Here is a 57,305-nt window from a genome sequence, read left to right on the forward strand (position 1 = left end):
GAAGACCAACTCGAAGAAGCCAAGCGCATCAACGCCGAATACCGCCACGCCGCCCAGTCGGCGAACCCGACGGCCGCAGCCTGACCCGACTGAGACCCGCGCCTGCCCAGGAGTTCTACGGCTGCACCCACGCAAGCTGCCCGGGACGCAAAGCGCTCCGGGCACCTTCGTAGTCGCCGCCGGACTGCGCAGAACCGGTTTCGCCCGGCGTTCTACGCCGGGACCAGGACAGTGAGCCATTCCGCTTCACGTGCCCGGTATCCGTAACGATCCATCAGACCCGACACGATGGCCGGGACGTGGCCGGCTCCGTAGACGATGGCCACTCGGATCGGCTCGTCGGCGCGCTCCGCGTGGATCTGGCCGAGCGCGTCGAGCAGCTGTTTGTCGCGCCGACCGGTTATCGCACGCTCCACTGGATCGTCGGCCAGCATCTCCGCCCGCAGCGTGGAGGGCAGATCGTCGACTGCCAGATCCTCATCGAGGAAGGCGCGCGGACCGCGTAGCGCGAATACCAGACCCATCATGGGAGCCGCGACCAAGAGAAGCAGATGGGTCCACCGAGGCAGTGTCTTCAGATCTGCGATCACCTCCGCCGCGGTCACATCCGGGTGGACAACCGGCACTGACGCGGGAAGCAGCAGCTCCTCGCGCTGCTCCTGCAGGCCGTTGCGCCGACGCCGTGGCGCGAACCGGTAGGCAAGAGTGAGGGCACTCACTCCGACCGAATGCCCTCGGATTCCCTCCATGACTATGAGGTCGCATTCCCTGAGCCTGATGCGGACTTGGGAGTAGAACGTCGGCGAAGCCACATGCAGCATCGGGAAGATCACGAATTCAAGTGGCTTCCCAGTCTGCCTCATGGTGATCACAGCAGATCGGACGGCATACCCGGTGACCTCGATGATCTGCATGATGCCCCCGCGACCCCGCCCGGTTTCCCTTGCCCGTACCAGGACACGAGTTCATCCGGGGCCGCGGTTCCCTCATCGGTGCAAGCAAGCCGTGCCGTCGGGAAAGCGGGGTACAGTGCCCCCTCACAGTTTGCGCGGCTCGGAATTTCTGGCCGGGTCGGTGATTTCGATGCCCGCGGGGATGAAGCCGGTCTGCCCCTTCGCGGCCAGTTCCCTCAGATGCTGCTGGTAGCGGTCTGGGGAGACGACCTTGACGTTGAACAGCATTCGGGCGTGGTCGACGCCGCAGAGTTCGGCGCACTTTCCCCGGAAGGTGCCCTCACGAGAGGGAGTGACCTCGAAGGCATTGACATTGTGGCCCGGGAAGACGTCCTGCTTCATCAGGAACGGCAGTACCCAGAAGGAGTGGATGACGTCACGGGAGGACAAAACGAAGCGGACCTTTTCTCCCTTCGGCAGCCACAGTGTCGGGCCGGGGTTGCCGTTCTGCGGGTTGCGGGTGGCCGGGGTGCCGACGTCGTAGACGCCCTCGGCGCCCGCGGGGAAGGCCCTGCTGTACCGGTCCGGAACGATTCTCAGGTCCGGGTCGGCTTTCGCATCGCCGGTGCCGGTGCGGCCGTCCACGTTCTCGATGTAGTTGAATCCCCAGCTCCACTGGAAGCCGACCACGCCGATGGTGTGGGCGGGCTTTTCTGAGAGTTCGAGGAGCTCGGCCTCGTCACGGGCGGTGAAGTAGAAGAGTACCGAGACGATGATCAGCGGGACCACGGTGTACAGCGCCTCGATGGGCATGTTGTACCGGGTCTGTGCGGGAACCTCGACCTTGGTCCTGGTGCGCCGGTGAAAGATGGCCGCCCACAGGATCAGCCCCCACACCAGCGCGCCCACGGCGAGTGCCGCGGCCCACGAGCCCTGCCACAGGGAAAGGATCCGCGGTGCTTCTTCCGTGACGGGGGTGGGCATCCCGAGGCGGGGGAAGTCCTGCCATGTGTATTCGCAGCCGGAAGCGGTCACCAGGATGAGGCCCGCAGTCAGCGACTGCAGCAGCCTTTGCCGCATCGGACGCCGCGGGTGGCGGTCACGGCCGTTGGGACTCACGTAGCGCCTTCCTGAGGTCTCGCCCGCAGGTCGGAAGGGCCGCCTCACGGGTCGGTCACGTCCCTCCTGTCCCTGCGGGCTGGAGATCGAGTTTGGGGTCTTTATGCGGACAAAACACTACTGGTGCGCAAGCCGGGAGAGTGCCCAACGCGCCGCCGATGTCCGGCGCTCAGAAGTCTCCATCTGCCCGGCCAAGCAGCTCCCGAGGCACCCCCACGCCTCGCACCCAGGCGTCTCGGACCGCACTCAGTCGCGTCGGCGGTCCGGGCAAGCCGTACGCCCCATGCGTACGAACAGCGGTGGGCCCGACCGGAGGAGTCCGGCCGGGCCCACCAGGCGGCTTGACCGGTCAGCCGCTGGGCGGCACGGCTGACGCGTTGGAACGGTTCTAGTCGCCCGAGAAGCCGAAGATGCCGAGATGGGTGGGCCTGTCGTCGGAGTAGAGGACGATGTAATAGCCGGTCCATCGCATCCGACACTCGCCGAGCAGGCTCCGCTCGTGCTCCTCGTGGCTCGCAGCCTCATTCGCAGCGGCGACGCGTTTCTCGTACTGCTCGACCGTGGGGCGGTCTGTGCCGAAGTGGTGAACCACCCGGCTGACGGGCAGAGGGCGCAGGGTGCCGTAGTCAGAGGGACGAGACGGCACCGGCGGGTCATCTGTGGCAACGACCGTGTCGATGTCGAGGATCGTATGGGTGCCCTCTGTCCCCATGAACTCCTCGTCCTCATAGAGATCCTCGAGGCTTCGGTAGCTCGCGCCGTCGCCGTACTCCTCCTGAAACACACTGGCCTGCAAAGTCGCCAAGGCCGCCTCGACGTCCCCGTCGAACCTGGTGACGTAGTCCCACCCGCTGGCACCCATCGAGCCGCCCCTCCCTGGAGATCGTGAACGGCCAAACGGTACCGGCGGGCGCTGACATCGAGGGCGACGCACGAGGCTCACGGAGCAGCGGACGGCATGATGTCCGTTCTGAGGCCAAGGGGGGAGTCGTGAGACGCGCCTGCAGTAGTCCACGGCTGCGGGGAGCATGGCAGCAGCAGTGGCAGGCGTCGCTCGAAGCGACTCTCTCAAGTGACACAGCGGGTCGGCGACTGCATGACGATTCCGACGTCGACCCAGTGACGCCCGCCTGCGGAGAGCAGGCGTCATGCGCCCGCCCGTGGGCCCACCGGTCGGCCGAGCGGGCAGCGAGACCTGCGCCCGCTCCGCAAGACGCCAGCCCTCGCTATGCGGCCGCCGAAGCCGAGGGGCGCTGAACGTCCAGGATGACCGCCGTTCCGGCGACGGTCCGGTCCTCGTGCATGGTGATCACTTGACCGGGCTGAAGGTGCTGCCAGTTCGACGGGGAGAGTGGGGCGAGACGCACCGTGGCCCGCCCGCCAGGCTCCACGATGGGCGCGAACTCTGCCCAAAGGCCGGCGATGTAGAAGTCCGGATCGCCTGTCGGCGTTCGACGCCCGATGTTCCACATGGGACGGAGGACGCCGGCTCCCGAGAAGGGTGTCTGTCGACGGGCCTCCTCGGCAGGTCTGAGGGTGAGGTCGGCTCGGATGATGCCGTGTCGGGTTTCATAGCACCGCCAGTGACACCAGGCCGCGCTTCTGTCCAGCCGCATCTGTTCGGCGGCGGCGGCAAGGGCCTGCCAGAAGCTGAGCGGAAGCGGGCGGATGTTTCCAAGGTGCTCCAGCAGCTCGAGAGCCACTTCCCACTCGTCGTGGGTGAGGTAGTCCCAGACGTCGTTCACCGTGATGTCCTTCTCGGTGGCCAACTCTTCCGGGACCAGCAGTGAAGCTGTTTCCAGCAGCTCGGAGACGTCCATGCCCCGATTCTGAATGATGGTCCGGTCTGGTGGGCAGGCACTTCTCCCGCTCAAAGACGCCGACCAGGCTTCGGGGAACAGGCAACGGCGAACACGCCACCCGCCAAGGGCGGCCCGCAGCCGAGGCAGATAGCCGTAGCCGTCTGGGACAGCGGCCTCGTCTGTCCCGACGGACACGGCAGATCGAAGGCGAGCCGGCCCGCCTCCCACACCGCCGGCTTCACCGGCCAGCGCTGTCGCGGCCGACAACTGCCTGGCCCGGCCCCGGCGTCGCCCTCACCATCCGGAGTTGGCTGCGACCGAGGCCGGCAGGGGCTCAGTGGTGCACGGCGGCGGTCTGGTCCTCGTCGGCGTGGGCCAGTTGGGCGACGAGGTCCCGGAAGCGGTCCTGGCTCAGGAGATCGAGGCTTTCCTCCGCGCGTTCCGTGACGCCGTCCCGGTCGATGGCCAGCCACTGGAACATGAACGCCGGGACGTCTCCCGGGGCGCCGCACTCCTCCAGCGCTGCCCGCCGCACCTGCGGAAGACGGTCCAGAACCGCTTCCAGGTAGTCCAGAGCCAGTTCATTGATCCCGTGCCGGGCGTACATGTCCTGCACCGCCCCGGTGTCCGCGTCGGTGTCCACACCGACGCGGTTCCTGAGGGTGAGCAGCATGTCAGCCGCGTCCTCGTCGGCCAACGGCCCCAGCAGCCCCTTCGCCTTGTGCACGGCGAGGCACAGCTGAATCGTCGCCTCACCGTTGCGGACGTCCTCACCTGTGGGGTCGTCGACGATGTCGTCGATCAGACAGGCCGCGGTCGTCGCACCCGCGATGTAGTCCGTGAGAGCTTCACCGTCCGTGACTCCCGCTCCGTAGCAGGCCAGCAGGCGGCTCATGTCGACGATGAAGTGGATCCAGTCCGTCGCGCGGTTGAACACGACGCTGCGGTAGGAGTCCAGCGTGAGGTGGTCCACCGGCACGGAGGAGGGGGCGGCGGCCCCGGCGGCCGGAACCCGCGCACGCCTCCGATCCTGTTCCGCGTGGTACGCGAAGTAGTGCGCGCCGTGCTTGATCTGCCGCACCGCGCGGTCGTGCAGTTCCTGTTTGAAGGGGTGATGGTCCGGCACCGCTGACGAGAGCACGTTCATTGCCTGGGCCGCCAGGATGAGGGTGTCGTTGGCGAACGAGCGTGGATGGCGCACGTGCCAGGCCGGACGGCCGTTGCGCACGCGTGCTCCGTCCATCCAGTCGTCCATGAGGATGGTGAGCGTGGTCATCCAGTCCGCCGCCGTCGCCACCGCGTAGACCAGCCGCATGTGAGCCGGCGTCTGATACTCCGGCGGCGTGATCCGCCGGTACAGGTGGATCAGCAGCGCCGCGGCGTAGTGATGCTGCCACGACGACGACCACGCTTCACGCCCCAGATGTTCGGCCCACGCCTGGTTCTGCCTCCGGGCGAGGTCGGAGTGGTCGTAGCCGAACAGCGGGATCCCGGCCAGCTCGTCACACACCTCGCGGTACGGCCCGTCCACCTCCCGTCGCAGCGCCGGCAGATCCATCCCCCCGTGCAGACGGAAGCGCTCCGCCCGCACGTTCTCCACCGGCAGCGCCGTCCGACGGACGTCCGAACCGTCCGGCAGCAGCAGGAACGCGTCTGCGAACGCATCCCTCCGGCGGTTGTCCGGGTCGTAACTCCCCGCGAACCGAGTCCCGTCGAGGCCGAACCGCGTGCGCAGGCCCTGCCGGGTCACGGACCGGTCGGTGATGGTCGACATCGCTACTCCTTGGTTTGTCCGGGCCTTCCGCCCGCTCCCGAGTGAGATAGCGGCAAGACAGCCCCGACGCGCCGTCAGCCGGCCTCCGCTCACCCAGGAGGCCGAGCGACTTCACCGCAGAAACGATCAGGCTCGTTCCGAGGTGAAGAACCGTGACGGCAGGGATGGCCGCGGTACTTCCTACGGGTGCAGTGTGACCTCGCCCGTCACGCGGATGCCGGTCTCCTGGCCGGGGCCGACCGACAGCGGGCCCGCGACGCGGACGTCCACCGTGCTGTCGAGGCCCTGCACGGCGACGGTCACTTTGGCGTCGTGGCCGAAGAAGCAGACGTCGGTCACGGTGCCCCGTACCGCCCCCGCCGTGTCCGCGTCGGTGAGCCGCAACTGCTCGGGGCGCAGTACCACCGTGCCGGAGCGCCGCCCGTTCGGTGGTGAGGCCAGCGCCACGGTGCCCAGCGGTGTGCTGGCCGTGGAGCCGCTGTTGCCGACCGTCCCCTGGAGGAGTACGGCGTCACCCACGAAACCGGCGACCCATGGATCGGCGGGGCGTCGGTAGAGCTCCTGCGGGGTGTCGCACTGGACGATCCGGCCCTGCCGTACGACGGCCACGAGGTCGGCGGTGGACAGTGCCTCCTGCTGGTCGTGGGTGACCAGCAGCGCCGTGGCCCCGGTCGCCCGCAGGGCGGCGCGTACGTCCGCCCGTACTCCGGTGCGCAGGGCGCTGTCGAGGGCGTTGAAGGGTTCGTCGAGCAGGACGAGTGCGGGGCTCGGGGCGAGCGCCCTGGCCAGGGCGATGCGCTGCTGCTGTCCTCCGGACAGTTCGTGCGGCATCCGGTCGCCGTATCCGGAGAGTCCGACCAGGTCGAGCATGTCCTCCGTGCGGCGGCGGCGCTCGCCGCGGTCCGGTCCGGTCAGGCCGAAGGCCACATTGCGCGCCACGCTGAGGTGCGGAAAGAGCGCACCCTCCTGCGGGACGATGCCGACGCGGCGCCGCTCCGGGGGCAGATGGACACCGGGGCCGGTCAGGGTGCGCCCGCCGACGGTGACCGTGCCCGCGTCGGCGCGCAGGAACCCCGCGACGATGCGCAGCAGGGTGGTCTTGCCGCAGCCGGAGGGACCGAGCACGGCGGCCAGCGAGCCGGCAGGTACCGAGAGGTCCAGCGCCTGGAGGACCGGGGCTTCGGGGCCGTAGGACTTGGCCAGTTGCGCGATGTGGAGATCGTTCACGTGCGGTGCCTGCCCAGGAGGTAGGAGGGGACGGCGGCGAGCAGGATGAGTACGGCGGCGTAGGGGGCGGCGGCCGCGAAGGAGCCGGCTCCGGTCTCGGTCCACAGGCGGGTGGCGAGGGTGTCCATGCCGGTGGGGCGCAGGAGCAGGGTGGCGGGCAGTTCCTTCATGCAGACGACGAAGGTGAGGGCCGCGCCGGCCGCCACCCCTGGTGCGGCCAGCGGCACGGTCACCTCGCGCAGGACCCGCAGGGGTGATCTGCCGAGCGAGCGGGCCACGTCCTCCAGCACGGGCGGCGCCTGCAGGACGGCGGCCCGGGTGGCGGCCACCGCGACCGGCAGGAAGAGGACGGCGTACGCGCAGACCAGCAGGGGGAGTTGCTGGTAGAGCGGATAGGCGTAGCGGACCGCGAAGAAGACCAGGGAGAGCGCGACGGTGATGCCGGGCAGCGCGTGCCCTGCGTAGGCGGCCTGCTCCAGCAGCCGGGTGCCGCGCCCCCGGTGCCGTGCGGCGATCACTCCGACGGGCAGCGCGAGCAGGGTGGTGAGGGCGGCTCCGGCGGCGGCGACGCCGAGCGTGGCCCCGGCGGCCTCGGCGACGGCGCCGAGGTCCCAGGTCGCGGACGAGCCGACGGTCAGCCAGTAGCCGAGGGTGCCGAGCGGGAAGGCGACGGCGGCGGCGACCACCGTCGCGCACCAGGCGAGAGCGGGGATGCGCCAGTGTCCCAGCGGTAGCGGGGCGGCGGGTCGTGCCGTCCCGCCGCCGGTCCTGGCGTGTCCCGCGCGGCCCCGGGTACGGGCCTCGGCGGCGACCAGCGCCACCGTCATCACCACCAGCACGACGCTGAGGGCGGCGGCCGGGGTGCGGTCGAAGGAGGCCCGGTAGGAGGTGTGGATGGCCCGGGTGAACGTGTCGTACCGCATCAGCGAGACGGCGCCGAAGTCGGAGAGCACGTACAGCGCGACGAGCAGCGCCCCGCCCGCGGCGGCCGGGCGGAGCTGGGGGAGGGTGACCCGGAGGAACGTGCGCACAGGGCCGTGGCCGAGGGAGTGGGCGGCCTCTTCCTGTGCCGGATCGATGCCGCGCAGCGCGGCGGCGACCGGCAGATGGACGTACGGAAAGCTCACCAGGGTCAGTGCGAGCGCGGCCCCGAGGAATCCCGTGGTCTCGGGGACGGCGGCCAGCCAGGTGAAGGCGGCGACATAGCTGGGCACGGCGAGCGGCAGCGTGGCCAGCACGGACCAGGCGCGGGCCCCTGGCAGGGCGGTGCGCACGGTCAGCCAGGCCAGCGAGACACCCAGGACCAGGCAGGCCACCACGACGACCGCCGTCAGGCCGAGGCTGCGGCCCACGAGGTGGAGGGTGCGTTCGTCGGCGATGACGTCCCAGGCGTAGCCCGGACCACGTTCGAGGGAGCGGATGGCGAGGTAGCCGAGCGGCAGCAGGGCGAACAGGGCGGCGACGCAGGCGGGGACGAGCAGGACCAGCGGGGGTCTGCGGCCGGAACCGGCGCCCTCCTGGCGGGTGGTGCGGGCGCGTCGGCGCCCGGCCGGAGCAGGTGCTCCGGCCGGGCGGGCCGCGGAGGGGGCTGTGGTCACGTTGCGCTCACGGTTTCCGTCCGGGCCCAGATCCTCAGACCAGCCCGACGTCCTGGAGCATGGCCAGCGTCTCCTGGAGGGATTCCAGCTTGCCGAGGTCGATGCCGGGGGAGTTGAGGGAGTCGAACGGCGGCAGGCCCTCGACGTTGCTGGTGACGCCCGCGGCCAGCGGGTACTCCTTCGTCTTGTCGGCGAAGTAGGTCTGCGCCTCCTTGGACAGCAGGTAGCCGACGGCCTTCTGGGCGGTCGCGGTCTGGCCGCCGTCCTTGAGGATGCCGACGCCGGCCACGTTGATCAGCGCGCCGGGGTCCTTGCCGGGGAGGAAGTTGAGCTTGGCGTTGACCTTGTCCTCGCCCTTCTCGGCGACCCGCTCGTACCAGTAGTAGTGGTTGACCAGGCCGAGGGAGACCTCGCCGGACTCGACCGCGTCGAGGGTGGCGAGGTTGTTGGCGTACGTCTTGCCGTTGGCCTTGAGGCCCTTGAGCCACTCGCGTGTTGCGTCGTCGCCCTCCAGGACGCGCATGCCGGTGACGAAGGCCTGGAAGGAGGCGTTGGTGGGGGCGAAGCCGACCTTGCCCTTCCACTCGGGCTTCACCACGTCGTGGACGCTGTCCGGGACCTCGTCCTCGGTGACCTTGTCCGGGTTGTAGGCGATGACGCGCACGCGCCCCGACAGCCCCACCCAGTCTCCGGCGCCGCCCCGGTAGGCGGGGTCCACCGCGTCGAGGCTCGACTGCGGCAGCTTCGCCAGCATGCCCTCCTTGGAGAGGGCGCCGAGCGCGCCCGCGTCCTGCGAGAAGAACAGCCCTGCCTTGGTGCGGTCGCCCTCCTCCAGGATCTGCGCGGCCAGTTCGGCGCTGTCGCCGTACCGGACCTCGACCTTGCTGCCGACGGCCTTCTCCAGCTTGTCGAGGATCGGCTTGACCAGCTTCTCGTTGCGCCCGGAGTAGATGACGAGGGCCGAGTCGCCGCCGTCCGCCGAGCCGCCCTTGTCGCTGTCGGAGCCGCAGGCGGCGAGGGCGGGGAGGAGCAGGCCGGCCGCGACGAGCGCGGTGATCCGGCGAGCCGTGGGGCGTCGCATGTGGGTGTGCCTTCCTGCGTGGCCCGCCGGTACGCCGCGGTCGCGTCGTCGGTCAGCGAGCGGCGGAACGATCCTTTTCAGCCAACTGTGAACATGCTATGAATAAGGTAAAGCTTGCCTAACCGTCAAGGGGCTTGTGTTAATTGCGGACGCTGCCGCAGAAAGGTCATGCGCCCGTGATAGACCGTTTCGGGTCCCTTTCGGCCCCATCTGCCGTTCCGACTCCGCGTACCAGGGTTCCCTTTCCGCGACCGCCCGTACGGCGGCGTGGTGTGCCGTTCGCACGGGACCTCGCGGCGTACGGCGACCGCACCGCGCTTTTCACGCCACAGGGCGAAGTCAGCTACCGCGCACTCGCCGAACGGGTCTCCGCCACCGTCGAACGCCTCGGTTCCGCACGCCGCTTGGTCCTGTTGGCGGGGGCAAATCGAGCCGACTCCCTGGTCGTCCACCTCGCGGCCCTCTCGGCCGGCCACCCCGTCCTGCTCGTCCCCGGCGACAGCGCCGACACCATCGACGCCCTGAGTGCCGCGTACGACCCGGACGTGGTCGCGCGGCCGGACGGGGACGGCTCCTGGGTGCTCGACGAACGCCGACGCGAGAGCACCCACACCCTTCACCCGGATCTCGCACTGCTGCTGTCCACCTCCGGTTCGACCGGTTCCCCCAAGCTGGTCCGGCTCTCCGCCGAGAACCTTCAGGCCAACGCCGAGTCCATCGCCACGTACCTGGACATCCGCGACACCGACCGCGCCGCTACGACCCTGCCCATGCACTACTGCTACGGCCTGTCCGTCATCCACAGCCACCTGCTGCGCGGCGCCGGACTGATCCTCACCGAACGGTCGGTGGCCGACTCCGACTTCTGGGACGAGTTCCGCGCCGCCGGCGGCACCGCGCTCGCCGGGGTGCCGTACACCTTCGACCTGCTCGACCGGGTCGGCTTCGAGCGCATGCGGCTGCCCCACCTGCGGTACGTCACCCAGGCCGGGGGACGCCTGGCGCCCGAACGGGTCGCCCACTACGCGGAGTCGGGTCGCCGCGCGGGCTGGGAGCTGTTCGTGATGTACGGGCAGACGGAGGCTACGGCCCGCATGGCGTATCTGCCCCCCGCCCTCGCGGCCGAGCGCCCGCAGGCCATAGGAGTACCGGTCCCCGGCGGCTCCTTCCGGATCCGACCGGTGGACGGCATCGACGAGCCGGACACCGGCGAACTGGTCTACTCCGGCCCGAACGTCATGCTCGGGTACGCCGAGAGCGCGGCCGACCTGGCCCAGGGAAGGACTGTCGACGAACTGCACACCGGCGACATCGCCCGACGCGCGCCCGACGGTTTGTACGAGATCGTGGGGCGACGCAGCCGGTTCGCCAAGATTCTGGGCCTGCGGATAGACCCGCAGCGCGTCGAGGCGATCCTGGAGGAGCACGGCATACCGGCGTCCTGCGCGGGCGACGACGACGCGCTGGCCGTCGTCGCGATCCGCACCGAGGGCGTCGACGCGGCACGCGTCCGGAGTCTGGTGGCGGACAGATGTGGTCTGCCGCCCCGCGCGATACGCGCACGGATCGTGCCGGAACTCCCGCGGCTCGCCTCGGGCAAGCCCGACTACCCGGCCGTACGGCGGCTGGCGCGCGAGGCGGAGGCACCGCTGCCCCGGCACAGCTCGACCACCGACAGCCTCCGCGCCCTCTACGCCGAGATCCTCGACCGGACCGACATCACCGAGGACAGCAGCTTCGTCGGCCTGGGCGGCGACTCGCTCTCCTACGTCGAGATGTCACTGCGACTGGAGCAGGCCCTGGGCACGCTTCCCGCCGACTGGCACAACACACCGATCCGGGACCTGCGCCGCCATGACGGCACGCGGCGCCCGGCCGGGAGCCCGGCCCGAAAGCGAGGGCCGCGGCGCACCCTGGACACCGGAATCGCCCTGCGCGCGATCGGCATCGTCGTGATCGTCGGTTCGCACATCCCCGTGTTCGCCGTCCAGGGCGGTGCGCACATACTGCTCGGGGTCGCCGGCTTCAACTTCGCCCGTTTCCACCTCACGGCACACGAACGCCGGGACCGTCTGCGCAGGCTGTGGCGCAGCGTCGTGCGCATCGCCCTGCCGAGCATCGTGTGGATCACCTTTGCGCTGCTGCTGACCCGTGAATACGACCTGGCCAACATCGTGCTGGCCAACAGCTTCTTCCCGCAGGACAACTCGGACCCGGAGTGGCGGTACTGGTTCGTCGAGGCGCTGGTCTACTTCCTGACCGGCCTCGCGGCGCTGCTGGCGGTCCCGCTGCTCGACCGCGTGGAACGACGTAGCCCGTTCGGCTTCGCTCTGGCGTTGGTGGCCCTGGGACTGGTCGGGCGGTACGACCCGTTGGGCCTCGCGCACATCCGCTACCACCTCAGCCCCACCGTCGTCTTCTTCCTGTTCGCCCTGGGCTGGGCGGCGGCGCGCGCCCGTACGACCGCCCATCGGCTGCTGCTGTCTGCTGTCCTGCTGGTCACCGTGCCGGGTCTGTTCCCCGCAGGACAGTCTTTGCGGACCTCGGTGGTCGTCGGCGGCCTGACGCTCCTGCTGTGGATCCCGGCCCTGCCCAGCGTGGACCCGGTCAACCGGCTGGCGGGCGTCCTGGCGGGCAGCTCGCTGTACATCTACCTGACGCACTTCCACGTCTACCCCTACCTGCGGGACCACTCTCCGGTACTGGCTCTGCTGGTCTCCCTGGTGTTCGGCGTGATGTACGGAGCGGTGGCCTCACGTCTGACGCGCAGACTGCTGGAAAGGGTGCGTGCCGTGCGTGTTGTGCGCGCGGTGCCTCCGTCGCTGGAGCAGCCGGGCGCAATCCGGCTGGCAGCGCGCCGTTGAGGGCCTGCTCACGCCACTCCGCGCCGGGGCTGACGACGCCGTAGAAGGCGGCCTCGGCGTCGCGGGCGCGCAGGGTGTGCTTGACGAGACGAACCGTATCGTCTAGTTTCGTGTTCATCGGTCGGCAGCTGGTGCTCCTACTGCCCGCCACACGATCCTGTTCGTCCAGCAAAGGACTGCTCTTGCACCGTGCTTCCGTCGGCACCACCGTCGCTGCTCCTCCTCTCACGACGTCTCAGATCGCTCTTGCCGAGGTGACCAAGCGCTACGGCGACCGCGTTGTGCTGGACCGCGTGTCTCTCACTGTCCGGCCGGGCGAAAAGGTCGGGATCGTCGGAGACAACGGCTCTGGCAAGTCCACGCTCCTGCGGCTGCTGGCAGGGCAGGAGCCTGTCGACAACGGCAGCCTGACCGTGATGGCACCAGGAGGGATCGGCCACCTTCGCCAGACTCTCGATCTGCCGGGTTCGGCGCGCGTGGGCGATGCCGTGGATCACGTGCTGGGCGCACTGCGCGCCCTGGAGCACCGTATTCGTGTCGCCGAGGCCGCACTGGGCACGGCCGGCACCGCGGAATTCGAGCGCTACGCCGCACTGGTGGCCGAGTTCGATGCGCGGGGCGGGCACGGAGCGGACCGCCGGGTCGAGGTGAGCCTCCGCCGGCTCGGCGAGCACGCGCCACTGGACCGGCAGCGTGCGCTCAGCACGCTCTCCGGAGGGCAGCGCTCCCGGCTCGCGCTCGCCGCCACTCTGGCCTCGGCCCCCGACCTGCTGCTGCTCGACGAGCCGACCAACGATCTGGACGACGAGGCCGTGGCCTGGCTGGAAGGACATCTGCACCGTCATCGGGGCACGGTCATCGTGGCCACGCACGATCGAGCGTTCCTGGAACGCGTCACCGACACGATCCTGGAAATCGACCACGATCAGCGCACGGTACGGCGCTACGGCAATGGATACGCCGGCTTCCTCGCCGCCAAGGCGGCGGCCCGGGCCCGGTGGGCGTGGGATCACGAGCAATGGCGCAACGAGATCGCCCGGCAGGAAAACCTCGCCGACTCCAGCAGCGGGCTGCTGGCCGAGATCCCCCGCAAGGGGCCGTGGGCATTCAGCGGCGCCGGCGCTTTCCGAGCGCGCTCGCGCGCACACGGCGCACAAAGCCGCATCCGGAACGCACGCGAGCGGTTGCAACGGCTCACGGAGCACCCCGTGCCGCCCCCTCCTCAGCCACTGCGGTTCACAGGCCGTGTCGAGGGCACGCCGACCGCCGAAGAGACACCACCAGCCGTGCACCTTGAAGGCATCCTGGTCGAAGGGCGGTTGGCCGTTCCGTCCCTGGAACTCGCTCCTGGTGACCGGCTCCTCATCACCGGCCCCAACGGTGTCGGCAAAAGCACCCTTCTCCGACTGCTGGCAGGGGAGCTGACGCCTGACGCCGGTGTCGTGCGCCGGCCACACCGAGTGGGATTCCTGCGCCAGCAAAGCGCGCCCGACGACGCCTTCGATGCCCGAACGCTGCTCGCGGCATTCGCAGCCGACAGGGCGGGGCAGCCCGACGAGCATGCCGACGCACTCCTTGCGCTCGGCCTGTTCCAGGCAGCCGACCTCACTGTTCCGGTACGGAACCTGTCCGTCGGACAGCGCCGCAAGCTCGAACTGGCCCGGCTCGTGACGGCAGGCCCGCTCGATCTGCTCCTGCTCGACGAGCCGACGAACCACTTGGCACCCACCTTGGTGGAAGAGATCGAGGCAGCCCTGGCCCGCTACACCGGCACCCTGGTCGTGGTGACGCACGACCGGCTCCTGCGTGAACGCTTCCAGGGGCACCGGCTGGAACTCCCGATCGCGGCCGAGAAGACGAGCCAGGACTGACGGCTTGACCCGCCCAGGCGGTGATCACCCACGCGCACCGGGAGGCCCGGTGGGCGGCCCGCTCGCTGACCGGGTCACCTGAACGGCCCGCACCTCGCAGGTGCGGGCCGTTGGCGTGCTCAACGGGCACCTGGCTGGTGCCCCGCGGAGGAGCCTGCGGCAACTGGTTCGGTGCCCCGCGGAGGAGCCCGGCGTATGGGATGCGTCAAAAGCACACGGGCCGCCGTAAGAGAGGCGTCAACGGCGGCCGAATCCGGCTGACGAGGAGCTTTCCTCGAATCGTCCGTTCGATCCGAACCTCATCTAGGAGCTCGCGATGGCCGACCTGGCCTTCGTCGTCACCACGGTCGCGGTGTTCGCGCTGGTGGCTCTCGCCGCCAAGGGGGTGGCGAAGCTGTGACCGTCGAAAACCTTGTCGGCCTGGTCGTGGCCGTCGCTCTGCTGGGCTATCTGATCCTCGCCCTGGTCTTCCCGGAGAGGTTCTGAGCACCCTATGAGCTCTGTCCTCGCCGGTGTGCTCCAACTGCTCGCGCTGATCGCTGCGTTGGCACTGGCATACCGCCCGCTCGGCGACTACATGGCCCGGGTCTACTCCTCCGACAAGCACCTGCGCGTGGAGAAGTGGATCTACAAGGGCATCGGCGCCGACCCGAACGCCGAGATGCGCTGGTCCGCCTATCTGCGCGGTGTCCTCGCCTTCTCCGCGGGGAGTGTGCTCTTCCTGTACCTGTTGCAACGGGTGCAGGGCAGCCTGCCCGGCTCGCTGGGCTTCTCCTCGATCGACCCGGACCAGGCGTTCAACACCGCCGCGTCCTTCGTGTCGAACACCAACTGGCAGTCGTACTACGGCGAGCAGGCCATGGGCCACGTCGTCCAGACCGGCGGCCTCGCGGTGCAGAACTTCCTGTCCGCCGCCGTCGGCATCGCTGTCGCGGTGGCTCTCGTACGAGGATTCGCCCGCTCCCGCACCGGCGAGCTGGGCAACTTCTGGACCGACTTGGTGCGCGGCACCGTCCGTATTTTGCTGCCGCTCTCCGTCGTCGCCGCGCTCGTCCAGGTCGCCTGCGGCGTGATCCAGAACTTCTCCGGCATCCACGAGGTCGGCCAGTTCACGGGTGGCAACCAGGAGTGGAACGGCGGCGCGGTCGCCTCGCAGGAGGCCATCAAGGAGATCGGCACCAACGGCGGCGGTTACTTCAACGCCAACAGCGCGCATCCCTTCGAGAACCCCAACGCGTTCTCCAACCTCTTCGAGATCTTCCTGCTCCTGCTGATCCCGTTCGCGCTGACGCGAACCTTCGGCCGGATGGTCGGCTCACTGCGCCAGGGCTACGCGATCCTCGCCACGATGGCGACCATCTGGGTCGCCTTCATCTGCCTGATGTGGTGGACCGAGTTCGCGCACCACGGCCCGGCGTTCGAGATCGCAGGCGGTGCGACGGAGGGCAAGGAGACCCGCTTCGGCATCGGCGCTTCGTCGATCTTCTCGATCTCCACGACGCTCACCTCCACCGGCGCGGTGGACTCGTTTCATTCCTCCAACACGGGGCTGGGCGGCGGGCTGAACCTGCTGGGCATGCAGCTCGGTGAGATCGCCCCCGGCGGTACCGGCTCGGGCCTCTACGGCATGCTGATCATGGCGGTCATCGCGGTGTTCATCGCCGGTCTGATGGTCGGCCGTACGCCCGAGTACCTGGGCAAGAAGATCGGCACCCGCGAGATCGAGTTCGCGGCCTGCTACATCCTCATCACCCCGGCGCTGGTGCTCATCTTCACCGCCGCGGCGATGGCACTGCCGACTCCGCCGCACTCCATGCTGAACAGCGGCGCGCACGGCTTCTCCGAGATCCTGTACGCATACACCTCAGGCGCCAACAACAACGGCTCGGCCTTCGCCGGCCTGAACGCGGACACGCCGTGGTTCAACACCACCATCGGCATCGTGATGCTCCTCGGGCGCTTCCTGCCGATGGTGTTCGTGCTGGCGCTGGCGGGTTCGCTGGCCGAGCAGAAGCCGGTGCCGGCCACCGCGGGCACGCTGCGCACCGAAAAGCCGCTGTTCACCGGGCTGTTGGTGGGCGCGATTCTCATCATCACCGGTCTGACCTACTTCCCGGCCCTGGCACTGGGACCGCTGGCCGAAGGGCTGGCGTCATGACCACTCGCACAGAAAAGCAAGAGGACAGCGTGTCCACGACTACTCCCACTCGTGCGCCGCACAGCGACATGCACACGGGGCACAGGCAGGAAGGGCGGGTCGGTGCGGGTCTGTTCGATCCGAAGCAGCTGCTGAAGTCGCTGCCGGACGCCTGCCGCAAGCTCGACCCGCGGGTGATGGTCAAGTCGCCCGTGATGTTCGTCGTGCTCGTCGGCTCGGTGCTGACGACGGTGTTCTCCTTCAAGGACCCGGGCGACTGGTTCGGCTGGGCGATCAGTGCCTGGCTGTGGCTCACCGTGATCTTCGCCAACCTGGCGGAGGCGGTCGCCGAAGGCCGCGGCAAGGCGCAGGCCGACACGTTGCGCAGGGCCAAGACCGAGACCGTCGCCCGCCGTCTCGTGAGCGACCGGGAAGAGCAGGTCGTCGGCACCGAACTGAGCGTGGGCGACCTGGTCGTCTGTGAGGCGGGCGACATCATCCCCGGCGACGGTGACGTCGTCGAGGGCGTCGCCAGTGTGGACGAGTCGGCGATCACCGGTGAGTCGGCCCCGGTCATCCGTGAGTCCGGCGGCGACCGCAGTGCCGTCACCGGGGGTACGAAGGTCCTCTCCGACCGGATCGTCATCAAGATCACGACGAAGCCGGGGGAGACCTTCATCGACCGCATGATCGCCTTGGTCGAGGGCGCCGCACGGCAGAAGACGCCGAACGAGATGGCGCTGAACATCCTGCTCGCTTCGCTGACCATCGTCTTCCTGCTCGCGGTGGCCACCCTTCCGCCGCTCGCGGACTACGCGGGCACCCACCTGACCATGGTCGTGCTGGTGGCCCTCCTGGTCTGCCTGATCCCGACCACGATCGGTGCGCTGCTCTCCGCGATCGGCATCGCGGGCATGGACCGACTGGTGCAGCGCAACGTGCTGGCCATGTCGGGCAGAGCAGTGGAGGCTGCCGGTGACGTGTCGACCCTGCTGCTCGACAAGACCGGCACCATCACGCACGGAAACCGGCAGGCCGCAGAATTCGTACCCGTACGGGGCGCCACCGAGGCCGAGGTGGCGGATGCCGCCCAGCTGTCATCACTGGCCGACGAGACGCCCGAGGGCCGCTCGATCGTCGTCCTGGCGAAGGAGAAGTACCAGCGGCGCGAGCGGCACCAGGGCGAGCTGTCCGGCGCCGAATGGACAGCCTTCACCGCCCAGACCCGGATGTCGGGCGTGGACGTCGGCGGGCGCAAGATCCGCAAGGGCGCGGCCGGTTCGGTCATCACCTGGGTCAAGGAGCGGGGCGGCACGGTCGCCGAGGACGCCGACTCCCTCGCCCACCACATCTCCGCAGCGGGCGGGACCCCGCTGCTCGTGGCCGTGGAAGACACCGAAGGCGCCCGAGTGCTGGGCGTCGTCCACCTCAAGGACGTCGTCAAGGAGGGCATGCGGGAGCGGTTCGACGAGCTGCGCCGCATGGGCATCAAGACCGTCATGATCACGGGTGACAACCCGCTGACGGCCCGGGCGATCGCCGAGGAGGCGGGCGTCGACGAGTTCCTCGCGGAGGCCACTCCCGAGGACAAGATGGCGCTCATCAAGCGCGAGCAGGCGGGCGGCAAGCTCGTCGCGATGACCGGCGACGGCACGAACGACGCGCCCGCGCTCGCCCAGGCCGACGTCGGCGTGGCCATGAACACGGGGACGTCGGCCGCCAAGGAGGCCGCCAACATGGTCGACCTCGACTCCAACCCGACCAAACTCATCGAGATCGTCGAGATCGGCAAGCAACTCCTCATCACCCGGGGCGCGTTGACGACCTTCTCGATCGCCAACGACGTCGCCAAGTACTTCGCGATCATCCCGGCGCTCTTCGTCGCGGTCTACCCGGGCCTGGACAAGCTCAACATCATGAACCTGTCCTCGCCCGACTCCGCGATCCTCTCCGCGGTCATCTTCAACGCACTGATCATCATCGCGCTGGTGCCCCTCGCCTTGCGCGGCGTGCAGTACCGCCCGGTCAGCGCCGACAAGCTGCTCCGCCGCAACCTCGGGATCTACGGCCTGGGCGGGCTGATAGCTCCCTTCATCGGCATCAAGATCATCGACCTGCTCCTCTCCCTCATCCCCGGGATCGGCTGACTGCCATGAACAACTCGGTTATCAACACTGCCCGGTTGCTCTCGGCCGGCCTGCGCGCCCTTCTCGTCCTCACCGTGGTGACGGGCATCCTCTACCCGCTGGCCATCACCGGCGTCGCCCAGGGGATCTTCCCCGGCAAGGCGAACGGCTCGCAGATCAAGGCGGACGGCAAGGTCGTCGGCTCCTTGCTCATCGGCCAGGCGTACAACCTGCCGCTCAAGAAGGGCCAGGAGACGCCGGAGCCCGACCTGAAGTGGTTCCAGGGGCGTCCGCAGAACGGCCTGGGCACCAACACAGTCAACACCCGGTACAAGCTGATCCTGTCCGGCGCGACGAACCGTTCCGGTGACAACGCCGACCTGATCAAGTGGGTCAAGGCGGCCAAAGCCGCCGTCATCAAGGACAACTCGACGGCGGACTACAAGGTCAAGCCGTCCCAGGTACCCGCCGACGCGGTCACCTCCTCCGGCTCGGGGCTGGACCCGGACATCTCCCCGGACTACGCCGGCATCCAGGTCCACCGGATCGCCGAGCGGAACGGCTTGTCCGTCGCCCAGGTCCACAAGCTCGTGGACGAGCACACGGACGGCCGCATTCTCGGCTTCATGGGCGAGCCCACGGTCAACGTCCTGGAACTCAACATCGCGCTCAAGGAACTCGTGGCGCGCCATGAACCGAGCAGCACTCCGTCCTGAGCCGGGCCGAGCCTGAGCCCGTCCCGACGTGTGGCTCACCGGCGACGACGGCGGAAGTGAGCGTGAACGGCCGAATGCCGTCTGTTCACGGGTGGGCGAACGCCAATAGCCTGTGCGACCTTCACGCTCTGGGGGGTCTCGTGAACGGTCTCCGTGCGGTCATCGTCTGCCTTGTGATCGCCTGTGCCGCGGTGGTGTCGCCGGCCGCGGCTGTGACGCCCAACTGGTCGGCACTGCCGGTGCCGGCGGCGGCACCGCCGATGACCGTGTCCGACCTCGCCGCCCGCGGCCCGGGTGAGGCGTGGGCGACCGGGTACGAGCACGCCGCCGATGGACTGCGGCCGATGCTGTACCGGTGGGACGGCACGGCGTGGAGCCGGGACACCACCTTCCCCGGCGCCGGTGAACCGGGCCGGCTCGGCAAGGTGCAGTTCGTCGGCCAGGAGGTGTGGATCTTCCACGAACGCGTGGGGGCGGGGGAGATCCTGCGCCGTTCGGCGGGAGGGTGGAATGTCGTTCCGCTGCCGCAGACCTTGTCGGTCCATCAGGATTTCGCCGCGGTACCGGGTGCCGCGTGGGTGGTCGGCGAGGACGACACCGGAGTGAAGGTGCTGCACTACGACGGTTCCGGCTGGACCACCCAGTCCACCCCGGACGGGGTGCTGTACCTGATGGGGATCACCGCACGTACCGCCACCGACGCCTGGGCCTGGGCGGACACCAGCACCGGGACCACCATTCTGCGCTGGGACGGCACCGTGTGGCGGGACGCGAACGTCTCACTGCCGCCGAACAGCAACGTGCACACGATCGTGCTCGAACCGTCCGGCCGGGTCACGATCGGCGGCAGCCAGTACACCGACGGCGTGGCCCGCACCTACCTGATGACCTTCAACGGGCACGCCTGGCGCACCACCTACCCACCGCTGGGCGACACCTACACCGAGGCCATGGTGCGCGGCCCGGACGGCGCGCTGTGGCTGCCGGTGCGCAGCGACCGCGCGTTCCAGTCGAAGTACGCACGGCTGGACGGCCCCCGCACCACCTTCTCCTACGGCCCGGAGCGCACGAACGCGATCGACGTCAAACCGCGTGCACTGGCGAAGGCCGGGTTCTCACTTCTGTCCTTCGGCACCGTCGAGATCTACGGCTCGAAACCAAACCTCATGAGCGAGCGGCTGGGAGGCTGACCATGGCACGCAGACTTCTCGTCGCGGCCCTCGCTGCGGCCATGACCATCGTGACCGCCATGACCTCGGCCGCGGCGGACACCCAGTCCTGGCAACACGTTCCGGTCCCGGCGCAGGTACGCCCCCAGGCCGGTCTGAACGAGGCCGTGGCGTTCGGGCCGGACCGGGCGTGGGCGGTGGGTGCCGACGCCGTCGGCCGCGAGGCGCCGGGCTTCCCGCTGGTGCTGCGCTGGGACGGTGTCGCGTGGCAGCGCCAGAGTCTGGCCGGGGTCGGCTGGCAGGGCGAGCTGCTGTCCATCGCCGCGACCTCACCGACCGCGGTCTGGGCGGTTGGCCGCGACTCGGCGGGCGGCGCCCACCTGCTCCGCTACGACGGCATCGCGTGGGCCGAGAGCCGGCCGCCGCGCGGTGTCGTGCTGACGAAAGCCGTCGCCGGCGGCGGTGAGACCTGGCTGATCGGTTCGCGGGAGGGCGCGCAGGTGTTGCTGCGCTGGGACGGGCGCGGCTGGCGGGACGTGCCGGTGCCGCCGGGATCCGTGTACGGCCTGCACATCCTGGCGGCCGACGACGTCTGGGCCGCGGGTGACACCGCGTCGGGGGCGGCCGTGTCGCACTGGAACGGGCAGGCATGGCAGCAGACGATCGTGGACGCATTCCCGCGGTCGGGCTTGAGCAGTGTGCTGGCGGTCTCGCCGACGGAGGTGTGGGCGGGCGGCACGGCCGGGTTCGTCGGCGGCCCGGTGGGCCGGCCGATTCCGCCGCTCCTGGTCCGCTGGGACGGGCAGACATGGAACCGGGTGACCGTGCCCACCGACTTCGGCGCGATCAGCTCACTGGTACCCACCACGTCCGGCGCGCTGGCCTGGGTCGCGGTGGCCCGCTCGCAGAAATGGGGCCCGCCGGGCAGCTATCCGCCGTTCGTCCCCGGGCCGGATTTCCTTGCCTGGAACGGACAGTCGTTCACCGAGCACAGCGAACCGGTGGTGCCGGGCGAGGGTGGTTCCTCGGTGGTGCGGCTGGCGCCGGTGCCGGGCACGGCGACGGTGTGGTCGGTCGGCCGCGCAGACGGCCCCGAGGGCACCTTCGCGCCACGCATCCTTCGGTTCGGCTGAGAAGACGAACACTGCCACTTGTGCAGAGCGTTTCGCACGTCCGCGACGTCGGCGGCGGCCGGCGCGTTCGTCAGTGGGTGGTCGAGGGCGGCCACGTTCCGCCGTTACCGGTGGGATGGCACTGGGCCCTCGGCAGCCCAAGGCGTCGTGTAGAGGGTCACGGTGCCCCGGCCGGCCGTGGCCCGGCCGCCGCGGCCGCCGTCAGGGCTGGCAGGTGTTTTTCTCCCGACAACATGCCGATCCGCAACGGGAGATGAGCAACAGAGGCCCCTGCTATGGTGCGCCGATGTCATCGATCAAGCAGTTCCAAGTCACCTTCGACTGCGCGGAACCTGAGCGCGTCGCTCGCTTTTGGTGCGAGGTGTTGGGGTACGCCGTACCGCCGCCACCGGAGGGGTTTGCTACGTGGGGCGAATTCGATCGCTCTCTGCCGCCTGAGCAGCAGGGTTCAGCGTTCGCGTGCGGTGATCCGTCCGGCGTGGGCCCGAGACTGTTCTTCCAGCGCGTTCCCGAAGGGAAGGTCGTCAAGAATCGGCTGCATCTTGATGTGCGAGTCGGCACCGGACTCGTGGGTGCAGAGCGCCTCACCACGCTCGAAGCCGAGTGCGCACGACTGGTCGCGCTCGGCGCCGTACGCGTGCGACTGCTGCTTGCCGATGACGACAACGAGTCGTGCATCGTGATGCAGGACATCGAGGGCAACGAGTTCTGCCTCGACTGAGCATCCTCCGAGAGGGCGAGGCGGGAGCCGTCTCCTTGGGCGGGGGCAGGTGTGGCCGGATGCCCGCGTTGGGACGCCGAGGGAGGATCTCCCTACACATCGGGTCGGCGCACGATCCAAGGAGCGCGGACGGTCATGATCCGGCCTGAGGTCGGTCAGGCGACGGTGGGGCAGGCCTGAGGCGCCGTACGCACCAAGTGATCGCCTTCGTCCGCGCGCCGCGTGATCGTGCAGCAGGCTGGGGCGAGATCGGTGTATCGCCGTCGAGGAGGAACGCAGGCCGGACGACGGAGGGCCGCATAGCTGCGTCCGAAGCCGCCGGAGTGGCTGATGCAGCGGGGTGTGTCAGGCTCGGGAGCCCGTCCGTGCAGGTCAGGGTTGGGCGTCACATGGCGCAGGGCGTACGGATCAAGGGGCTCACCGAGGGCCGGGCGAGGCGCGCGCTGTATGAGCACGACGAGGCCCGCTCCTTCTGTGTCCCTGACACGGCGCTCCAGGGTGAGCCCGGAGTAGACCGGCAAGGTGCGCCGCCTGCCCTGGTTCATCGGCCGTCTGTCGGCGGTCATGTGGTTCGGAAGTCGTCCACCCGCTCGCCCTCCGCCTGGGACGGTTCGGTTCTGGGAACGTCCGGATGCTGCTCCTCCACCGCTCGCTCGGCCGGTTCATCGCGCTCGCCCTCGGCCTGGGAGGGCGTGTGCGAGTACAGCCAGCGGTCGTAGTCCGAGGCTCCGGTCTTCATGGCGGGCCTCCCTTAATCGCTTATGTCCATGCTCCTCCCGCGCCCGCCGGAGGGCCAGAACGGCCGGCGTCGCATTTCTCGCCTGGGATGCGTGTCCGGCCGGTCCGGATGATCCTGGGGGCGTGTCCCGACAGCCATCTGTGGTTGGTGTGTCAACCGTCGCCAAGCGCGGGCGGGGCCTCGGCGACGTTGACGCGTCGGCATCGCCGTCGATCGACTGGTGAGGCGGTGGCCCCGATGCGTGGGTGACCTGCCAATGACGGAGCCGCCCGCCGGTATGTCCCCCGTGGCGGGCGGCTCGCGCCGTAGGTGTTCAGAGGTCGAGGTCGGCGGCGGCGCACGTAAGGCGTCCTGGGCCGCTGGACGACACCGGCCGGGGCCGGCGACGGGATTCGAACCCGCGTTACCCGCTTGAGAGGCGAAGTAGCCGCAGCCTGCGCACCTGAACACCAGCACCGTAGCGTGCGTGCGGCGGGCGGGGCACCTGACTTTCTGGCGCCCTCGTCGGTTGATCAGGTGGGTTGCGTTGCCGTTTCGATGTCGATGATGTCGACAGCTCGCAGAGGCAGTTCGACAAGCAGGAGACCGCCGATTGGTCGCCCTCGCCCCCGAACCCCAGCGCCGCCTCGACCTCGAAGGTGACCTCGGCGACATGCCGCGCCTGGTGGCCGTATTCGATCAGGGCGACTCGAACACGGCCCCAGCCGTCGCCGAGCTCAAGCGCACACGCGCTGCTCCTGACCGACGCCGAAGCGGCCGACTGGCTCACATGCACGGTGGCCGGAGAGGTCTGGCACCGAGTGACGGACACCTACGGGTCCCGGGGGGTCAGCCTTGACCTCCCTGGGGCCTGGCTCGTGCATGAACCGTGCAGCGGCCACATCCGATCGAAGCGCTCGGTGACCTTTGGCGTCGTCAGCGTCGCGAGAATCCGGTGGCATGATCTGCGTTCTCGCGGGCAGGCGGCTTTGGTGTCGTACGCGCCTGCGGAGCTCGTGTCGCAGGTGAGTTCCGCCCTGGTCCAGGCCGGCTTTCAGGTGATGGGCGATGCGGACACCGGCGTCCCGGGGCTGCGTGTGACCGAGGTGCCTGCGGGCGCATTGGTCGGCTGGACGGCCTCGGACGGCTTCACCTCGCTGGCCCGTGAACAAGCCGGACGTCCTTCGAGTGGCGACAGCATGAGAGTGATCGTGCAGGCCGCAGTAACGGGGCTGCTGGTCCAGCTCGGACACACCGTCACCGAAGCGTCCGACGAGGGGGACTTGGTGGTCCTTGCTGACACAGCCGCGCCGGACGGTCCGTGAAGCGGCAGACGTCGACCCGCTGACACTGCTTCGTCTGGTGTCGTCCTCCCACCCTGTTCGGGGTTCAGGAGGACGATCGCGTCCGGTGAGCCGCCTTGGAAGGTCGCAGGGCGTCCCCTGGACGCCCGACGCGGCACTGGACCACTGGGAGCAGGCAGGTGATTGGGCGTCAAACGCCGTTGTCAGTGCCTCGCTCTAGAGTGAATACATCACTCGGGGAGCCTCGGAGGGGGAACAGAAGCATGTCCGCAAACAGGATCCAGCACAAGGTGAATCACGTCGCGCTGGTAGTGGACTGTTCGGGTTCAATGCGTCCGCACCAGAGTCAACTCATTCGAGTTGTGGACGAATTCGTGGCGGGGCTGAAGGCCGAGTCGGACAGCCTCGGCCACGAGACCCGGATCAGTCTCTACTCCTTCGACCACAAGGTGGAGAACCTGGTCTGGGACATGGACGTGAAGCATCTGCCGTCCATGCGGGGGCTGTACCGGGTCAACAATGGGGCTACGGCCCTCATCGAGGCTTCGCTGAAGTCCCTGGACGACCTGGGCCATATCTGGGAGGAATACGGCGAGCACAGCTTCCTCCAGATCGTCGTGACGGACGGCGAGGAGAACGCCTCCGGCGGCGACCGGCGGCACGACGGCGACATGACCATCCTCGGCCCCTGGCTCGACAAGATCACGGCGAAGATGGGTGGGCTTCCGGGCCACTGGACCTCGGCGATCCTCGTTCCGAACTCGCTGGCCAAGCGGACCGCCCAGAACTACGGCTTCCCGGCCGGGAACATCGCCATCTGGGATGCGGATTCCCAGAAGGGCGTCGAGGAGGCGATCGGCACCGTGCGCGCTGCCGCCACCAGCTTCCTCCGCGGGCGAGAACAGGGGGTGCGCGGTACGAAGAACCTGTTCGCCGTCGGTCAGGACATATCGGTTGACGAGGTGCGGGCGAACCTCGAACCGATTCCGGCCGACAAGTACCGGCTTCTCAAAGTCGACAAGGAGGTCGAGATTCGCCCCTTCGTCAATTCGCATCCGGGCGTGACGTACGAACGTGGTTCGTGTTACTACCAGCTGGGCGCCCGGGCTCAGGTTCAGCAGAACAAGGAAGTCATCGTGGTCGAGAAGGACACCGACCGCGCTTATACGGGCGACGCGGCGCGCAGCCTTTTGTTCGGTACGGGTGTCCAGGGGACCGTCTCCGTGAAAGCGGGGAACAACCCCAAGCTGGAGGTGTACGTACAGAGCCGTTCGGTGAACAGGAAGCTCAAGCCGAAGACGCGTCTGCTCATCATGCTCTGAAATCAGAGAGCGAAGAGCGGGGTGGTCCGGGACGGCCTGCTCCTCCTGCTCGTCACCTCTGTGAGCGACGGATGTCGCCCGTGCGTTCACCGGCGGCACGGGGTGGCACGGGCGGCGCGAAGGCCGCAGGAACGATGCGTGTGTTCGGCTTACCGACCCGTGCAACGCGTACGCACCTTCGCGTCGTACCTATGCGGCAGCATGCTGGAAGCCGTCACAGGGCGGGTGACCGTGCCGGCGACAGCGTCTTCGGTCTCGCGGACCTTGTATAGGCGCCGCCTGTCGTGGGGCAGGCCCCGTGCCGTGGCCGGGTTCTGGCGGGACTGCTCGCGTTGTGGGCGGGCCCGGTCAGGACGTGCCGAGGCTCCCGATGGATGGTTCCAGCAGGTCGAAGGCGCGGGTCGCGTCCGATGCGACGATCGCCTCGACTTCTTCATCCGGCTCTCCAGCGAGGGTGAGGTACTGGATTTGCTGGAAGAGGATGCGGTGGACGGTGCCGAGCAGGCCGGCGGCCGTGCGGATGGTGATGTCGTCGATCGGCATGTCCTCGGCCTGGGCGAGCGCCTCTGCCAGTGCTTCTTCGCGGCGGTCGTGCAAGCCGCGCACGCAGATCGTGAGGGTGGGGCTGTCGGCGATCATCCGGGCGAAGTCGGGGCCGGTAAAGCCGGTTACGGGATCGTGTGTGGCCAGTGCGTCGGAGAAGGCGCGGCGCAGTGCCCCCAGGGCTGACTCACCGGGGTGCCGCGCCGCCACGGCCGCGGCCAGGGTCGCGACGAAGGCGTCCTGATGGTCCAGGGCCATGTCCTCCTTGCGGGCGAAGTAGTTGGTGACGGTCTTTTTGGAGACCCGCGCGGCGTCGGCGATCTCGGCGATCGTCGTGGCGTCGAAGCCCTGCTTGAGGAAGAGGCGGGTGGCCTGGTCGGAGATGTGCTGGCGGGTCTCCTGCTTCTTGACCTCGCGCAGGCCCGCAGGTGGTGACGGCGCGCGCTCGTTGTCGCTACTCATGGCCAAATCTTACACCCATAGCATATTTACGTTGACAGTCTCTTGACTCTGAAGGTAAAATTACTCTCGACGTAAATTCATGGGAAGGGGGATCGGTGCGGCGCAACGTTCTGTACGCCTGCGGTTCGGAGCTGGTCATCGGCCGGTTCTGTCAGCCGCCTGGTGGGACTGGCCCATCGAGCTGATCACCCGTCGTGTGCGCACGATCATGGCCGGCACCCCCGCGGAGATCAGCGAGATTGCCGCGCGTCACGGTGCCGCGCGTCACGGTGCCGCGCGTCACGGTGCCGCTCGCAGCGCAGCCCTCGCATCCTGACCGACCACCCACCTCAACCGGGCCCGCCCCCGGCCCGCAACAGTTCACCCTCGTTCGCCGAGTAAGGAGCATGCATTGCCCGACACCCAGTCCGCCACCGTGCCCCCGATGGCCTCGCTGCCCGCCCAGGCGGAACGCCTCATCGAGCTGGGGCTGCATACGCACGCCGGGATACCGGCCGAGGAAGTCCGCACCTTCGCCGAGCAACACCGGAACGAGGGCGGTGACACCCTGCTGGCCATCGATCCCGGCCGCGTTCCCGCCTCGGTCCTCACTCCGCTGCTCCGCCAGGGCGACAAGCCCGGCTTCGTCGTCACCGACATGCCCGACGTCGACCACTTCACGCCGTACGGGATCGACCTGCCCGACTCCCCGCTCTACGTGGTCACCGGCGTAGACCGGGGCGACCACATGGCCAACTGGAGCCCGGAGGAAGCACTGCCCGCGCTCACCAAGGAAGACCGCACCCCACTGCTGCTCAGCGAAGGCATCCACTGGGTGCTCCAGCAGCCGGCTGCCCTCGAGCGCAACCGCTGCTTCATGACCATCGGATCCCGTCTGCGCAAGCCGAACGGCACGTACGACGCCCGCACCCCCGCAATCTGGATCAGCAACGGCACCGGCCGGGACGGCCGTGAGAGACGCAACGCCCCGAAGGTCGGCTGGTGCTGGTGGGGAAACCGCCACACCTGGCTGGGCTTTGCCAGCGCGGCGGCCCGCGGAATCTGACGAACCGAAGTCGGACACCGCCGACGTGCACCGGCCGTCCAGTCGGGCGGCAGGTCATCGACGCACTTCTGTGACTGATCGGTCCGGTTGGCGTCATGCGCCAGAAGCAGCGCTCAGCCTCAAGTCGCCCTGACCGACAACGAAAAAGAGCTTCACGATCTCCCGTGGTCGGGGAACCCCGGCGTGGGACGTACGAACTGTTCGGCTGGGTTCCGGACGAAGCCGAGGTGTGCGGCTGGGTGGGCAGCCGGGTGTGGCTCGTGCCGGAAGACAGGACGCCCGATGCCTGGCTACTGGAGGACGCGGAGATCCGCGGACGGCACCCGGGAAGGGACGGTCTCGTGCTCACCGGTCTGGACGACCATGAGGGCCCGCCCGAGGGATACAGGAATCCTGTCCGACTGCACAACGGCTACCGGTGGTTGGGCACCTGCCGAGAGCTCGCCCGCGTCCTGCCTCCCGAAGATGCAGCGCCCCCGCTCGTCCTGCGCAGGCTCGTCCCGGATAATCGAATGCTGCGGTCAGGGAGTGATGTCCTCGGGCTGACGCCTCGCGGGGCACACCCCCGATCGGCGGGCCTTGCGGCGCAGGCTCGCTCACGGCAACTGCCGGGTCGTAGCGGCTGCTTGAGGGCCGGGGCTGGGAACTCACGAGCCGGCCCCGTTCGGGGCACCGGCGGCGCGGGTATGCCATGCCCTGCCGCGCGCATGTCACGAGCGCGGATCCGGCTTCGACCGAGGGGCGTCCGTGCGAGACAGAGTGGCTGGTCTGAGGCTCGGTGAAATCCGCGGTGATCACGCCATCATCAACCCGGCGATGGGCGCCATGGCGCAGGTGCTGCGGGGATTCTTGCTGCTTCTCTGGATCGCGCTGCTCGTCGCCACTGTCGTCAACCCGTCCGCAGTCAACGACAATGCTGCTGTCGCGACGGCGGTGGTGGCCGTGGTGTACGCCCTGAAGTCCGGATGGCGCCGACTGACCGCCCGGCTCGGTGTGAACAGGTGTTACCTGTGCGCGGACGGCGTGGCCGTCACCGACCGGTTCGGCCGGATACGCGACTCCGTGGCGTGGAGCGAGGTGACCGGGGTGCAGCAGACGGCGTTGGTGGGTCTCGTCATAGGCTGCCACCGCATCGAAATCTCCAGAAGCCGTTACGCCACGCCCCTCTGGTTCGTGGCGCCGGGAGCGAAGTCCGCCCTGGTGCAGGCTCTGCTCGACGAGGGCAGGCGCAGCGGCGTCCTCCAGAATCGCGCGCAGGGCCATTGAGGCAGGTTGTCGATGCATCTACGACCAGGCGAGACCGAGGCCGTTGGCTGGAGGGTGGTGACCGTGCTCGACGCCGTACGGCAGCTGCGCGACGCATCACCCGACGTCACCGGACGGCCACGAGTGATTGCGATCGACGGCCGGGGCGGCGCGGGCAAGACGACCCTGGCCGGGCGGCTGCGCAAGGTGGTGCCCAACTCCGCCATCGTGCACACCGACGACATCGCCTGGAACCACGCCTACTTCGACTGGGGCGCCGTGCTCGTCGAGAACATCCTGCAACCCCTGCACCGGTGTGAGGCGGTGGACTTCCGCCCCGATGCCTGGATCACCCACGACCGGCCAGGATCGATCACCATCCCCGCCCGTACCGACTTTGTCTGGGTCGAGGGCACCGGCATCATCCGCGAAGAGCTTGCCTTGTGGTTGGACGCTTCGGTGTGGATGCAGGGGGACCTCGACGAGCAAGAGCGCTTGTTGGTCGTCCGTGACGGTGACTCACCCGAGCAACGGGAGCACGTGGCGAACTGGCTGTCGGAGGAATTGCCGTTCCTGTTGCGAGAACAGCCGTGGGCCCGCGCCACGATGATCGTCGCAGGCCCTCCCCGGACCGACCACGACCCGGACACCGAGTTGGTCGTCGCCCCGCCGACCAGGTTCAGGTCGGCGGACTCACCCGCAGAACGTGAGTGAGCGGTTCGAGCGGAACTCGGCAAGGACCGCGCGCGACGCCGGGCAGACCAAGCTGCCCGGCCCGATGATGCCGGAGGTGCGCGGCCGGAGCATGGCGACCATGCCGGGCCTTACCTGGGCGGGTCAGTGCAGCCGCCAAGCATCACGTCATCACGTTCGACAACAGGGGCGTCGGCGCTTCCACGGGTTCGACCCCGCGCACCATCCAGGAGATGGCGAAGGACGCCGTCACCTTCATCCGGGCGCTCGGGCTGGAGCACGTCGACCTTCACGGCTTCTCGATGGGCGGCATGATCGCCCAGGTGATCGTGCAGACCGACCCGCAGCTCGTCCGCAAGCCGATCCTCAGCGGCACCGGTCCCGCGGGCGGTGAGGGCATCAGGAACGTGACGGTGCTGTCCCATCTCGACACCGTCCGATCCCTGCTCACCTTCCGGGACGTGAAGCAGTTCCTCTTCTTCACCCGCACCGCCGCCGGGCGTCGGGCCGGCAAGGAGTTCGTGGGCCGCCTGCAGGAGCGCACCGCCGACCGGGACAAGACCATGTCCCTCATTGCGTACAGCAACCAGCTCAAGGCCATTCACCGCTGGGGCCTGGAGCGGCCCCACGATCTCTCGGGCATCCAGCAGCCCGTGCTCGTCGCCAATGGTGACCACGACAGAATGGTGCCGACGAAGAACTCGTACGACCTGGCCCAGCGACTGCCGAACAGCGAGTTGGTCGTCTACCCCGACGCCGGCCATGGCGGCATCTTCCAGTTCCATGACCAGTTCGTGGAGACGACGCTCGAATTCCTCGCCCGGCAGTAGGCGGGCGGTGCAGCCGTCGCTTGGGCCGAGGGCGTTGCCTCGGAGCCGCGACGCCCGGTGGGGCGGGCGGCTCGAGGTGCCCGTTCGGAGTTTTCTGAGCCCTGGAGTCCGGCGAAGGGTGCTCGACGCAAGAACGTCGACGCAGATGCTGACGCATCAACGTCGACGCAAGAACGGGCCTCGCGGAGAAGCCTCCTGCGAGACCATGGGCGGCCGTAGGCCTTCTGCTCACCCCATGAATGCGAGGGCGTTCTTGATTCCCTGCTCCAGGACCTCGTCGGCGAACTTGCCGTCGGACAGGGCGCGCGACAGTTGCAACGTCCCCACCATCATGGTGAAGAGTCCGATGGCCTTGGCGCGAGCGGACTGCGGGTCCTCGGGTGCCAGCCGGGCGGCGACTTCCTCCACGACGTCCCGTGTGCCATCGGTGTAGGCCTGTTTGGTCGCGTCTCCGCAGCGGCCGATCTCGTCGAGCAGGGCGGCGGAGGGGCATCCGAAGCCGGGGTGGTCCCGGTGCTCGGGCGACATCGTGTGGTCCCGGCCGCTGCCTGAAGGAGCGCAGCCGTCCACCGTCACCGTGTCCCAGGACGCCGCCGGACGCTGGTTCGTCTCGATGCTGTGTGACGACCCGTCCGTCCAGCCCTTCCCCGCCGCCGACAGCGCGGTCGGCATCGATGTCGGCCTGGACCACCTGCTGGCCCTCTCCACCGGGGAGAAGATCGCCAACTCCGGGCACGAACGCCGCGACCGCGCCCGACTCGCCAAGGCCCAGCGCAAGCTGTCCCGCAAGGCCAAGGGCGACGGCGCCAACCGGATAAAAGCCCGGCGCAAGGTGGCCAAGGTCCACGCCCGGATCGCCGACCGGCGCCGCGACATGCTCCACAAGCTCACCACCCGTCTCGTGCGTGAAAACCAAACGCTCGTGATCGAGGACCTGACCGTGCGCAACATGGTCAGGAACCACACGCTCGCCCGGGCCATCTCGGACGCGAGCTGGAGCGAGTTCCGATCCCTGCTGGAGTACAAGGCCGCCTGGTACGGGCGGGAAGTGATCGCGGTGGACCGCTTCTTCCCCTCCTCCAGACCGCGCTCCGTCTGCGGCACGTTGCAGGAGAGGATGCCGCTCAGCGTCCGTACGTGGACGTGCGACTGCGGTACGACCCATGACCGGGACGTGAACGCGGCGAAGAACCTTCTGGCCGCCGGGCTGGCGGTGACAGTCTGTGGAGCCGGTGTAAGACCTCAACGGAGTTCTCCGGGCGGGCAGTCGGCGACGAAGCAGAAAACCCCACGGCGCGAGCCGTAGGAATCCCCCTCGTTCACGGGGGGGGAGGAAGTCAATGCGGCATCAGATCGTCGGCCCGTTCGGCGACCTCATGCCGTAGAGCGGTCCACAGGGCGCGTACGGCGGGATGTGTCACGGCCTCGCGGCGGACGGCCAGGGTGATGGGGAGCTGGATGTCGATCTCGTCGGCGAGGAGCCGGCGCAGCTGCGTCCGCCGGGTCAGGAAGGCCGGCAGGACGCCGATGCCGGCCCCCTGCCGGGTGGCTTCCAGCTGGGCGAAGACGTTCGTCGAGGAGAAGGCCGGGGTCATTCCGGGAAGGTGGCGTTCGATGTCGAGGTCGCCGACCTGCAGCATCGACTCGATGTAGAAGATGAGCGGGTGCTCGCGCAGCTCGGCCACCGTCTCCGGGCGGCCGTTGCGGGTGAGGTAGTCGTCACTGGCGTAGAGCCCCAGCGTGTAGTCGGTGAGGTGCTCGGTCACGAGGCGGCTGCTGGAGGGAACGCCGATGACGAGGGCGAGGTCGAAGCCGGACGGGCGCAGGGCGAGCTGCCGCGTCGCGGTGATGAGTTCGACCTGGAGGTGAGGGTGCCGGCGGCGTACCCGTACGAGGGCGGGTGTGGCGAAGGCGGTGCCGAAGCCGTCGGGCGCGCTGACGCGCACCGTGCCGTGCAGGGACGGTGAGTCCTGGCCCGCCACGGCGTCGACCACCCGGTCGATGGCCTCCTCGATCGCGCGTGCGTTCTCCGAGACCGCTCTTCCGATGTCCGTCAGCGTCCATCCCTCAGCGCCCCGTTCGATGAGTCGCAGGCCGATGCTCTTCTCCAGTGCCGCGATTCGGCGGGACACGGTGGTGTGATCCACGCCGAGTGCGTCGGCGGCTGTCACCAGGCGTCCGGTACGGGACACCGCGAGCAGGTAGCGCAGATCGTCCGCACGGAGTTTGCGCGGATCGACGGATCGATGGGAGCCGGTCGGCTGCGGAGCGAGGTTCTCGTCCGGGGAGTGAGGGAGCACGGCCTGACCGTATCTGCATTTCTGCACAGTGGGTGTGCGCTATTGGTGGTTGATTGCACACAGCGCGGCACCGCACAGTCGGGGCAGTGGGCGCGATGTGCCCCCGCTGTTCTTGGTGAGAGGGCCGCCATGGTTGCCAGCATTTCCCTCCTGCGGATCCTGCGCGTCGGCGGCGGTGCCGTCGGCGAGCTGGGCGACGTCGTCGCAGGGCTGGGCCTGCGCCGCCCGCTGCTGGTGACGGACGCCTTCCTCGCCGGGACCGGCGCGGCGGAACGACTGATGGCGACGCTGAGGGATGCCGGGCTGCAGCCGTCCCTGTTCGCCGGCACCGTCCCGGACCCGACGACCGACTCGCTCGACGCGGGCCTGACGGTGCTGAGGGAGCACAGGGCGGACTCGGTGATCGGATTCGGCGGCGGCAGCCCGATGGACACCGCCAAGGCCCTCGGCCTGCTGGGCGTCCAGGGCGGGCAGATGCGGGACTACAAGGCCCCGCACACCAACCTCGGCCCGGCGCTTCCCTTGATCGCGGTCCCGACGACCGCCGGCAGCGGCTCGGAGGCCACCCAGTTCACCATCATCACCGACAGCGCCACGGACGAGAAGATGCTCTGCCCGGGGCCGGCGTTCCTGCCGGTCGCCGCCCTCGTCGACTTCGAACTGACCCTGTCGATGCCGCCCCGGCTGACCGCCGACACCGGCGTCGACGCTCTCACCCATGCCGTCGAGGCGTACGTGAGCCGTAAGGCCAATCCGTTCTCCGACGGCCTCGCCCTGAACGCGATCCGGACCATCGGCCGGCACCTCCGCCGGGTCTACGCCGACGGAGGAGACATCGAGGCTCGCGAGGCGATGATGCTCGCCGCGACCCAGGCCGGCATCGCCTTCTCCAACTCCAGCGTGGCGCTCGTGCACGGCATGAGCCGCCCCATCGGCGCTCACTTCCACGTCGCCCACGGACTGTCGAACGCGATGCTCTTCCCCGCGGTGACCGCGTTCTCCGTGCCCGCCGCCGACAGCCGGTACGCCGACTGCGCCCGCGCACTCGGAGTCGCCACCGACGGCGACAGCGACGCCCTGGCCGCCGACCGGCTCGTCGAGGCGCTCCGCTCCCTGTGCCAGGATCTCGAGGTGCCCACCCCCCAAGCCCACGGCATCGACAAGGACGAGTGGTTTCGCCTGTTGCCCCTCATGGCCGAACAGGCGCTCGCGTCCGGATCCCCCGCCAACAACCCCGTCGTACCCACCGTGGAAGAGATCCAGGATCTCTACACACAGATCTACGCCTGACACCCGGCAAGTGAGGAACGTGATGGCCACGACAGCCATATCCGTGCGGACGACGAGGTGCTGACCCATGACTGACACCGCTGCGGGCGATATCGTCGCCGACGTCCACCGGGGCGTCGGCCGCATCCTGCTGAACCGGCCCAAGGCGCTCAACGCCCTGACGACCGGCATGGTCGTCGCCATCGACCGTGTGCTCGCCGAGTGGGAGCACGCACCGCTGTCCGCTGTGGTGATCGCCAGTACCAGTACGAAGGCGTTCTGCGCCGGCGGAGACATCCGCACGATCCGCGAGCACAGCCTCGCCGGGGACGCCGAGGCCAGTGAGCGGTTCTTCGCCTCCGAGTACCGGCTCAACGCCCGGATCGCCGAGTATGCCGTGCCGGTCGTGTCGCTCATCGACGGCGTGTGCATGGGCGGCGGTCTCGGTCTGTCCGTCCACGGCGGCTTCCGCGTCGTCACCGAGCGCGCGATGCTGGCGATGCCCGAGACCGGGATCGGCTTCTTCCCGGACGTGGGGGCCAGCTACTTCCTGCCGAGGCTGCCCGGCGCGATCGGCATGTACCTGGGACTGACCGGGCATCGGCTCGACGCGGCCGACACCCTGTACACGGGGCTGGCCACGCACTACGTCCCCGCGGACGGGATCGACGCGGTCGGGGACGCCCTGGCCGACAACCCCGGCGACCCGGTGGACGTGGTCCTGAACCGTCTCGCCGGCCGTTCCCCGGTGGCGAAGAGCAGGCTGGCGGAGGTGCGCGGGGACGTGGACTGGGCGTTCGGCGCGCCGGCCCTCGGCGAGATCGAGAAACGCCTGCGTCACCGCGACACCCCCTGGGCGGCAGGCGCGTTGGCCGCCCTGGAGGCCGCCTCGCCGCAGAGCCTGGAGATCACTCACGCTCTGCTGGCCCGAGGCAGGCAGCGCACATTGCGCGAGTGCCTCGACGACGAACTCGCCCTCACGCGCACGACCATCCGCACGTCGGACTTCCTGGAGGGCGTCCGTGCGGCCCTGGTCGACAAGGACCGTACTCCCGACTGGCAACGTGCGTCGCTCGACGGACGGACACCGCCGGCCTGAGCATGTCGGCCGTGGGGGACATCGCCTTGCGCAAGTGGCCGGTCGTGCTGGAAGGGCGCGCTTCAACGAGACGGGAGCGCGCCCCCGCCGACCGGGTTGTCACGGGTCGGAAGCGGGTCCGGAAGGCGCCACCAGTCGGTCATGTCTCCGTCATGCGCGTCGAGAGCCCACGTCATTGCCCTTCCGGCGACCGCGCCGGACAGAGGGTCCGTGAGCGGCCTGGTGTCAGTCGCTGTCGGACACCATCGAGACCACGACCTTGCCGGCCTTGGTGCGGCCCTGCTCCACGTGCGCCATCGCCTCGAGCGTCTGGTCGAAGGGGAAGGTGCTGTCGATGACCGGGCGGAGTTTCCCGCTGTCGTAGAGGGCGCCGAGTTTGCGCAGCTGGGAGCCGTTGGCCTGCATGAAGAGGAACTCGTAGCGCACGCCCAGCGCCTTGGCCTGCTTGCGGATCTTGCGGCTGAGGGTGTTCATGATCAGGCCCAGGACGGAGGGGGCGCCGAGCTGCTTGGCGAAGCCGGCGTCGGGCGGGCCGACGACACTGATGGCCAGGCCGCCGGGCTTCAGTACGGTCAGTGACTTCTCGAGGTTCGCTCCGCCCAGGGAGTCCAGCACCAGGTCGTAGCCGGACAGCACCTTGGAGAAGTCTTCCTTGGTGTAGTCGACGACGATGTCGGCGCCGAGGCTCCTGACCAACTCCTCGGACCTGGTGTTCGCGGTCGTCGCCACCGTGGCGCCGAGGTGCTTGGCGAGCTGAATGACCGTGGACCCGAGCCCTCCGGCTCCGGCGTGGATGAGCACTTTCTGCCCCGGCTTCACGTGCGCCCGCTCGACGAGGATCTGCCAGGCGGTCAGGGCCACCAGCGGCACCGCGGCTGCCTCTTCCAGGGAGAGTGAGGCCGGCTTCGGCGCGACATCGTCCACGTCGATCGCGATGAACTCCGCGAAGCCTCCCACCCGCAGGTCGCGCGGACGGGCGTAGACCTCGTCGCCGACCTCGAAGCCGCGTACGGCGGAACCGACCCGCGTCACCACGCCCGCCACGTCGTGGCCGAGCACGAACGGACGCTTGTACTTCAGGATCTGCTTGAACTCCCCGTTGCGGACCATCTTGTCCAGCGGGTTGATGCTGGCGGCGCTTACTTTGACCAGGACGTCGCGGTCTCCGACGGTGGGCTCGGGCACCTCTGCGGCGCGGACGCCGTCCTTGCCGTACTTCTCGACGACGAAGGCCTTCATGCCGGCCGCCTTTCCATGTGCGTTGCGATGGTCGATGTGATTCTTCGCGCAGGTCCCCCTGCGCGCCCGTTTTTTTCGGGTACGGCCGGGTTGATGTGCTGGTGATGACGCTACCGACTGAGTATGGAAAAGTAAACTCAGAGGTTTAGTATCTCCCCATGGACGCGAGGATCGAAGCTCTTCAGGACGCGGGCAGGGACCCCCGTCTCGACCGGGACATGTCGAACTGCTCGATCGCCCGGACCCTGGAGGTCGTGGGTGAGAAGTGGACGATCCTGATCCTGCGTGAGGTCTGGTACGGCTCGTCCCGCTTCAGCGACGTCGAACGCGTCCTCGGCTGTCCTCGCAACCTCCTCGCGGCGCGGCTTCGGATGCTGGTGGAGGAAGGGATCCTGGCGACCGAGACCTACAAGGAACCGGGATCGCGGCGCCGGCCGAAGTACGTGATCACGCCCAAGGGCATGGATCTGGTCCCGGCCGTGATGGGGCTCCTGCAGTGGGGCGACCGCTACCGCGCCGACCCGGAGGGTCCGGCCGTACTGGCGCGACACCGTGAATGCGGCGCGCACGTCGACGCCCGGATCCGCTGCGAACGGGGTCACGCGGTGCAGCCGAAAGACATCGAGAGCATCCCCGGCCCCGCATTTCGTATGAGGCCCGCCGGGTGAGCTGAGCGAGGTCGCGCCCGAGGTCGTGGTGACTCGGTCTGCCGGGTGTACCCCGTCTGGCCGGGCCTGGTGGAGAGACGGATCTTGGTGCGGATGCCGCAGTCGGGCAGGGGGCCGCGGCGGCGGTTGTGGGCGGGGAGCGGTCGGGGAAGTGCAGGGCACACGTCCGCGCCGCAGACGCGCACGCGTCGGATCTCGGCCGACAGAAGCAGACCGACGGCGTCGTGGGCGATCAGTGTCGGCGCGGCTGCGGGATCGGTGGCGATGCCCGTAATGCCGGCGGCCGTCGGTCACGTCCGGGACGCTGGCAGCGCGCGGGCTCCGGAGATCGGTTACGGGAAGCGCGTCCCTGCGGAACGCATGGAGACCATCTTGTTGAGGAGCCCAACCACCCTGCAGTCATGTGCCGTTGGGCCCCAGCCGGACAGCCCGTGCTCAGGACTCCGAGTCAAGCCCGTGTGGTGCGGTCAGGGCTTTGTGGCTCGACTCCAGGATCCTCTCCGACAGCTCTGTGCCCGCCGTGGCCCGGGCCAGCAGGATCGCGCCGACCAGGGTGGCCACGATGGGAAGGCCGTCGTTGGTGTCGGTGGACATCCACGCGGCGAATTCCTCGACTCCGGCTGCGTACGTTTCACGCACCTCCCCGGCTGTGGGCTCGCGAGCCATGTCCCCTGCGAATCCCGCGGTGGGACAACCGGTGCCGGGCTGGTCGCGGTGCTCGGCCGACAGGTAGTAGTCGACGAGGGCACCGCGCGCGGTGTCGTGATCGCCGTGAGCCGTATCGAACGAAGCCAGGAGCAGGTCAAGGTCCCCGAAAGCGGCGTGAGCCGCCTCGGCGACCAGGGCCTCCTTGGAGGGGAACTGTTTGTAGAAGCCGCCCGTGGTCAACCCGATGGACTTCATCAGATCGGCGACGCTGATGCCGTTCACGCCGCGCTCCCGGAAGAGCTGGGAGGCCGCGGCGACCGCGCGCCTGCGGTTCTCGAGTGCTTGTGCTTGCGAAACGCGACTCATTACCCACCTGCCCACGTTAGATAGTGAAGTGCATCTATCATACGCGAAGTGCCGGTCGGCCGGCCGCGGCGCGTTCTCTCCGTACGACTCTCTCTCGATGTCGCAGGCGAAGGGCTCACCGAGGGGCTGCCGGGCTGGAGACCCGGCGTTCGTCGTGGGGGCCGTACGGGAGACCGTCCACGGCGACCGCGCGCCAGGAGGGGGTCTCCTTCCGATCTGATCGGCCGCCAACCCTGTAGGCCCGCGCGCATGTTGAGCATTCTCCGGGCGGGGGTCGGCGGCGTCGGGGCCGTTGGCTGGACCGTGTTAGATATCTATCGTAATCTAAAGCGAGGCCGACGCTTTGGCCCCTGCCCATCCACCAGCCCAGAAATGAGATCCCCCCATGACCACGCAGAACAAGACCGCTGTCGTCACCGGTGCGTCCGCCGGCCTGGGTACCGCCTACGCGCAGCGGCTTGCCGACCGGGGCTACGACCTGATCCTGGTGGCCCGGAACACTGCGCGGCTGGAAACGCTGGCATCGGACATCCGCAGCCGCACGGGCCGTGCGGTGGACATCGTCTCCGCCGACCTCACCGATGCGGCGCAGCTCTCCGTGGTCGAGGAGCGTCTGCGGACCGACGAGAGCATCGAGATGCTGGTCAACAACGCCGGCGGTGCGCTGCTCACGCCGCTGTCAGGCTCCGACGCGGCGGCCTACGAGGCGCTGATCAACCTCAATGTGACCTCTCTGACCAGGCTGACCATCGCGGTCCTGCCGGGGCTGACGGCCCGCGGGCGCGGCACGGTGGTGAACATCTCCTCTGCCATGGCTCTCAACATCCTGCCCGTCAGCGCCGTCTACAGCGGCACCAAGAGCTACGTGCTGACGTTCACCCAGGCCCTGCAGCAGGAACTCGCCGAGAGCCCCGTCGTCGTGCAGGCCGTGCTGCCGGGCGCTGTCCGCACGGATCTCTGGGACGGCTCCGGTGTCGACCTCGCGACGTTGCCCGACGAGATCGTCATGAACGTGGACGACGCCGTCGACGCGGCGCTCGCCGGCCTCGACGCCGGGGAGCCCGTCACCATCTTGTCGCTGCCGGACATCAGCGACTGGGAGTCGTTCGAGAAGGCGCGTCAGGCGCTCGTGCCGAACCTGTCGCTGCGGGTTCCGGCCGATCGCTACCGCGGCTGACCACCGCTCGACTCCGGTGCGGAGTCCCTCTACGACAACGGCACGGCCGCCGCTGTCCACCACCGATGTGCCCTTGGCGTGGGGAGAGGCCGACGCACTCGCCGTCCTTCCCCCTGGACAGACAGCCGGGGCCCAGCACTGCGACGGCGATGTAGGCGGCAAGCCCGTCCGCACGATCAACTGCCCCACCACGCAGTCCGCCTTCCACTGATGGAGCGTCACCGGCCCATCCGACCGGTCACCGTGTACGCGCCACCCGCGGCAACCCGCCACCCACAGCTCCCACTTACCCCTTAATTGCGAGGAACATCAATGTCGAACGCCCTGTGGAACCCGATCGTCGCCGGGGAGATCTCCCTGCCGCACCGGCTGGCCATGGCCCCCATGACGCGGAACCGGTCCACCCCGGAAGGCATACCCACCGAGCTGAACGCCGAGTACTACACCCAGCGCGCCTCCCACGCCCTCATCATCACCGAGGGCACCCAGCCCAACGCCGACGGACAGGGCTACCTGCTCACCCCCGGCATCTACTCCGAGGAGCACATCGCCGGCTGGCGCAAGGTCACCGACGCCGTGCACAAGGCCGACGGACGCATCGTCATCCAGCTCATGCACGCCGGACGGATGTCCCACCCCGACAACACCCCCCACCACCGGCAGCCGGTCGCCCCCTCCCCGGTACAGCCGGCGGGTGAGATGTTCACCCTGTCCGGCCCCAAGGAAATGCCCGTACCGCGCGAACTGTCCACCGAAGAGGTCGCCGCCACGGTCGACGACTTCCGGCGCGCCGCCGCGGCCGCCATCGCGGCCGGCGCCGACGGCGTCGAGATCCACGGCGCCAACGGTTACCTCCCGCACCAGTTCCTCGCCACCAACACCAACCAGCGCACCGACCAGTACGGCGGCTCCATCGACAACCGCATCCGCTTCGCCGTCGAGATCGCCACCGCCGTGGCCGAGGAGATCGGCGCCGGCCGCACCGGCCTGCGGATCTCTCCCGGCAACCCGTTCAACGACATCGCGGAGAGCGACACCCACGAGCTGTACCCGGCACTCGTACGCGCCCTCGCCCCGCTCAACCTCGCCTACCTGCACATCGGCCACGGCGGCGACGACGAACTCCTGCACACCCTCCGCAAGCTGTGGCCGACCACCCTCGTCCTCAACCGGGCCGGCACCGACATCGCCACCCGCGCGAAGGACATCGAAGACGGCCTGGCCGACATCGTCACCGTCGGCGTGATGTCACTCGCCAACCCCGACCTGGTCGAGCGCGTGCACACCGGCGCGCCGCTGAACACCCCCGACCTCGCCACGTTCTACGGCGGCGGCGAGGCCGGCTACACCGACTACCCCACCCTCACCGCCTGACAAAGCCCGGCCATACCGGTCCTGGCGGGCCGGTATGCCCAGATGGCCCCGTGGAGGTGCCACGTGTCTGAGCGCGCTGCCGTTGAACTGAGCCTGGAAGCCGCCGCGTTCGCGGAATTTCTGGTCGCAGGGGCGAAGCCCCCGTCCGAGGTGGATGCGGCGTGATCTCGTCCCGGTCCGGCAGACGACGGTCGGGACGGCCGATCGCGACGGGGGCTTCAGCTATGCGCGCACAGCGCCACGCGACCGAGCCCACCGACTTCCGGGCCGCCGCGCTGCTGGGCCGGGAAGTCGACGGCTTCGTGCCGTCTCCGGACGTCGTCCAGACGCGACCTCCCACGTCTTCGCTCCTCGGCGCCGCAGTCCGCGGGGTCGATGGCTCATGTGCGGAGGCGGGCGCCTTTCCCCGGTCGGGCGGTGACTTCGCGGGGAGTGAGGGTGGTGTGTTCTGTGGAGCACTGGACGACGACGCGGACCGGGGCTTCGCAGTCGGTGTGGCGTATGTCCAGTGGGGGGCCGTCGGGGCCGAGGGTGTAGGTCTCGCCCCACTGGGTGAGTGCCATCAGGACGGGCCACAGGTCCCAGCCTTTGTGGGTCAGGCGGTATTCGTTGCGGGGGCGGCTGCCGGGTTCCTGGTAGGGAACGGTTTTCAGGATGCCGGCCGCGGTGAGCTTGCGGAGGCGGTCGCTGAGGACGGCTTCCGAGAGGCCGATGTGGCGGTGGAAGTCGTCGAAGCGGCGGACTCCGTTGACGGCGTCACGCAGGATCAGCAGTGTCCATTTCTCCCCGATCACGTCGAGCGTGCGCTGGACGGGGCAGTTCTCCGTACTCGTCTCGAGCCACTCCATCCCGCCATCGTAAGCGCCTGGCTTCGTCATTGACAGTCAGGTGCGCGAAAGTCTAGCTTCACTTGGAAAAGTCAGCGGGGAGTCAGAGGGAAGGGCGCTGGACCGTGGGGCGAACGCGTACGTATCAATGGGAAGATCCCGCGATCTCGGCGGAGGCCGCCGGACGCATGGCCGGCATCGATTTCCTGCGCGAGGTGCAGGCGGGGCGGCTGCCGAGGGCGCCGATCAGCTCCACCGTCGACTTCACGCTGGACGAGGTGGAGCCAGGCAGGGCGGTGTTCTCGCTGACGCCGGGGGAGGAGCACTACAACCCGATCGGCAGCGTCCACGGCGGTATTTTCGCCACTCTGCTCGACTCGGCGGCGGGCTGCGCCGTCCAGTCCACCCTCCCGCAGGGCGTGGCGTACACCTCGCTCGACCTGACGGTGAAGTTCCTGCGGCGGATCACCGTGGAGACGGGCACGGTGCGCGCCATCGGCACGGTCGTCAACCAGGGACGCCAGACCGCTCTCGCACAGGCCCAGTTGGTCGACGCGAAGGACCGACTGCTCGCCCACGCCACCAGCAGCTGCCTGCTCTTCCCTCTCCCCGCGTCCTGAACCGCGACGGGCATTTCACGCTCCCACCGGGCAGCGCTCCCGACCGCGACCGCGACCTCGGCTGACGGTCATACCACTGCTGGTACGCATCAATTCGCCCGGCCGAACGCGGCGAGCCGCGTTCCGTACGCTGCCGCAGCCTTCCTGGTAACCGTCGTACCTGACGTCCCTGGCGCGATCCGAAGGACTTCGTACCCATGAGCACCGGCATCGGCAGTGGCATCGCCCTCGTCGCCGCCGGGCGGCACAGGAGCGAGCAGGTCATCGTCTTGGCGATGAGCCTCGCCGCCATGATCGTGTCGATGATGCTGACGCTGGTCGTGCCGATCCTCAGCCTGATCCAGGACAGCCTGAACACCACCGCCGCCGGCGCCAGTTGGGTCACCACCGCCACCCTGCTGTCAGCCGCCGTCTTCACGCCCCTGCTCGGCCGCTTCGCGACCAGCACGGCAAGAAGCCCACCCTCGTCGGGGTACTGCTGGTGCTGATCGCCGGCACCCTCCTGGCAGCCACCACGCACTCCCTGCTGTGGCTGATCACCGGCAGGGTGCTGCAAGGCGCCGCCACCGCGATCTTCCCCCTCTCCCTGTCCATCCTGCGCGAAGAGATCCGCCCGCCGAAGCTCCCGGCGGCGCTGGCGATGACCAGTGGAGCCTTCGCCTTCGGCAGTGGCATCGCCCTCGTCGCCGCCGGTCTGCTCACAGCCGGCTCCCACCCCGACTACCGCAGCGTGTTCTGGCTGGCCACGGGTCTCGCCGTCATCGTCCTCATCGCTGTCCTCACCCTGGTGCCGGCCACCCGCCACACCACCGGTGGCCGAACCGACATCCTCGGCACCCTCACCCTCGCCGCGACTCTTGTGCTGCTTCTGCTGCCGATCACCCAGGGGCACGAGTGGGGCTGGTCCTCACTGCGTACGATCGGCTGCTTCTCCGGTGCCGTCGCCATGGGTGCCGTATGGGCGCTGGTCGAGCGGCAGGTGCCACAACCGCTGGTCGACATGCGGATGTTCGCCCACCGGCCGGTGCTCTTCGCCAATCTCGCCGGGCTCCTGGTCGGATACGGCACGTTCGTCTTCATCATCGGCGTGTCATACCTGGCCCAGATGCCGTCGAGGGTCGCGGGATACGGATTCGACGCGAGTGTGCTGCGCTCCTCGGTGGAGTACCTGCTGCCCAGCACCGTGGTGTCGCTGCTCGCCGCCCCGGTCGGCGGTCGGTTGGTCCGTCGGTACGGTCCGCGACTGGTCCTGGTGCTGGCTTCGGCGAGCGGCACGGCGGGCTTCGCCTGGTTGGCCCTGGACCACGGCCGCACCGCGTCGGTCATCACGGCGGGCGCGTTCGTGGGTGCTGCCATCAGTCTCGGTTACGCGGCCATGCCGGCGATCATCGTCGCTGCCGTGCCGCAGCGCGAGAGCGGCATAGCCAACGGCATCAACTCCATCTCCCGCTCCACCGGCAGCGCCATTGGCAGCGCCGTGATCACCACTGTGCTGGCCTCCAAGAGCGTCGGGCACGTCCCCGCCGGCTCCCCGGCGCTGCCCGCCGAATCGCAGTTCACCCTCAGCTTCGTTCTCGCCGGGGCGGCCTTCGCGCTGATAGCGCTGGTCGCCTGGTTCGGCCTGCGGCACATCCAGGTGGCGCAGCACCATGCCGACGACGTGGCAGCGGACCGGGATGCCGTGACCGAGTCCGAGGTGCCCAGGAGTATGTAGGAGGCCTGTCCGGAGGTTTGTACGGAGGCCTGGCGTGGCGGCGTCAGCAGGGCTCGTTTGACGCCGCCTCTTTCGTCGCTGCGGACGAGCCCCCCGGACAGCCGCGGGATACCGCCGGTCACCCCATCAGACGCAGCTCGTCCTCGAAGTCGACGCGCGCGAGGTCGGCGCGCGAGACGATGCCGAGCGTGGGGAACACGTTGGCCAGGTGATGACCCACCGTACGTGGACTGATCAGCAGCTGTGCCCCGATCTCCCGGTTGGTGAGTCCCTCCGCGGCCAGCCGTACCACTCTCAACTCCTGCGCCGTGAGGGTCGTTGAGGCATCCCGTGCCCGTGCCCGCGCGGAGTCCCGGCGCGGTTGCTGCCCGGTCAGTTCCTGTTCGGCCCTGGTGCGGGCGAGCAAGGGCGCCGCGTCGAGTCGCTGGAAGGTCTCCGCGGCTTCGGCCAGTTGTGTCCGGGCGTCGGCACGGCGGCGGGCCCGCCGCAGCCACTCGCCGTACAGCAGGCGCCAGCGGGCGTAGTTGAAGGGCCGAGAGGTGGCTCCGGGGACCTCCTGGGCAAGCCGGAACTGCTTTTCCGCATCCGCTCGGGATGCCAGCAGGGCGTGGACCAGGTGCGTCGCGGAGATCGCCCATGGTGCGTTCGTCCGTTCGGCCCACCGCCGCAACAACAGCGCCTGTTCCTCGGCCATCGGCCGCTGCCCGGCCTGGAGGGCGGCCTCGGCGGTGTCGGCCGCGGCGAGCACGGCGATGGTGGGGTGTGCCGCGTGGTGCCCGTGCTCGCTCAGCCGGACCAGGCGGTCCAGCGCCTCCTCGGCCCGGCCGGCGAAGAGCGCCGACATGCCGAGGTCCCACTCCGCGCAGGCGCTGAAGATGCGCACCCCACGCGGCACCCACTCGATGAACCGGGCGGCGACGTCCGCGACGGTCCGTTCATCGCCTCGCGCGGCGGCCAGCCATCCGAGAGTGGCGCGGCACTGCGCCGCCAAGTGGTCGTCGCCGGTGCCCTCGGCGACCTGGACACCTTCAAGGGCGTTCGCCTGGGCCGAGGTCCAGGAGCCTTGCGCGATGTCGAGCGCCACGGTCTGCGCCAGCGCCTGGGTCAGGGCAGTGACCTGGTCCGTGTGCCGCAGCATGTCGATTTCACGGCGGAGCGCACCCTGGAGGGCGGACTCGATGCCCCAGGCCACCGCCAGCGGGGCTGGTGGCATCAGGAGCCAGGAACTGCCGCTGAGCCGGGTGAGGATGTCAGCGCCGGGGCCACGACCTGGGTCGGGTCACCGGCGGCGCCGCCTCGTCCCTCCGTCCACCATTGGCGCAGCAACGGCAGGAGATCGGCGTTGGGGAAGTTCTCCTGCGGGAGGCGCCGCTGAAGCCGCTGGAGCGCCTCGCGCTGCAGTGCGCCCTGATTGGCCGCTCATGCCGCCCGCAGCGCCATGCTGCCGAGCCTGAAGGCCTGCCCGGGATCGGCCACCCGTTCCATGTCCCGGGTCAGGTGACGGCAGGCGGTTTCCAGATCGCCGTGCGCGAACTCGATCAGCCCGCGCAGCCCTTCGCTGAGGTCCGCGACCGTGGATGCGGAGGAGACCCCTTCGGCCCGGACTCGGCCGGTGGCACTCGTGACAGGTGCCTCATCGGGGGTCGGCAAGGAGACGGCCCGCGCCTTCGCCGCGGCGGGCTTCGAGGTGATCGGAACCGTCCGCAACACCGCGCGAGTCACCGCGCCCGCCGGGGTGACCTACCTCGACCTCGACGTCACCAGCGACGCATCGGTCGGCTCCCTGGTCAAGCAGGTGATCGACCGCTTCGGGCGCATCGACGTCCTGTTCAACAACGCCGGCGTCGGCGCCAACGGCGCCGCCGAGGAGTTCTCCGTCGCCCGGACGCACGAGGTCTTCGACGTCAACGTCTACGGCATCATGCGGATGACCAAGGCGGTTCTGCCGCACATGCGCACCCAACGCCGCGGACGCGTCATCAACGTTCCTCCCTCAGCGGGTTCGTCCCCAGCCCGTTCATGGCCATCTACACCTCCACCAAGCACGCGGTCGAGGGCTACTCCGAGTCGCTGGACCACGAGGTCCGCGAGCACGGCGCGCGGATCCTGCTCGTCGAGCCCGGCCCGATCAACACCCCCTTCGGCGACCACAGCGTCCAGGGCGACACCCCCATGCCGCTCTACGCGTCGCGACGGCGCACCTTCGGCGAGGTGCTGGCGAAGAACCTCAGTGGTGGCGACGAACCCGCCCTCGTGGCCAAGGTCATCGTCGCGGCCGCCACCGATCGGAACCCGAAACTACGACGCACCGCCGGCTCGACCGCCGCAAGCATCAGCGTGTTCCACCGCGTCCTCCCGACCCGGATCTTCGACCGCATCGTTCGCAAATTCAACCGGCTGCCCAACTGACGCTCACCTGGCCCGTTCTCATCCCGCCCCGAAGCCACGGCAGTCTTCGACGAGGTGATCGCGGACGCGGTGAAGGACGGCGGCGACCCGCAGCTGCGCTACCGCAGGCCCGCCGGCCTCACGCGTCACCACCGTGCACCGCCGCGTCTCGCCCGAACTCGACCTCATACCCACGGTGATCGGCTCCCCGACGTGCTCGCGTGATCGGGTTCGTCCGCCTCCAGGCCACTCCCGGAGACGGAAGTAGCTGGACGTCGGTCGCGCGTCTCGTGCTACCTGTTCCGGCTGGCCTGGATCGTGAACGCGACTGTCAAGCAGGCCGCGGCCGCGGCCATCGAGCCGAAGAAGATCCCGTCGAAGAGCAAGCTGTTCGCGCCCTCAACCGAGCCGTCCTCGCGCGTGCACGACTTCTCGAAGGGGAAACTGGCCGTGTGCAGGTCTCCGCAGCGATTCTGCAGGTCCTCGTTGAGCACGCTCGCCTTGACCCAGGACAGCGCCCATAGGAAGAGGAAGATGCCGGCGAAGGCACACACGGCGCCCCACAGCCGGTTCAGTTGGGCATCCCGAGTGCTGGTGGCCGTCACGCGTTGCAGCGTACCGCCACTGCCCATCCGGCAAAGCCCCGATCAATCGGCGTCGAAAACTACTGGAGGTTCGATGAGAGCACTCAGGGGCAAAGCGGTGTGCCGACAGAACTGAGGGGTGCCCTGCCAGGACGGGCCCGTGCTGTGGCGAAAGCCATGTGGTTTTCGCGTCGGCTCCAAAAGCAGGGAAGGCCGGGCGGCACTCGCTTGAGTATCTAAAAGTAAACTCAACTTCGGTTAGACTCTCTCCCATGGATGCGTGGATCGAAGTTGTTCAAGACGCCGGCATGGATCACCGACTCGACCGGGACACGTCCAACTGCTCGATCGCGCGGACTCTCGAGATCGTGGGCGAGAAGTGGACGATCCTGATCCTGCGTGAGGTCATGTACGGGTCATCCCGCTTCAGTGACTTCGAACGTGTCCTCGGCTGTCCTCGTAACCTTCTGGCGGCGCGGCTTCGGATGCTGGTGGAGGAAGGGATCCTGGCGACCGAGACGTACAAGGAGCCCGGTTCGCGGAGTCGGCCGAAGTACGTGATCACGCCCAAGGGCATGGATCTGGCGCCGGCCGTGATGGGGCTGTTGCAGTGGGGTGACCGTTACCGTGCCGACCCGGAGGGGCCGGCGGTACTGGCGCGACACCGCGAGTGCGGCGCGCCCGTCGATGTCGAGATTCGCTGCGAAAGCGGCCACCCGGTGCAGGCGAAGGACATCGAGAGCGTCCCCGGCCCAGCCTTTCGTATGAAGTCGCCCGAGTGAGCTGAGGGCTTTCGGCCAGCTCACTTGGGACCGGTCCATGAAGCGCAGTGCGCAGCGGTCCGCTCCGCAGACGCGTACGCGCCGTATGCCGGCGGAGAAGCAAGGCGACGCGACCGTTGGCCTGACCGTCCAAGAAGGTGGGGCCGCTTCAGGAAGGTGCATCCATGGGGCATCCGACAGTGACAACCGGAGCGACGCAGGTGGACGGGGTCCGTCTGCACTACCTCCGAGCCGGATCCGGGCCGCTGCTTGTCCTGCTCCACGGCTGGCCGCAGACTTCCGACTGCTGGCGGCCGGTACTGGCGGGTCTCGCCGCCGACTACACCGTTGTGGCGCCGGACCTGCGCGGATACGGCTTGAGCGACAAGCCCGCGACCGGGTACGACAAGCGGCGTATGGCCGCCGACATGGCAGGCCTCGTCGAGATGCTCGGCTTCGAGCGGGCCATGGTCGTGGGTCACGACCGCGGCGCCCGCGTGGGGCACCGCTGGGCGCTGGACCGCCCGGACCAGGTGGAGCGGCTGACCGTGCTCGACATCGTTCCCACCCGGGAGATGTTCCGCCGCCTGGACGCCTCGCTCGCCTCCGGGTACTGGCACTGGCTGTTCCACATGCAGCCCGATCTGCCCGAGCGCTTGGTGGGGCACGACATCCGGGGGTATCTCGAGTACTTCTTCGAGCGGTGGACCTACAACCGCCACGGTCTGACCCCCGAAGCGGTCGACGGCTATGTCCGCGCCTTCTCTCGCCCGGGTGCCCTGCGCGCGAGCTTCGACGACTACCGCGCCATGGAGCAGGACACCGCCCTCGATGACGTCGACGCCGCCGAGGGCCGCCGACTCACGATGCCGGTGCTGGCGCTGTGGGGTTCCGTGGGGCTGCCGTCCCGCCTGCCGACGCTGGAGATCTGGCGCGCGTACGCGGACGACGTCACCGGCGCCGAGATCCCTGAATGCGGCCACTTCATCCCGGAGGAGCAACCGGAGGCGCTGTTGGCCCGGCTGCGGGACTTCCTCCTGGCCGACGGGAGATGAAACCGCAGCCCCGCTGCCCGTAGCTGCCGTGCGGCCTCGCCGTTCGTCACCGCAACAGGTGAGGGATGCCCTCCCGAGCGCGGTCACCCCGTCGGCGCCCTGGTGTCCCCCTCGACCCCGTGTGAGTACGGTCATAATTTAAAAGGCGGTTGAGCCCTTGTTCGCGAGCCGGACCCTCCTGTATTGACGTATAATCGTAATTTAAAAAGTTCAGGGATGGAAGGGCATCCCATGAGGTCGCTGGTCTTGCCGAAGCCGGGGACGGCGGACGAAGCGCAGGGTGCGGAGCGGACTGAGGCCTATGCGGCCGCGGCACGACGTACCCAGGGCGCCCCCGGTCCGTTCGCCTCCCTCGCCCGGTTCGTCGTGCTCGGCGGCGGTGTCGGGGTCGCTTTCAGCGCTGCCGTGGTGGGGCTCGCCGGAGTGATGCCCTGGGCCGCGGCGAACGCTCTCATCACCGTCGCCTCCACTCTCCTCGGTACGGAGCTCCACGCAGCGCTTCACCTTCGGGGCAGGGCACGCCGGATGGCGCCAGCACTGGCAGTCCGCCGGATCGGCCACGGCCGCCTACGCGGTGACCTCCGTCGCGGTGCTCGTCCTGCACACGGTGCAGCCGTCGGCTGGAGCGCTCTGCGAGCAGGTCACCTACCTCGCCGCCGCCGGGCTCGCCGGCACCGGACGCTTCCTGGTCCTGCGCGTGTTCGTCTTCGCCGGTGGCCGGACCCGGACCACGGTGCGGTCCATGAGCCCGGTGCCGGCCCGGGAGGCGGGCGCGAAGGTGTCCCTGCTCTTCCCGGTTCCGGCGCTTTGATCGGAACGCCCGTCCAGCCCCCGGCCCGGCATTCCGGTTCCGTCCAGAGGCGCGTTTCGGCTCCAGTCGGCCGTTGCAGGCCGCCTGGAGCCGTCCGTGTGCGGTTCCGTGTGAGACGGGCAGGGCTCGTCACGTAGGGGAGAGGGGCCTACTGGACGAGCTCCCAGTCCTGCGAGCCGTCCGCGACCGCGTTCTGCAAGGTCAGCTGCGCCCCGGCGGACGCACCCGTCAAGTACAGACTCGTGTTCTTGACCGACTGCAGTTTGTAGAACCCGTCGTCGGTCTTGACGAGGTTCCAGCTGCCCGTGGTGCTGTTGTCCACCCACTGGCCGATCTTCTGGCCGACGGTCGCGTTCCCGGTCCAGATGGCCGCCGCCCGCCCGCCCGACTTGTTCAACAGCGTCTTGCCACCGTTGAGCTCGGTCACCACGTGCCAGAACTGGGTGTCCGCGTTCGCCGCCGAGCCGGGGGCCTCCAGACGGACGTCGGGAACGTCGCCGTTGCCGAGGTTCGCGTCGTTGGTGTTGTTCCCGGTGCCGATCACCTGGTCGGTCTTGCGGTTCACGAGCTGGTAGTAGGGACCGTCCGAGTGGCCCAGATCGACCTCGGCGAACTTGAGCGTCGAGGTGCCCTGGTTGTTGAGTATCGAGATGCGGCCGGTGCCCTCGACGTACTGCAGGTTGCGGCTGTAGCCGCCCTGCGAGGTCGTCTGGTACTCCTTCCAGACTCCGTCGCTGCGTCCGCTCTCGTTGACCCAGACGTTGCCGCTGCCCGCGGCGTTGTAGACCAGGCGCCCGCCGGGAAGCCTGATGATGACGGGACTGCCGCCCATCGCGAGAGGACGGGAGCCTGTGGCGACCGGCAACGAGGCGACGGAATCGCCCGTGGGGGAGCCGGTGAAGAACTTCAGCGGGTCGTCGGCGATCCGGAATCTGGTGTTGGCTCCGCCGGCCCAGTACTCGTAGGGGAGGAGCCACTTGCCGTCAGTCGTGCGGACGACGTTCGTCATGCCGGGCCGGCCGCCGCCGATCTCCTTCTTGCCGCCGCCCATGTCCTGGGTCAGGCCCGCGATGTCGACGACGGGATTGCTCCAGTTCGCGCTGCGGCCGTCCCAGGTCTTGTGGACGAGGATCTGGCCCAGCGAGTCCTTGGCGGTGTCGTTCGCGGGGTCGAGAGTCGGGACGCCGGTGTTCGCGTCGAAGCCGAGGTAGTCGTTCTCGTCGGAGTAGTAGCAGACGAGCTTGCCCTTGTGGACCATCAGGTACGGCTCCCAGAGGGGATCCACCTGCTTGTTCGTGTTCGCGACCGCGATGTTCTGGCCGACCGCGCCCGCGCTGCCGCCCTGCCAGCCGCCTGTCGCGACGACGTTCAGGACCTTCCACGTCGCACCGTCGTCGGTGCTGGAATACAGGGCGATCGCCAGGTCCTTGCGGTCACCGTCGTTGGACGGGATCCAGTTCGGGTCGGCTGCCTTGTGCTCCTTGTAGTAGTAGTCGTCGCCCGACACGACACTCGCGAGGAGCAGCGTGCCCTGCTTCAGGTCCCCGACGTCCTGCGGAAGCGTGTACAGGTACGGGTTGGTCCAGTTGCTCGTGTACTTCGCGTACTTGGGATCGGTGGAGAGGTATGCCGGAGCCTTGACCTCGGACAGCGGCTGCCACGTCGTTCCGTGGTCGTCGCTCTTGTAGACCGGGAGGGTCTGCCTGTCGGCGCTGCCCGTCGCCGTCACGACGGTGGACTTCTCGAACGACGCGACCAGACGCCCGCTCGGCAGCTGCGCCGACTTGGGGTAGATCGCGCAGTTGCCCCGCCCCTTCAGACACGGGTCACTGCCGAGCTGGTACAGGGTCCCGCCCGTCGGGTCGTACGCCAGTGCACCGGACGCGGGTACGGCCAGCAACGCAGATGTTGCGGCGAAGGTGCCCAGCGTTCTCGCCAGTCTTCTTCTCTGCATTCTTCCTCCTTCTGGGGATGACCACGGTGATGCTCAGGTCCTTCGGCCACCGGCGCGGTGACCTGCTCTGTGGGTCCGCGCGGCAGCCTGCTCAGGTAGCCGGACGGGCGGGGATCGGAGTGCGGACAGCGGTTCAGGTGCTCAGCCGGTGCGGAGCGCTCTCCGGCCCGGTCAGGAGGGAATGCCTGCCGCCGGGTCCGGGGTGGTGTCGGCTGAGACGAGTACGCGTACATCCCATGGGCCCAGGGCCAGGGCAGTGCCGGCCGGTACGGGCTCGTCGTTCAGGGCGTCGGACAGGTCCACCGGGCTCTGGGCACGAGCGGGCTCCCAGCTCCAGTTGTGCACGATGTGGACGCGGCGTCCGTCGGGTGAGGTGCCGGTCGTCGCGGTCACGGATGCCGGGAGGTCCTGCCATCCGCTGCGCGTGGCCGGAGCCATCCAGGCGGCCAGTGTCCGGGCGAGTTCGCGGCCGGGGACGGTGCCGACGCAGGTGACGCGGCCGGCTCCGTGGCGGCGGGTGGTGACGGCCGGCCAGCGCCCGAGGTGCGGGTGAACGTACGAGGCCAGCACGTCCGCGTCGACAACCGTGAGCCCTTCGGCCCAGTGCGTCGCCGTCGCGTCCGCGGGCACCTCGAGCGGGCCGCCGGGTACGCCACGGACCGGGACGTCGTGGGTGAGGTTGCTGAACTCGTCGTAGTGGACGCCCGCGGCCTGGGCGAGACGCCCGGGGGCCGGTTCGTGCCGGGCGCGGGCCTCATGGTCGGCGTATGCGGTGCGCGGGCCGAGCACGAGGTGGCCGCCCGCTTCCGCGTAGGCCGCGAGCCAGTCGACCGTGGCGTCGTCGACGAGGTACAGGGCCGGGGCGACGAGCACCGGATGGCGTCGCACGGCCTCCTCGGGTGTCATCCCCTCCCGCTCCCCGCTCGGGTCGTGCAACTGCCGGGCATGGACGATGCGCACCTGGCGGCCGGCGTCGAACGCGCCGCGGTAGAACGGGTCGAAGATGCGGTGGTAGGCGGCGGGGTCCGGTTCGCCGCCGGGCGTCGCGAGGGGTGGGTACTTCTGCATGAGCCACTTGCTGGGCATCGAGTAGACCATCGTGATGTCGGCATCCGGCTCGAGGCCGGCGACGAGCGGGCCCGCCTTGTCGAACTCGGCTCCCAGACGCGCCACTTCGGCGTAGGTGCGGCCGGGTCGGCCGCTGTGCGGGAGCACGCCGCCCCAGTAGGTCTCCGCTCCGAAGCGCAGCGTCTGCCACTGCCAGTACTCGATCATCCGGGCGCCGCGTGCGACGTGCGCCCACGCGGTCTGCCGCCACTGGCCGTCGTATCCGGGGCGGTTGTCCCAGGGGAAGCCGATGGAGTTCGCGTTGGTCTCGGTGACCAGGAACGGTGCCTGGCGGGAGGAGAACATCCAGTCGGCGGTCTGGTACATCGACCACACCCCGGTGGTCTTCCACTTCTGTTCGTGCCCGTCGGGGGTCGGGTCGGGCAGCAGCAAGCCGTCCTGCATGTCGTAGTACGGGTTGCCGGAGGCGATGTCGAGGCGGTCGGACATCTCGTCGTCCTCCACCCCCTGGCGGGTGTAGGAGATGCAGGTGGTGACGAACTGCTCGGACTGGGCGTACTCACGGACGATGTCCGCCTGCCAGCCGATGAACTCGGTGACCTGGCGGGCCTGGAACGCCCGCCAGGCCACGTCGTACTGCGGCTGGGCGTTGCCGTCCGGAGTCCACAGGTCGGCCCAGTTCGACAGGCGGTGCGACCAGTAGACCAGGCCCCATTCACGGTTGAGGGTCTCGACGTCGCCGTACTTCTCGCGCAGGTGGTCCACGAAACGCTGGAAGACCCCGCGGTTGTGCAGGAGGTGCAGGCCAGGCTCGTTGTCCACCTGCCATCCGATGACCGCCGGGTGATCGGCGTACCGGGCCACCATCTTGCGGATCACCCGCTCGGCGTGGAACCGGAACGCGGGGTGGGTGAAGTCGATCTCCTGGCGGGCGCCCCAGCCGAGACGCTGCCCGGTGGCGTTCTCGGCGGTGATCTCGGGGTACTGGCGGACCAGCCACGGCGGGGCGGCGTACGTCGGTGTGCCGATGATGACGGAGATGCCGCGTTCGTGGGCGCCGTCGAGGACCGGCTGGAGCCAGTCGAGGTCGAACCGGCCGTTCTCCGGCTCCCAGGTCGACCAGACGGACTCGCCGACCCGGATCACGGTGAAGTTCGCTTCGACCATCAGGTCGAGGTCGGTCTTCAGCTGTTCGTCGGGCTGCAGGTCGGGATCATAGCCGGGCGTGTACTCGTGGTAGTACGCGGCGCCGAAGAGGACGCGGTCGGGCAGAACCGCCATGAGGGGAACCTCCGAAGAGTCGAGGGGGGAATGGCCCGTGTGCCGGCGGTGGTGCCGGTGGGACGTCACTGCTTGACGCCGCCGGTGGCCAGACCGCTCTGCCAGTACCGCTGCAGGAGCAGGAAGGCGACGACGAGCGGGATGATGGAGATGAGAGAGCCGGTCACGACGAGCGCGAGCATGTTGCTGTCCGCACCGGCCCCGCCGCCCACGGCCTGGGACGCCCAGGAGGAGAGTCCGACCGTGACGGGATACAGCCGCGGGTCATTGAGCATGATCAGCGGCAGGAAGTAGTTGTTCCAGGTCGCGACGAGGGTGAAGAGCACGACGGTCACCAGGCCGGGGGCCAAGAGCCGCAGCGCGATCGTGACGAAGATCCGCAGCTCACCGGCTCCGTCGATGCGCGCGGCCTCCAGGAGGCTGTCCGGTACGGCGTCCTGGGCGTAGATGCGCATGAGGTAGAGGCCGAACGGGCTGACGAGCGAGGGCAGCACGATGGCCCAGGGGGTGTTGACCAGGTCCACCTTCGCGAAGAGCAGGTAGGTCGGGATGGCCAGGGCGGTGGTCGGGACCATGATGGCGCCGAGCACCATGGCGAAGGCGGCGTTGTTGCCCCAGAACCGGTACTTGGCGAACCCGTAGCCGGCGGCGGCCGCCAGGAGCGCGGCGCCGAGCGCACTGCCGACGGAGTAGAGGACCGTGTTGAGCAGCCAGTGCAGGAAGACCCCGTCGTCGTGGGTCAGGGTCTCCTGGATGTTCTCGAGCAGCTGCGGTGAGCGTGAGAGCCACAGACCGAAGCTGGTGAACAGGTCCTGGGTGCTCTTGGTCGAGGCGATCAGCAGCCAGAACAGCGGCAGAAGGAAGTACGCCAGGACGGCCAGCATGACGATGGTGAGCGGCGTGCTGCGGCGCCGGGCGGGCCGTCGAGGCCGCCGGTGAGCCGTGCGGGGCGCTCCGGTCGCGGTGGTGTTCGTCGCCGCCCGGGGCGTCGCCGGGGGAGTCGTGGTCGTCATGAGGTCCTCCTGCGGTTCGCGGTGAACAGGACGGCGTAGGAGAAGATCACGATGAACAGCCCGAGGAGGAAGGACACCGCGGCCGCGTAGTTGACCTGCTGGCCGGTGAAGGCGAGGGAGTAGGCGTAGAGGTTCGCGGTGTACGAGCTGTCGATGACGTCGGGCGCGATGGCCTGCAGCAGCTTCGGTTCGTTGAACAGCTGGAAGCTGCCGATCACGGAGAACAGCAGGGTGAGCATGAGCGCCGGGCGCAGAGCGGGGAGCTTGATGGACCAGGCGGTCCGCCAGGCGCCGGCACCGTCCATCGCGGCGGCCTCGTACAGCTCCTGGGGGATGGTCCGCAGGGCCGCGTACAGGATGATCATGTTGTAGCCGACGAACTCCCATGTCACGACGTTCGCCAGGCTTGCGAGCATCCATCCGTCGCTCAGGAAGTGGGGGACCGGCAGGTCGAACTTCTCACTCAGCTGGGCGAACGGCCCGAAGTCCGGCCCGTAGAGGTAGCCCCACATGAGGGTGGCGACCACGCTCGGGACGGCGTAGGGGACGAAGATGCCCAGGCGGATCACCCGTGCGAGGTGCAGCAGGCCGCTGTCGAGCGCGAGCGCGAAGAACAGTGCCAGCAGCAGCATCAGCGGGACCTGGATCACGAAGAACGTCGCGACCCGCAGGACCCCTTCCCTGAGGAGTGGGTCGTTCAGGGCCGTCACGTAGTTGTCCAGCCCGACGAACGCCGTCCCGCCTATGAGCCTCTCCTGGAACAGGCTGAGGTAGGCGGCGTAGCCGAGCGGAGTGAGGAACATCAGCAGGAACAGCACCATGAACGGTGCGACGAACAGGGGACCCGCCGCACCGTGGCGCAGGCCACCGAGCCGGTGACGCTTCGGCCCCGCGCGGCGCGGGTCCTCGGTGGAGGCCGCGGTAGTGGCAGTCATCATCGGGCCTTTCTGTGGGAAGGGGGACCGGCCGGGTGCGGGTCCCGTGCCCTTGCCGGGGAGCGTCGGAGCACGGGACCCGCCGGACCTCACGGAGTCTGAACGGTGAAGCCCTGGGTCTTGGCGTAGGTGGTCAGCCGCGTCTGCCACGCGTCGAGCGCGGCGACGGAGTCCTGCTTCTTGGCGAGGGACCTTCCGACCGTCTCAGTCCAGTCGGTGACGGCCTGGTCGAGGAACGGCGGCCACTGGAAGTCGGGCCTGACCGTCTCGCCGATCTCGGCGAACAGCTGGTTGACCTTCTGGCCGCCGAAGAAGGTTGACTCGGCACCGACGAACACGGGGTCCGCGAGCAGTTGCTTCGTTGCCGGGAAGAACGACTGCTTGGTGTTGAACAGCTTCGTGCTTTCCGGGTCGCTGTTGAGGAACTGGGCGAACACCGCCGCCGCGATCGGGTTCTTGGTCACCTTCATGACCGCGCTGGTCGAGCCGCCCCAGTTGCCCGAGGTCGGCTTGGCAGGGTCCCACTGCGGCAAGGGGGCCGCCCGCCACTTGCCGGCGGTGGACTTGGCCGAGCCGGAGAGGAACACAGGCCCCCAGGCAGCGGTGATCCACGTGGCGTACTTGCCCTTGTTGAGCGCGGAGAACCAGGCGTCGGTGAAGTCCGGATCGACGCTGATGGCACCCTCCTGAGCCAGTCCGCCCCAGTAGGCCGCGAGCTTCTTGGAGATCTGGTCGTTGACGTCGATGGAGACGTTGCCCTTGCCGGAGGTCGCGTAGGGCTCGGCACCCGCCTGCCACAGCAGGCCGTGCCAGGCTGCGGCCTCGTTCGCGGCCAGGTTGGTCATGTAGACGTCCGGGTCGGCCTTGTGCAGCTTGCGCGCGGCGGCGGCGAAGTCGTCCCAGGTCTTCGGCGGTTCGATGCCGTGCTCGTCGAAGATGTCCGCGCGGTACAGCATGCCCAGCGGACCGGTGTCCTGCGGGATCGCCCAGACTTCGCCCTTGGGGCCGCTGACCTGTCCCCACGTCCAGTTGACGAACGTGTCCTTCAGCTCGGACGCGCCGTACGGGCTCAGGTCCAGAAGACTGTCGGTGATCGTGAACGTCGGAATCGCCTGGTATTCGATCTGGGCTACGTCCGGAGCGCCCTTGCCGGCCTTGATCGCCGTGCGCAGCTTCGTGTAGTGCTGCACGCCCTGGCCCGCGTTGACGACCTTGACCTTGATGGCCGGGTACTTCTTCTCGAAGAGCGCGACCTCCTGCTCGATGTCCGGGACCCACGTCCAGAACGTCAGCTCGGTGGGAGTCTTCATCGCCTTGTCGATGTCGGCCTGGGCGGCCGGCTTGTCGGAGGAGGCGGAGGCGCCGTCGTCGCTGCCGCCGCAGGCGGAGAGCGCGGCACCCAGTGACACCGCTCCCGCGGCGGTGAGGAAGAGCCGGCGGCTCATCTGAGAGCGGCTGGGGGTGGAGCTGAATGTGTCCATGGTGAACTCCCGCCAATGGCTGAGGGAATGGCACGCCGGGCGAGGGCGTGCGGAACGAGGGTGACGAGGGAGAAGGGGTGCTCGAACGTGCCGGCCAGGACATGGAGGTCGGCATGGCCCGGGTGTACGCCGTCGCGGACTTCGCCCGGCGGGCGTTCCGCCTGCTGAGGAGGTGGAATCCGTGGCCGGGAAGAACGGGGTGGTGGACGAGACCGTTGCGGCGGGACTACTCAGTGGTTGCTGTGTGAAGGGGAGCAGACGCGTCGCCGCGTGACGGGGT

At 68.9% G+C, this 57,305-nt stretch carries 46 protein-coding genes, 1 tRNA gene and 7 pseudogenes; 30 read left to right on the forward strand and 24 right to left on the reverse strand.

Going from position 1 to position 57,305, the window contains the following annotated elements; all coding sequences use genetic code 11:
* Positions 1-84, forward strand: a pseudogene (locus KUM49_RS49190) (MerR family transcriptional regulator); the annotation flags it as partial.
* Between the two features lie 128 nt (positions 85-212).
* On the opposite strand, the gene KUM49_RS38495 reads toward KUM49_RS49190, so the two are convergent.
* From KUM49_RS38495 to KUM49_RS38530, 8 genes are all read right to left on the reverse strand, one after another.
* Positions 213-914 (reverse strand): hypothetical protein, encoded by a 702-nt coding sequence (locus tag KUM49_RS38495; RefSeq protein WP_217241601.1) that lies wholly within the window; start codon positions 912-914, stop codon positions 213-215.
* 123 nt (positions 915-1,037) lie between these two features.
* Positions 1,038-2,012, reverse strand: a complete 975-nt coding sequence (locus tag KUM49_RS38500) for a cytochrome c oxidase subunit II (RefSeq protein WP_217241602.1) — start codon at positions 2,010-2,012, stop codon at positions 1,038-1,040.
* A 388-nt stretch (positions 2,013-2,400) separates the two neighbouring features.
* Complete coding sequence (locus KUM49_RS38505; RefSeq protein WP_217241603.1) at positions 2,401-2,874, reverse strand: hypothetical protein; 474 nt, start codon at positions 2,872-2,874, stop codon at positions 2,401-2,403.
* 364 nt (positions 2,875-3,238) lie between these two features.
* Positions 3,239-3,832, reverse strand: a complete 594-nt coding sequence (locus KUM49_RS38510) for a hypothetical protein (protein ID WP_217241604.1) — start codon at positions 3,830-3,832, stop codon at positions 3,239-3,241.
* A 316-nt stretch (positions 3,833-4,148) separates the two neighbouring features.
* Entirely contained in the window at positions 4,149-5,588 is a 1,440-nt protein-coding gene (locus KUM49_RS38515) for a polyprenyl synthetase family protein (protein WP_217241605.1), read from the reverse strand.
* A 180-nt stretch (positions 5,589-5,768) separates the two neighbouring features.
* A complete protein-coding gene (locus KUM49_RS38520) occupies positions 5,769-6,815 on the reverse strand; it encodes an ABC transporter ATP-binding protein (protein WP_217241606.1) in 1,047 nt (348 codons plus the stop codon).
* On the reverse strand, positions 6,812-8,413 hold the full coding sequence (locus tag KUM49_RS38525) for an iron ABC transporter permease (RefSeq protein ID WP_217241607.1): 1,602 nt from the start codon (positions 8,411-8,413) through the stop codon (positions 6,812-6,814). Before KUM49_RS38525 ends, KUM49_RS38520 begins: the two co-directional genes overlap by 4 nt.
* Positions 8,414-8,447: 34 nt before the next feature.
* Complete coding sequence (locus KUM49_RS38530) at positions 8,448-9,494, reverse strand: iron ABC transporter substrate-binding protein (RefSeq protein ID WP_217241608.1); 1,047 nt, start codon at positions 9,492-9,494, stop codon at positions 8,448-8,450.
* Positions 9,495-9,766: 272 nt separating this feature from the next.
* Here KUM49_RS38530 and KUM49_RS38535 point away from each other — a divergent pair, with 272 nt between their 5' ends.
* The 9 genes from KUM49_RS38535 (at position 9,767) to KUM49_RS38575 (ending at position 22,231) form a co-directional block, all read left to right on the forward strand.
* Positions 9,767-12,358 carry an AMP-binding protein gene (locus tag KUM49_RS38535; protein WP_217241609.1) on the forward strand — a complete coding sequence of 864 codons (2,592 nt, stop codon included), beginning with the start codon at positions 9,767-9,769 and terminating at the stop codon, positions 12,356-12,358.
* A 182-nt stretch (positions 12,359-12,540) separates the two neighbouring features.
* Positions 12,541-14,229, forward strand: coding sequence for a ribosomal protection-like ABC-F family protein (abc-f, locus tag KUM49_RS38540; protein WP_374200259.1), 1,689 nt, complete (start codon positions 12,541-12,543; stop codon positions 14,227-14,229).
* 396 nt (positions 14,230-14,625) lie between these two features.
* Positions 14,626-14,715 carry a K(+)-transporting ATPase subunit F gene (kdpF, locus tag KUM49_RS38545; protein ID WP_217241610.1) on the forward strand — a complete coding sequence of 30 codons (90 nt, stop codon included), beginning with the start codon at positions 14,626-14,628 and terminating at the stop codon, positions 14,713-14,715.
* Between the two features lie 7 nt (positions 14,716-14,722).
* Entirely contained in the window at positions 14,723-16,387 is a 1,665-nt protein-coding gene (gene kdpA, locus KUM49_RS38550; protein ID WP_217241611.1) for a potassium-transporting ATPase subunit KdpA, read from the forward strand.
* Entirely contained in the window at positions 16,384-18,513 is a 2,130-nt protein-coding gene (kdpB, locus tag KUM49_RS38555) for a potassium-transporting ATPase subunit KdpB (RefSeq protein WP_217241612.1), read from the forward strand. The genes kdpA and kdpB overlap by 4 nt, the downstream gene beginning before the upstream one ends.
* A 5-nt stretch (positions 18,514-18,518) precedes the next feature.
* Positions 18,519-19,208 carry a potassium-transporting ATPase subunit C gene (locus tag KUM49_RS38560; RefSeq protein ID WP_217241613.1) on the forward strand — a complete coding sequence of 230 codons (690 nt, stop codon included), beginning with the start codon at positions 18,519-18,521 and terminating at the stop codon, positions 19,206-19,208.
* 140 nt (positions 19,209-19,348) lie between these two features.
* The gene (locus KUM49_RS38565) at positions 19,349-20,398 is read left to right on the forward strand and encodes a hypothetical protein (protein ID WP_217241614.1); all 1,050 of its coding nucleotides are present in this window, start codon (positions 19,349-19,351) and stop codon (positions 20,396-20,398) included.
* A 2-nt stretch (positions 20,399-20,400) separates the two neighbouring features.
* Entirely contained in the window at positions 20,401-21,510 is a 1,110-nt protein-coding gene (locus KUM49_RS38570) for a hypothetical protein (protein ID WP_217241615.1), read from the forward strand.
* Positions 21,511-21,796: 286 nt separating this feature from the next.
* The gene (locus KUM49_RS38575; protein ID WP_217241616.1) at positions 21,797-22,231 is read left to right on the forward strand and encodes a VOC family protein; all 435 of its coding nucleotides are present in this window, start codon (positions 21,797-21,799) and stop codon (positions 22,229-22,231) included.
* A 562-nt stretch (positions 22,232-22,793) separates the two neighbouring features.
* On the opposite strand, the gene KUM49_RS38580 is transcribed toward KUM49_RS38575, so the two are convergent.
* Together KUM49_RS38580 and KUM49_RS38585 are read right to left on the reverse strand one after the other, a co-directional pair.
* On the reverse strand, positions 22,794-22,970 hold the full coding sequence (locus KUM49_RS38580) for a hypothetical protein (RefSeq protein ID WP_217241617.1): 177 nt from the start codon (positions 22,968-22,970) through the stop codon (positions 22,794-22,796).
* Between the two features lie 377 nt (positions 22,971-23,347).
* A tRNA-OTHER gene (locus tag KUM49_RS38585) sits at positions 23,348-23,424 on the reverse strand.
* Between the two features lie 346 nt (positions 23,425-23,770).
* Here KUM49_RS38585 and KUM49_RS38590 point away from each other — a divergent pair.
* Entirely contained in the window at positions 23,771-24,274 is a 504-nt protein-coding gene (locus KUM49_RS38590; RefSeq protein ID WP_217241618.1) for a hypothetical protein, read from the forward strand.
* Between the two features lie 242 nt (positions 24,275-24,516).
* Complete coding sequence (locus KUM49_RS38595; protein WP_217241619.1) at positions 24,517-25,575, forward strand: vWA domain-containing protein; 1,059 nt, start codon at positions 24,517-24,519, stop codon at positions 25,573-25,575.
* Between the two features lie 348 nt (positions 25,576-25,923).
* Here the strand turns inward: KUM49_RS38595 and KUM49_RS38600 are convergent, their stop codons facing one another.
* Positions 25,924-26,580 carry a TetR/AcrR family transcriptional regulator gene (locus tag KUM49_RS38600; protein ID WP_217241620.1) on the reverse strand — a complete coding sequence of 219 codons (657 nt, stop codon included), beginning with the start codon at positions 26,578-26,580 and terminating at the stop codon, positions 25,924-25,926.
* A gap of 391 nt (positions 26,581-26,971) precedes the next feature.
* On the opposite strand from KUM49_RS38600, the gene KUM49_RS38605 reads away from it, so the two are divergent.
* The 5 genes and pseudogenes from KUM49_RS38605 to KUM49_RS38620 all read left to right on the forward strand — a co-directional run.
* Positions 26,972-27,625: a DUF5701 family protein gene (locus KUM49_RS38605; protein WP_217241621.1), complete on the forward strand. Its 654-nt coding sequence runs from the start codon at positions 26,972-26,974 to the stop codon at positions 27,623-27,625.
* 95 nt (positions 27,626-27,720) lie between these two features.
* A pseudogene (locus tag KUM49_RS49195) lies at positions 27,721-28,140 on the forward strand (hypothetical protein); the annotation flags it as partial.
* Positions 28,141-28,372: 232 nt separating this feature from the next.
* Positions 28,373-28,891 carry a hypothetical protein gene (locus tag KUM49_RS38610; RefSeq protein WP_217241622.1) on the forward strand — a complete coding sequence of 173 codons (519 nt, stop codon included), beginning with the start codon at positions 28,373-28,375 and terminating at the stop codon, positions 28,889-28,891.
* A 57-nt stretch (positions 28,892-28,948) separates the two neighbouring features.
* Entirely contained in the window at positions 28,949-29,584 is a 636-nt protein-coding gene (locus KUM49_RS38615) for a hypothetical protein (RefSeq protein ID WP_308406947.1), read from the forward strand.
* A gap of 101 nt (positions 29,585-29,685) precedes the next feature.
* Positions 29,686-30,393, forward strand: a pseudogene (locus KUM49_RS38620) (alpha/beta fold hydrolase); the annotation flags it as partial.
* A 228-nt stretch (positions 30,394-30,621) separates the two neighbouring features.
* Here KUM49_RS38620 and KUM49_RS38625 read toward each other — a convergent pair.
* Positions 30,622-30,921, reverse strand: a pseudogene (locus KUM49_RS38625) (TetR/AcrR family transcriptional regulator); the annotation flags it as partial.
* Between KUM49_RS38625 and KUM49_RS38630 the strand changes: the two are divergent.
* Positions 30,917-31,699, forward strand: a pseudogene (locus KUM49_RS38630) (RNA-guided endonuclease InsQ/TnpB family protein); the annotation flags it as partial. The pseudogenes KUM49_RS38625 and KUM49_RS38630 overlap by 5 nt on opposite strands.
* A gap of 31 nt (positions 31,700-31,730) precedes the next feature.
* On the opposite strand, the gene KUM49_RS38635 reads toward KUM49_RS38630, so the two are convergent.
* Positions 31,731-32,693 (reverse strand): LysR family transcriptional regulator, encoded by a 963-nt coding sequence (locus KUM49_RS38635; protein ID WP_217241624.1) that lies wholly within the window; start codon positions 32,691-32,693, stop codon positions 31,731-31,733.
* A 129-nt stretch (positions 32,694-32,822) separates the two neighbouring features.
* Here KUM49_RS38635 and KUM49_RS38640 point away from each other — a divergent pair, with 129 nt between their 5' ends.
* The gene (locus tag KUM49_RS38640; protein WP_217241625.1) at positions 32,823-33,983 is read left to right on the forward strand and encodes an iron-containing alcohol dehydrogenase; all 1,161 of its coding nucleotides are present in this window, start codon (positions 32,823-32,825) and stop codon (positions 33,981-33,983) included.
* A gap of 67 nt (positions 33,984-34,050) precedes the next feature.
* Positions 34,051-35,061: an enoyl-CoA hydratase/isomerase family protein gene (locus KUM49_RS38645; RefSeq protein ID WP_217241626.1), complete on the forward strand. Its 1,011-nt coding sequence runs from the start codon at positions 34,051-34,053 to the stop codon at positions 35,059-35,061.
* A gap of 225 nt (positions 35,062-35,286) precedes the next feature.
* Here the strand turns inward: KUM49_RS38645 and KUM49_RS38650 are convergent, their stop codons facing one another.
* Complete coding sequence (locus KUM49_RS38650) at positions 35,287-36,300, reverse strand: NADP-dependent oxidoreductase (RefSeq protein WP_217241627.1); 1,014 nt, start codon at positions 36,298-36,300, stop codon at positions 35,287-35,289.
* A 158-nt stretch (positions 36,301-36,458) separates the two neighbouring features.
* Here KUM49_RS38650 and KUM49_RS38655 point away from each other — a divergent pair, with 158 nt between their 5' ends.
* On the forward strand, positions 36,459-36,968 hold the full coding sequence (locus KUM49_RS38655; protein ID WP_217241628.1) for a helix-turn-helix domain-containing protein: 510 nt from the start codon (positions 36,459-36,461) through the stop codon (positions 36,966-36,968).
* Between the two features lie 435 nt (positions 36,969-37,403).
* Here the strand turns inward: KUM49_RS38655 and KUM49_RS38660 are convergent, their stop codons facing one another.
* Positions 37,404-37,982, reverse strand: a complete 579-nt coding sequence (locus KUM49_RS38660) for a TetR/AcrR family transcriptional regulator (protein ID WP_217241629.1) — start codon at positions 37,980-37,982, stop codon at positions 37,404-37,406.
* Positions 37,983-38,367: 385 nt separating this feature from the next.
* Here KUM49_RS38660 and KUM49_RS38665 point away from each other — a divergent pair, with 385 nt between their 5' ends.
* Complete coding sequence (locus tag KUM49_RS38665; protein ID WP_217241630.1) at positions 38,368-39,159, forward strand: SDR family oxidoreductase; 792 nt, start codon at positions 38,368-38,370, stop codon at positions 39,157-39,159.
* Positions 39,160-39,471: 312 nt separating this feature from the next.
* Complete coding sequence (locus tag KUM49_RS38670; RefSeq protein ID WP_217241631.1) at positions 39,472-40,533, forward strand: alkene reductase; 1,062 nt, start codon at positions 39,472-39,474, stop codon at positions 40,531-40,533.
* Positions 40,534-40,913: 380 nt separating this feature from the next.
* Here the strand turns inward: KUM49_RS38670 and KUM49_RS38675 are convergent, their stop codons facing one another.
* The gene (locus tag KUM49_RS38675) at positions 40,914-41,381 is read right to left on the reverse strand and encodes a helix-turn-helix domain-containing protein (protein ID WP_217241632.1); all 468 of its coding nucleotides are present in this window, start codon (positions 41,379-41,381) and stop codon (positions 40,914-40,916) included.
* 104 nt (positions 41,382-41,485) lie between these two features.
* On the opposite strand from KUM49_RS38675, the gene KUM49_RS38680 reads away from it, so the two are divergent.
* From KUM49_RS38680 to KUM49_RS38685, 3 genes are all read left to right on the forward strand, one after another.
* Positions 41,486-41,980, forward strand: a complete 495-nt coding sequence (locus KUM49_RS38680) for a PaaI family thioesterase (protein WP_217241633.1) — start codon at positions 41,486-41,488, stop codon at positions 41,978-41,980.
* Between the two features lie 197 nt (positions 41,981-42,177).
* Positions 42,178-42,468 (forward strand): hypothetical protein, encoded by a 291-nt coding sequence (locus KUM49_RS50445; protein ID WP_308406948.1) that lies wholly within the window; start codon positions 42,178-42,180, stop codon positions 42,466-42,468.
* Positions 42,462-43,694 (forward strand): MFS transporter, encoded by a 1,233-nt coding sequence (locus KUM49_RS38685; protein WP_308406949.1) that lies wholly within the window; start codon positions 42,462-42,464, stop codon positions 43,692-43,694. The genes KUM49_RS50445 and KUM49_RS38685 overlap by 7 nt, the downstream gene beginning before the upstream one ends.
* Before the next feature lie 118 nt (positions 43,695-43,812).
* Here the strand turns inward: KUM49_RS38685 and KUM49_RS38690 are convergent, their stop codons facing one another.
* Entirely contained in the window at positions 43,813-44,907 is a 1,095-nt protein-coding gene (locus KUM49_RS38690) for a helix-turn-helix transcriptional regulator (protein WP_217241634.1), read from the reverse strand.
* 206 nt (positions 44,908-45,113) lie between these two features.
* Positions 45,114-45,344 (reverse strand): hypothetical protein, encoded by a 231-nt coding sequence (locus tag KUM49_RS38695; protein WP_217241733.1) that lies wholly within the window; start codon positions 45,342-45,344, stop codon positions 45,114-45,116.
* Here KUM49_RS38695 and KUM49_RS38700 point away from each other — a divergent pair.
* Positions 45,307-46,103: pseudogene (locus KUM49_RS38700) on the forward strand (oxidoreductase). The gene KUM49_RS38695 and the pseudogene KUM49_RS38700 overlap by 38 nt on opposite strands.
* A 272-nt stretch (positions 46,104-46,375) precedes the next feature.
* Here KUM49_RS38700 and KUM49_RS38705 read toward each other — a convergent pair.
* Positions 46,376-46,687: a hypothetical protein gene (locus KUM49_RS38705; RefSeq protein ID WP_217241635.1), complete on the reverse strand. Its 312-nt coding sequence runs from the start codon at positions 46,685-46,687 to the stop codon at positions 46,376-46,378.
* A 287-nt stretch (positions 46,688-46,974) separates the two neighbouring features.
* On the opposite strand from KUM49_RS38705, the gene KUM49_RS38710 reads away from it, so the two are divergent.
* The 3 genes and pseudogenes from KUM49_RS38710 (at position 46,975) to KUM49_RS38720 (ending at position 49,293) form a co-directional block, all read left to right on the forward strand.
* Entirely contained in the window at positions 46,975-47,448 is a 474-nt protein-coding gene (locus KUM49_RS38710) for a helix-turn-helix domain-containing protein (protein ID WP_217241720.1), read from the forward strand.
* Between the two features lie 164 nt (positions 47,449-47,612).
* A complete protein-coding gene (locus tag KUM49_RS38715) occupies positions 47,613-48,482 on the forward strand; it encodes an alpha/beta fold hydrolase (protein ID WP_217241636.1) in 870 nt (289 codons plus the stop codon).
* Positions 48,483-48,713: 231 nt separating this feature from the next.
* Positions 48,714-49,293, forward strand: a pseudogene (locus tag KUM49_RS38720) (hypothetical protein).
* Between the two features lie 148 nt (positions 49,294-49,441).
* On the opposite strand, the gene KUM49_RS38725 reads toward KUM49_RS38720, so the two are convergent.
* From KUM49_RS38725 to KUM49_RS38745, 5 genes are all read right to left on the reverse strand, one after another.
* The gene (locus KUM49_RS38725; protein WP_217241637.1) at positions 49,442-51,247 is read right to left on the reverse strand and encodes an RICIN domain-containing protein; all 1,806 of its coding nucleotides are present in this window, start codon (positions 51,245-51,247) and stop codon (positions 49,442-49,444) included.
* Positions 51,248-51,418: 171 nt separating this feature from the next.
* A complete protein-coding gene (locus tag KUM49_RS38730) occupies positions 51,419-53,596 on the reverse strand; it encodes a beta-galactosidase (protein ID WP_217241638.1) in 2,178 nt (725 codons plus the stop codon).
* A 65-nt stretch (positions 53,597-53,661) separates the two neighbouring features.
* The gene (locus tag KUM49_RS38735) at positions 53,662-54,609 is read right to left on the reverse strand and encodes a carbohydrate ABC transporter permease (RefSeq protein WP_217241639.1); all 948 of its coding nucleotides are present in this window, start codon (positions 54,607-54,609) and stop codon (positions 53,662-53,664) included.
* Entirely contained in the window at positions 54,606-55,544 is a 939-nt protein-coding gene (locus KUM49_RS38740; protein WP_217241721.1) for a carbohydrate ABC transporter permease, read from the reverse strand. Before KUM49_RS38740 ends, KUM49_RS38735 begins: the two co-directional genes overlap by 4 nt.
* 89 nt (positions 55,545-55,633) lie before the next feature.
* Positions 55,634-57,025 carry an ABC transporter substrate-binding protein gene (locus KUM49_RS38745; RefSeq protein WP_217241640.1) on the reverse strand — a complete coding sequence of 464 codons (1,392 nt, stop codon included), beginning with the start codon at positions 57,023-57,025 and terminating at the stop codon, positions 55,634-55,636.
* Positions 57,026-57,305 lie beyond the last annotated feature (280 nt).

The organism is Streptomyces sp. AC555_RSS877, from assembly GCF_019049245.1.
GTDB lineage: Bacteria > Actinomycetota > Actinomycetes > Streptomycetales > Streptomycetaceae > Streptomyces.

What these genes read in the sequence shown, in the direction of transcription:
- KUM49_RS38495 (WP_217241601.1), bottom strand. Translation starts at nt 914, where the DNA reads ATGCAGATCATCGAGGTCACCGGGTATGCCGTCCGATCTGCTGTGATC.
- KUM49_RS38505 (WP_217241603.1), bottom strand. Translation starts at nt 2,874, where the DNA reads ATGGGTGCCAGCGGGTGGGACTACGTCACCAGGTTCGACGGGGACGTC.
- KUM49_RS38510 (WP_217241604.1), bottom strand. Translation starts at nt 3,832, where the DNA reads ATGGACGTCTCCGAGCTGCTGGAAACAGCTTCACTGCTGGTCCCGGAA.
- KUM49_RS38515 (WP_217241605.1), bottom strand. Translation starts at nt 5,588, where the DNA reads ATGTCGACCATCACCGACCGGTCCGTGACCCGGCAGGGCCTGCGCACG.
- KUM49_RS38530 (WP_217241608.1), bottom strand. Translation starts at nt 9,494, where the DNA reads ATGCGACGCCCCACGGCTCGCCGGATCACCGCGCTCGTCGCGGCCGGC.
- kdpA (WP_217241611.1), top strand. Translation starts at nt 14,723, where the DNA reads ATGAGCTCTGTCCTCGCCGGTGTGCTCCAACTGCTCGCGCTGATCGCT.
- kdpB (WP_217241612.1), top strand. Translation starts at nt 16,384, where the DNA reads ATGACCACTCGCACAGAAAAGCAAGAGGACAGCGTGTCCACGACTACT.
- KUM49_RS38560 (WP_217241613.1), top strand. Translation starts at nt 18,519, where the DNA reads ATGAACAACTCGGTTATCAACACTGCCCGGTTGCTCTCGGCCGGCCTG.
- KUM49_RS38570 (WP_217241615.1), top strand. Translation starts at nt 20,401, where the DNA reads ATGGCACGCAGACTTCTCGTCGCGGCCCTCGCTGCGGCCATGACCATC.
- KUM49_RS38575 (WP_217241616.1), top strand. Translation starts at nt 21,797, where the DNA reads ATGTCATCGATCAAGCAGTTCCAAGTCACCTTCGACTGCGCGGAACCT.
- KUM49_RS38580 (WP_217241617.1), bottom strand. Translation starts at nt 22,970, where the DNA reads ATGAAGACCGGAGCCTCGGACTACGACCGCTGGCTGTACTCGCACACG.
- KUM49_RS38595 (WP_217241619.1), top strand. Translation starts at nt 24,517, where the DNA reads ATGTCCGCAAACAGGATCCAGCACAAGGTGAATCACGTCGCGCTGGTA.
- KUM49_RS38600 (WP_217241620.1), bottom strand. Translation starts at nt 26,580, where the DNA reads ATGAGTAGCGACAACGAGCGCGCGCCGTCACCACCTGCGGGCCTGCGC.
- KUM49_RS38640 (WP_217241625.1), top strand. Translation starts at nt 32,823, where the DNA reads ATGGTTGCCAGCATTTCCCTCCTGCGGATCCTGCGCGTCGGCGGCGGT.
- KUM49_RS38645 (WP_217241626.1), top strand. Translation starts at nt 34,051, where the DNA reads ATGACTGACACCGCTGCGGGCGATATCGTCGCCGACGTCCACCGGGGC.
- KUM49_RS38650 (WP_217241627.1), bottom strand. Translation starts at nt 36,300, where the DNA reads ATGAAGGCCTTCGTCGTCGAGAAGTACGGCAAGGACGGCGTCCGCGCC.
- KUM49_RS38655 (WP_217241628.1), top strand. Translation starts at nt 36,459, where the DNA reads ATGGACGCGAGGATCGAAGCTCTTCAGGACGCGGGCAGGGACCCCCGT.
- KUM49_RS38660 (WP_217241629.1), bottom strand. Translation starts at nt 37,982, where the DNA reads ATGAGTCGCGTTTCGCAAGCACAAGCACTCGAGAACCGCAGGCGCGCG.
- KUM49_RS38665 (WP_217241630.1), top strand. Translation starts at nt 38,368, where the DNA reads ATGACCACGCAGAACAAGACCGCTGTCGTCACCGGTGCGTCCGCCGGC.
- KUM49_RS38670 (WP_217241631.1), top strand. Translation starts at nt 39,472, where the DNA reads ATGTCGAACGCCCTGTGGAACCCGATCGTCGCCGGGGAGATCTCCCTG.
- KUM49_RS38675 (WP_217241632.1), bottom strand. Translation starts at nt 41,381, where the DNA reads ATGGAGTGGCTCGAGACGAGTACGGAGAACTGCCCCGTCCAGCGCACG.
- KUM49_RS50445 (WP_308406948.1), top strand. Translation starts at nt 42,178, where the DNA reads ATGAGCACCGGCATCGGCAGTGGCATCGCCCTCGTCGCCGCCGGGCGG.
- KUM49_RS38690 (WP_217241634.1), bottom strand. Translation starts at nt 44,907, where the DNA reads ATGCCACCAGCCCCGCTGGCGGTGGCCTGGGGCATCGAGTCCGCCCTC.
- KUM49_RS38710 (WP_217241720.1), top strand. Translation starts at nt 46,975, where the DNA reads ATGGATCACCGACTCGACCGGGACACGTCCAACTGCTCGATCGCGCGG.
- KUM49_RS38715 (WP_217241636.1), top strand. Translation starts at nt 47,613, where the DNA reads ATGGGGCATCCGACAGTGACAACCGGAGCGACGCAGGTGGACGGGGTC.
- KUM49_RS38725 (WP_217241637.1), bottom strand. Translation starts at nt 51,247, where the DNA reads ATGCAGAGAAGAAGACTGGCGAGAACGCTGGGCACCTTCGCCGCAACA.
- KUM49_RS38730 (WP_217241638.1), bottom strand. Translation starts at nt 53,596, where the DNA reads ATGGCGGTTCTGCCCGACCGCGTCCTCTTCGGCGCCGCGTACTACCAC.
- KUM49_RS38735 (WP_217241639.1), bottom strand. Translation starts at nt 54,609, where the DNA reads ATGACGACCACGACTCCCCCGGCGACGCCCCGGGCGGCGACGAACACC.
- KUM49_RS38740 (WP_217241721.1), bottom strand. Translation starts at nt 55,544, where the DNA reads ATGACTGCCACTACCGCGGCCTCCACCGAGGACCCGCGCCGCGCGGGG.
- KUM49_RS38745 (WP_217241640.1), bottom strand. Translation starts at nt 57,025, where the DNA reads ATGGACACATTCAGCTCCACCCCCAGCCGCTCTCAGATGAGCCGCCGG.